Raw genomic sequence first — 57671 nt, 5'->3', positions numbered from 1 at the left:
CAGGTATGCTTAGTGTCGCACCACGCGCATCCTACCGGGCATCCCTGCAGACGAATAAAAATGGCAGGCACGCCGGTGAAGTAACCCTCGCCTTGCAGGGTCTGGAACATCTCGTTAATCGGGTACTGCATAGTCATCTCTGTTTAGGGTCATAAACGTCCATTATCGCAGATTTCAGCGCACAGGTCTTGTCCTGCGCTGCGATCCCTTTTTTACCCCTTCGTCAATATCCGTGTCGGGAATAATATTATTGATTAAAGAAACAATCTTTTCTTTTGGCTTAATTTATTAGCATGATAAGAATTAAAATAATTAATATTCTGACACGTGGACTGAAAATGTGTAACAGAAAATGTTATTCCTGTCATTCAGGATAAAATAAAAGGTCCAGACAGCAAAATAAAAAACCTTAAAATACAGTGATGTACAAACTGATACATGAAAGAGTGAATTATCTGGCCGATCTGCGAGTCCAATTCAATCCGCCGGTGATAATAACCTTAAACTGGTCTTAATAAATCCCTGATCGGGCCCCTTCTTTATTTAATCGTCGTTTACTTTTGCCCGCCTAGAATCCCGCAGACCAACCATAATGAGATAGCGTTTATGACCACATTATTAATTACCGGCGTTACGGGGTTTCTGGGCGGTGCCGCGTTAGAGAAAATACTCCATCAGGAAACCCGGTTAGATCTGCTACTGCTCGTGCGTGCTGATAGCCCCGAGGCAGGCCTCGAACGGGTCAAAGAGAACATGCGTAAGTTCAACATCGCCGAGGAGAAGCTGGCGATGCTTCACCCGCAGCATATCCTGCTGGGCGATCTCGCTACTCCGGAGCATTTTCTTAACGATCCGCGCCTCGATCAGGTGACGCATGTCCTCAACTGCGCCGCTGTCGCCTCGTTTGGCAGCAACCCGCTCATCTGGAAGGTTAACGTTGAGGGTACGCTGCGCCTGGCGCAACGGATGGCGCAGGTTGAGGGTCTGCAGCGTTTTCTGCACGTCGGCACAGCGATGTCATGTTCGCCTGAGCCGGATTCACTGGTCGCCGAAAGCGCGGAGTTTCGGGAACGCGCTGAGCACCTGGTGGAATACACCCACTCGAAATCAACCATCGAGCAGTTGATGCAGCAGCATTGCCCTACACTGCCGCTGGTCATTGCCCGCCCTTCTATCGTGGTGGGTCATACCCATCACGGCTGCCGGCCTTCCAGCAGTATTTTCTGGGTGTTCAGCATGGGGCTGATGCTGCAGAAATTTTTATGTTCCATGGAGGACCGAATCGATGTCATCCCGGTGGACTACTGCGCTGATGCCCTGCTGATGCTGCTTAACCAGCCGCTGGCTCACGGCGAAGTGGTGCACATCTCTGCCGGGGAGGAGAATAGCGTGAAGTTTGCCGAAATCGACCGGGCGATGGCTCAGGCCCTCGAACAGGCCCCGGTGGGGGATAAGTACGCCCAGGTCAGCTATGACACGCTGGTCAAAATGCGTCGTGAACTGAAAGGGATATTTGGGCCATGCAATGAACGTCTGATGCTGAAAGCCATGCGCTTATATGGCGCGTTCGCTACGTTGAATGTGCGCTTTAGTAACGACAAGCTGTTGAGCATGGGAATGCCAAAACCACCGCGTTTTACGGATTACATCGACCGCTGCGTGGAGACCACTCGCGGGCTGTCGATCCCCCAGCAAATGGCCGTCGATTTTAAATAATCGCCGACGAGGTAAAAAAAATGCCAGCCCTGAGGCTGGCATTATTATTTCACAAAGACAGGATTATGCCTGGCCTTTGATCTCTTTACGACCGTTGAACGGCGCTTGCTCACCCAGCGCTTCTTCGATACGAATCAGCTGGTTGTATTTAGCAACGCGGTCAGAACGGCTCATAGAACCGGTTTTGATCTGGCCTGCAGCGGTACCGACAGCCAGGTCAGCGATGGTCGCGTCTTCAGTTTCGCCAGAACGGTGAGAGATGACAGCGGTGTAGCCAGCGTCTTTCGCCATCTTGATGGCAGCCAGAGTTTCGGTCAGAGAACCGATCTGGTTGAATTTGATCAGGATGGAGTTAGCGATACCTTTTTCGATGCCTTCTTTCAGGATCTTGGTGTTGGTTACGAACAGGTCGTCACCAACCAGCTGGATTTTGTCGCCCAGTACTTTGGTCTGGTATGCGAAACCGTCCCAGTCAGATTCGTCCAGGCCATCTTCGATGGAGACGATCGGGTACTGTTTGGTCAGGTCTTCCAGGAAGTGAGTGAACTCTTCAGAGGTGAACGCTTTGTTGCCTTCGCCAGCCAGAACGTATTTACCGTCTTTGTAGAATTCAGATGCTGCGCAGTCCATCGCCAGGGTGATGTCTTTGCCCAGCTCGTAGCCAGCAGCTTTAACCGCTTCAGCGATAACAGCCAGTGCTTCGGCGTTAGAACCCAGGTTCGGCGCGTAGCCGCCTTCGTCACCAACGGCAGTGTTCATGCCTTTGGACTTCAGCACTTTCGCCAGGTGATGGAACACTTCAGAACCCATGCGTACGGCTTCTTTCAGGGTCGGCGCGCCAACCGGCTGAATCATGAATTCCTGGATGTCGACGTTGTTGTCAGCGTGCTCACCACCGTTGATGATGTTCATCATCGGAACCGGCATGGAGTATTTGCCCGGAGTGCCGTTCAGTTCCGCGATGTGCGCGTACAGCGGCAGGCCTTTGGACGCTGCAGCTGCTTTGGCGTTTGCCAGAGAAACAGCCAGGATAGCGTTCGCACCGAAGTTAGATTTGTTTTCAGTACCGTCCAGGTCGATCATGATCTTGTCGATGCCAGCCTGATCTTTAGCATCTTTGCCCAGGATTGCCTGAGCGATCGGGCCGTTTACCGCAGCAACAGCTTTGGTTACGCCTTTACCCAGGAAACGGGATTTGTCGCCATCGCGCAGTTCCAGCGCTTCGCGGGAACCAGTAGAAGCACCTGACGGAGCAGCTGCCATACCGACGAAACCACCTTCCAGGTGTACTTCGGCTTCAACAGTCGGGTTACCACGGGAGTCGATGATTTCACGACCGATGACTTTAACGATTTTGGACATTAGGTTTTCCTCAGTACAAGTTAAACTAAAACTCCAGACAAACAATGCACCCAGTTGGGTGCATTGCCGTTCTAACTCTTTTACTTCGCCTGACGCTTCTGGTACTCGCTCGCGGCTTTCACAAAGCCAGCAAACAGCGGGTGCCCATCACGCGGCGTCGAAGTAAACTCCGGGTGGAACTGGCAGGCAACAAACCACGGATGGTTCGGCACTTCGATGATCTCGACCAACTGATCATCCCCGGAACGGCCCGCAACGCGCAGACCAGCAGCTTCAATCGGTTTCAACAACATGTTGTTGACTTCGTAGCGGTGACGATGGCGCTCGGTGATGGTCGGCTCGCCGTACAGCTGGCGCACCAGAGATTCATCATCCAGCTGGCACTGCTGTGCGCCCAGGCGCATGGTGCCGCCCAGATCGCTCTTCTCGGAGCGGACTTCAACGTTGCCATCTTCGTCACGCCATTCGGTAATCAGGGCCACAACCGGGTATTTACAGTCTGGCACAAATTCCGTCGAGTTGGCGTTTTCCATACCCGCTACGTTGCGCGCGAACTCAATCAGCGCAACCTGCATACCCAGGCAGATGCCCAGATAAGGAATATTGTTCTCACGCGCATAGCGCGCGGTGGCGATCTTACCTTCCACACCGCGGTAGCCGAAGCCGCCCGGGATAAGGATAGCATCTAAATCCTTGAGGATTTCGACGCCGCGCGTTTCCACATCCTGCGAATCGATCAGCTTGATGTTGACGGTCACGCGGTTTTTCAGACCACCGTGTTTCAGCGCTTCAATCACCGACTTGTAGGCATCCGGCAGTTCAATGTACTTACCGACCATACCAATGGTGACTTCGCCTGCCGGATTGGCTTCTTCATAGATTACCTGTTCCCATTCGGCCAGGTTTGCTTCCGGACAAGTTAAGCTGAATCGTTTACAAATATAATCGTCCAGCCCCTGAGATTTCAACAGGCCCGGAATTTTATAAATGGAATCGACGTCTTTCAGAGAAATCACAGCCTTTTCCGGAACGTTACAGAACAAAGCAATTTTGGCTCGTTCGTTGGCCGGAACCGCGCGGTCTGAGCGGCAGATCAGGATATCTGGCTGGATACCGATGGAAAGCAGCTCTTTCACGGAGTGCTGGGTCGGCTTGGTTTTGACTTCGCCCGCAGCGGCCATGTACGGCACCAGGGTCAGGTGCATAAACAGGGTATGCTCGCGGCCGATCTCTACCGCCATCTGACGAATGGCTTCGAGGAACGGCAGGGATTCGATATCGCCTACGGTACCGCCGATTTCCACCAGTACGACGTCATGGCCTTCGCCGCCCGCCAGTACGCGCTCTTTGATAGCGTTGGTGATGTGTGGAATAACCTGAACGGTGGCACCCAGATAGTCGCCACGGCGCTCTTTGCGCAGTACGTCGGAGTAGATACGGCCGGTGGTGAAGTTGTTGCGACGCGTCATCTTGGTACGGATGAAACGCTCATAGTGGCCCAGGTCCAGATCGGTTTCTGCGCCGTCTTCAGTAACGAACACTTCCCCATGCTGGATTGGGCTCATGGTGCCCGGATCGACGTTGATATACGGATCCAGTTTCATGATGGTCACGTTGAGACCACGGGCTTCAAGAATGGCTGCCAGGGAGGCTGCGGCAATGCCTTTACCCAGAGAGGATACGACCCCGCCGGTCACAAAAATATAGTTCGTTGTCATGCTGAACCTGAGAAGTTAGGGTAAAACGATGGAATAACCAGGACGGGAAAGTAGTATACCCGAACATGCGTGACGCCACAAACTTTCATTCTTCCCCTCCCCTTCGTTCTTCAAGTTGCACCTGTGTTGCGACTCGAACAACTCGAAGAGGCAGGCTACATGGTGTTTCAACGACATAACGGAAAGAGAAAATAGACGCTTTTGGCGAAATGTTTTTGACGTAAATCAAGCGCTTGTTATTTATAAAATCACACAAATCGCGCTTGATCACGAAAACTCGTTAGAGATCAGTTTCCTGGCGTTTTACTTCCTGCCACACTTCTTCCATGGTATCGAGGTCGATGCCGGTCATTTCCAGGCCGCGGGCGGCGACAATGCGCTCGACCTCGCGGAAGCGACGCTCAAATTTGCGGTTTGCTTTCTGCAGCGCCACCTCGGCTTTGACCCCTAAATGACGGGATAAATTCACCGTGGCAAACAGCAGATCGCCCACTTCCTCTTCCAGTTTTGCTTCATCCACCACCGCCTGCTGCGCTTCATGCATCACTTCATCAATTTCTTCATGCACCTTGTCGAGCACCGGTCCCAGCGAGGTCCAGTCGAAACCGACCGCCGAGCAGCGGCGCTGGATTTTGTGCGCACGCATTAGCGCCGGCAGGCTATGGGGAATATCGTCCAGCGCCGAGTGCTGGGCTTTTTCCGCTCGCTCCGCGCTTTTGATCTGCTCCCAGCGCGCCAGGACTTCGCTGCTGTTTCCTGCGGTAGCATCAGCGAAAATATGGGGATGGCGACGCTCCAGCTTGTCGCTGATGGCAGCGCAGATATCGTCAAAGTTAAAGCGTCCCTCTTCCTGCGCCATTTGCGCATAGAACACCACCTGGAACAGCAGATCGCCCAGCTCACCGCGCAGGTCGTCAAAATCTTCCCGCTGGATAGCATCGAGGACCTCGTAGGTCTCCTCAAGGGTGTAAGGGGCGATAGTGGCAAAGGTCTGCTCTTTATCCCACGGGCAGCCGTTTTCCGGGTCGCGCAGGCGCTTCATAATGCCGAGCAGGCGGTCGATTTGGGTCATGTGAGGATCCTGGAAATGTAAAAAATGGTAGAAATTAATATCGGTTTGCAACTTTTGAGCCCGGGAAAAGCGTTTTTCACGTGTGACTCCAGCGTACTTTGCGCTCCCGGTAAATGTTCTGCCATATGTCTCCTGTGGTACAGGGAGCGCACAGGGGGCGGCCAGTCGCCGCCCCCTGTACCCCCGGGCTCCGGCCAGCAAAATCGCCGCTGCGCGGTGCCTTCGACTTATCCCTGCAGGCTTCGGGTCGGGCCGAGGCAGCGTCCCTGCAAAACACGGCCCTCAGCCCGCATCCATGCGGGCTGCCCCTGCCTTCCGGGAACGTCTCAGCGATTTTGAGGCCGCCAACGCCGGCAGTTTCAGCAGCCATTGCCCCAGCGGTCATTCATTGACCTGGCCTGGAGAGGACTTAACCGCCGTGCAGACGGCGCGCGTCAATGACATCGGGCACCAGGTTCAGCTTACCGAGCACCCGGCCCAGCACCTGCAGGTTGTAAATCTCAATGGTCATATCGATGGTTGCCAGCTGCTGACGGGTATCGCTGCGGCTGGCGACACCCAGCACATTCACCTTCTCATTGGCGAGAATGGTGGTGATATCGCGCAGTAAACCGCTGCGATCGTTCGCCTCCACCCTGACCACCAGCGAGTAGCCCGCCGAGTAGCTTTCACCCCATACCGCATCGACGATGCGCTCCGGAGCATGCGACTGCAGTTCAGCCAGCTGATCGCAGTCGGCGCGATGCACGGAAATCCCGCGCCCCTGGGTGATAAAGCCGACGATCTCATCACCCGGGATCGGCTGGCAGCAGCGGGCAATATGGTGCATCAGGTTGCCTACCCCTTCCACCACCACCCGGCCATTGTCCTTGGTGCGGTTCTGTGGGGCGTAGGTTTTCTGCTGCAGCTGCTTCAGCGCGGCCGCATCCTGCTCAGCGGCGCTCGGTTTATTGAACTGCGCCTGCAGGAAATTGACCATCTGGTTGAGACGGATATCGCCGCCGCCAATGGCAGCCAGCAGTTCATCGAGCTCGTTGAAGTTGTAGCGCGGCAGCAGGTGTTTTTCCGCATCCTTAAGACTGATGCCCAGATGCTCCAGCTCGTCGTCGAGGATCTGCCGACCAGCGAGAATATTCTTGTCGCGGTCCTGCTTACGGAACCAGGCGTGGATCTTCGAGCGTCCGCGACTGGTGGTCACGTAGCCGAGGTTAGGGTTCAGCCAGTCGCGGCTCGGGTTCGGCTGCTTCTGGGTAATAATTTCAATCTGATCGCCCATCTGCAGCTGATAGGTGAACGGCACGATACGGCCGCCAATTTTGGCGCCGATGCAGCGATGGCCGACGTCGCTGTGGATATGGTAGGCAAAGTCGAGCGGCGTCGACCCTGCTGGCAGGTCCACCACGTCGCCTTTCGGCGTAAAGACATACACCCGGTCGTCGAAAACCTGGCTGCGCACTTCGTCGAGCATTTCGCCAGAGTCGGCCATCTCTTCCTGCCAGGCAATCAGCTTACGCAGCCAGGCGATGCGGTCCTCATAGCCACGGCCACCGCCGGTGCCCGCTCCCGCCCCCTCTTTGTACTTCCAGTGCGCAGCCACGCCAAGCTCAGCATCTTCATGCATCTGCCGGGTGCGAATTTGAATCTCCACCGTCTTGCCGCTCGGGCCCAGCACCACGGTATGAATAGACTGATAGCCGTTGGGTTTCGGGTTGGCCACGTAGTCATCGAATTCATCCGGCAGGTGACGATAGTGGGTATGGACGATCCCCAGCGCGGCGTAACAATCCTGCAAACGCTCGGCCACGATGCGCACCGCGCGAACGTCAAACAGCTCGTCAAACGCGAGGTGTTTTTTCTGCATTTTGCGCCAGATGCTGTAGATGTGCTTCGGCCGGCCATAGACTTCCGCCTTGACGCCTTCGGCTTTCATCTCCGAGCGCAGGTGACCGACGAACTCGTCGATGTAATGCTCACGGTCGATACGGCGTTCGTGGAGCAGTTTAGCAATGCGCTTGTATTCTGCCGGATGCAGATAACGGAAGCAGTAATCTTCCAGCTCCCACTTCAGCTGGCCGATACCTAAGCGGTTCGCCAGCGGCGCATAGATATTGGTGCACTCTTTCGCCGCCAGCACGCGTTCATCTTCCGGCGCGTCTTTGACCTCGCGCAGATGCGCGATCCGCTCAGCAAGCTTGATGACCACGCAGCGGAAATCGTCAACCATCGCCAGCAGCATGCGGCGAATGTTATCCACCTGCTCGGAAGATACCGAGTCGTTATGGGTGGCTTTTAGCTGGCGGATAGCGGCCATGTCCCGCACCCCGTGAATCAGGGTCACGACCGATTTACCCACGCTCTCCTGCATGACCTCTTCACTAACGACTTCACCGTCCGCCAGTGGGAACAACAGCGCCGCGCGCAGCGTATCGAGATCCATACTCAGGGTGGACAGAATCTCCACCATTTCGACGCCACGCCACAGCAGCAGGTCTGCCTGCGGGTGTCCTTGCGTTTTTTCGCGACAATAATCCCAGGTTTCGGCTAAGCGCTCACACGACTGCTGGCTGGAAATCCCCAGACTCGCGATCCATTTCTTCGGGTCAAATTCACCAGCTTTATTAAGATGTGCACTTCTTACCGCAACCATTGTCCTCTCCTTAAGGGACCGGCCTGCCGAAGTCGGCAAGCCTCAACTTTCTACATGTCATCCTGCAGGTCGCGTCAGCATTGACGGCCAGGGTGGCTCTTCTGCGACGTTGTGAATGACCTTATGTAAGCCTGCGCTCAAACAACACCATTGATTCCAGATGACCGGTATGCGGGAACATATCCAGCATCGCCAGGCGTTGAATCTGATATCCAGCCTGCAACAGGGTTTCGCTGTCTCGCGCCAGCGTCGCCGGGTTGCAGGAAACATACACCACCCGCCGCGGTGCCAGTTTTATAATATGCGGCATCACGCCCGGCGCGCCGGCGCGGGCCGGGTCCAGCAGCACTTTATCAAAGCCGTGCTTCGCCCAGGCCTGACGGGTGACATCCTCTTCCAGATTTTCATGGAAGAAAGTGACATTTGATAAACCATTGAGGGCGGCGTTTTCCCGCCCCTTTTCTACCAGCGCGGGCACCCCTTCCACCCCCACCACGTGGGCGGCGCGAGTCGCCAGCGGCAGGGTAAAATTGCCCATTCCGCAGAACAGGTCCAGTACCCGGTCCTCTGGCTGCAGATCCAGCCATTCCAGCGCAGTACGCACCATCTGCTGATTCACGCCGTCGTTGACCTGGATAAAATCCCGCGGGCTGAACACTAAGCGTAGTCCGTCTGAGGTATACCATGGCGCTTCGCCATGAATATGTTCCAGTATCTCGCTTTGCGGCGCGAGGTACAGGGAAAGACCGTGAGTTTGCGAAAAGCGTTCCAGTTTTTCCCTGTCGCCCGCTGGCAGGGCAGCGGTATGGCGCAGCACCATCAGCGGGCCGTTGTCCGCCTGCACCAGCTCGACGTGGCCGAGGTGGCGTAATGCGCTCAGCGCGCTTAAGCACTCGCGCACGGCGGGCAGCAATGCCTCAAGCTGGGGCACCAAAACAGGGCATTGCACCACATCGACGATCGCTTTGGCGTTGGCCTGGCGAAAACCCATCTGCAATTGTTGGGTCTTTGGCTGATAATTCAAGCTTAAGCGCGCGCGACGGCGGTAGCCCCACGGCACGCCGGCGATGACCTCATCCACCTCACGCTTCATCAGCCGCGCCAGCGCGGCGCGTTTACTTTGCTGCTGAAGCGCGACGCTGGCATGCTGTTGTTGGCAGCCGCCGCAGACGCCAAAATGCGGGCAGCGCGGCGCCTGGCGCTGCGGGCTGTCGGTTAGACGGCGTTTCACCTGGGCGCGGGCGTACTGTTTTTTGTCTTCCACCAGCACCACCTCGGCCTGCTCCTGCGGCAGCACACCGCTCACGAACAGCGCCTTCCCCTGGTGGCGGGCAACGCCCTGACCAAAGGGATCGAGGTCATTGACTGTAACGGTTATGATCTGGCGCGTCGTCACACGCCGTTTTGCAGAGTAGAATTGCGCCATCGTAGAGAGTTGTCTCAATCAAATAAAACGAGCTCGTTCAGGGCGGCAGTGCCGCGAAGCGCACCGACGCGCACAGAACGATGATGTCTATATTCTCCCATAATGGAACCGCATGACCAACTACAGCCTGCGTGCTCGCATGATGATTCTGATACTGGCGCCAACCGTCCTGATTGGGCTGTTGCTCAGTATTTTCTTTGTCGCTCATCGTTATAACGACCTGCAACGCCAGCTGGAGGACGCCGGCGCCAGCATTATTGAGCCGCTGGCGGTCTCCAGCGAATATGGGATGAATTTGCAAAACCGCGAATCCATCGGCCAGCTGATCAGCGTCCTGCATCGGCGTCATTCGGAGATCGTGCGGGCCATCTCGGTATACGATTCGCATAACCGGCTTTTTGTCACCTCCAATTACCAGCTCAACCCCAGCGAACTGCAGATCCCGAAAGGCGAGGCATTTCCCCGCCATCTCAGCGTCATCCGCGACGGCGACATCATGATCCTGCGCACGCCGATCGTCTCGGAAAGCTATTCGCCCGATGAGTCCCCCGAATCTGACGCCAAAATGCCGGGCAATATGCTGGGCTACGTCGCGCTGGAGCTGGATCTGAAATCAGTCCGCCTCCAGCAGTACAAAGAGATTTTCATCTCCAGTGTGATGATGCTGTTCTGCATTGGCATCGCGCTGATCTTCGGCTGGCGCCTGATGCGCGACGTCACCGGGCCTATCCGCAATATGGTCAACACCGTCGACCGCATCCGCCGCGGACAGCTGGACAGCCGGGTCGAGGGTTTTATGCTCGGCGAACTGGATATGTTGAAAAACGGCATTAACTCGATGGCCATGTCGCTGGCGGCCTACCATGAGGAGATGCAGCACAACGTCGACCAGGCGACCTCCGATCTGCGGGAAACCCTTGAGCAGATGGAGATCCAGAACGTTGAGCTGGACCTGGCGAAAAAGCGCGCCCAGGAGGCGGCGCGCATTAAGTCTGAGTTCCTGGCCAATATGTCCCACGAACTGCGCACCCCGCTCAATGGGGTGATCGGCTTTACCCGCCTGACGCTGAAAACCGATCTCAACGCCACGCAGCGCGACCACCTGACCACCATCGAACGTTCGGCCAATAATCTGCTGGCGATCATCAATGACGTGCTCGACTTTTCCAAGCTGGAAGCCGGGAAGCTGATTCTGGAGAGTATTCCGTTCCTGCTGCGCACCTCGCTTGATGAAGTGGTCACCCTGCTGGCGCATTCCGCGCACGATAAAGGGCTGGAGCTGACGCTGAACATTAAGAACAATGTGCCGGATAACGTCATTGGCGACCCGCTCCGTCTGCAGCAGATTGTGACCAACCTCGTGGGCAATGCGATTAAATTCACCGAGCACGGCAATATCGACGTGCTGGTGGAGCAGCGGGCCATCAGCAACTCGCGGGTACAGATCGAAATTCAGATCCACGATACCGGCATCGGCATCCCCGAGCGCGACCAGTCCCGACTGTTCCAGGCCTTCCGTCAGGCCGATGCCAGCATTTCACGCCGGCACGGCGGCACCGGGCTTGGGCTGGTGATCACCCAGCGTCTGGTCAAAGAGATGGGCGGCGATATTTCGTTCCACAGTCAGCCGAACCGCGGCTCCACCTTCTGGTTCCATATCAGCCTTGATCTCAACCCGAACGCCATTCCGGATATGCTGAACACCGACGGGCTGACGGGCAAACGTCTGGCCTATGTGGAAGCCAACGCGACGGCGGCGCAATGTACGCTGGAGATGCTGGCCGCCACGCCGCTGGAGGTGATCTACAGCCCTACCTTCTCCTCGCTGGCGGAAGCGCAGTACGACATTCTGCTGGTCGGCATCCCGGTCTCAATGCGCGATTTGTCGCCGCATCGGGAAAAATTAGTCAAAGCCTGCGCGATGTCTGACAACGTGCTGCTTGCTCTGCCATGTCATGCCCAGGTCAGCGCCGAAGCCCTGAAGCGCGACGGCGTCGCTGCCTGCCTGTTGAAACCGCTCACTACCACCCGCCTGCTGCCGGCGCTGGTGGCCACCAATCATGCGCCGGCTTCCGCGCCGTTGACGCAAACCGACAGCCATAAGCTGCCGATGACCGTGATGGCCGTCGACGACAATCCGGCTAACCTGAAGCTGATTGGCGCCCTGCTGGACGACCTTGTGCAGCAGGTGATCCTCTGCGACAGCGGCCAGCAGGCCGTGGACCAGGCCAAGCGGCTGCAGATGGATCTGATCCTGATGGATATTCAGATGCCGGATATGGACGGCATCCGCGCCTGCGAGCTGATTCATCATCTGTCGCATCATCAGCAAACCCCGGTGATTGCGGTCACCGCGCACGCCCTGGAGGGCCAGCGGGAGAAGCTGTTGAGCGCCGGCATGAACGATTATCTGGCGAAGCCAATCGAAGAAGAGAAACTGCACGCTCTGCTGCTGCGCTATCAGCCCGGCCTGCTCAGCGTCGCTCCGGCGGCGCTACCGCCCGCAGAGCCGGTCATCGACCATAACCTGACGCTTGACTGGCAGCTGGCGCTGCGTCAGGCCGCCATGAAGCCGGATCTGGCGCGGGAGATGCTGCAGATGCTGATCGCCTTTATGCCGGAGGTGCGTAATAAAGTGGAAGAGCAGCTGGTGGGCGAGCAGCCGGAAGGGCTGGTGGATCTGATCCACAAGCTGCACGGCAGCTGCAGCTACAGCGGCGTGCCGCGGTTGAAAAAGCTGTGCCACACCCTGGAGAGCCAGCTGCGGTCGGGTACCGCCGCCGAGGACCTGGAGCCGGAGCTGCTCGAGCTGTTAGACGAGATGGATAATGTGGCCCGCGAAGCGTGCCGGATGGGCGTGTAAACCCCGGATAGCGGCGCTACGCGCCTCATCCAGGCTACGCCCTACGGTCCGGTATTCGGTTGGTAGCCCCGGTAAGCGTAAGCGCCACCGGGGATGGTTCCCGGATCGCGGTGCTACGCACCTTATCCGGGTTACAAATACCACTGCGCCAGCCGGGTTACCGCTTATCGCCCATCTGCAAAACCGCGGCGACGTTACGCGCCGTCATCCGCAGGTTGGCGGCGGCATTGGCCAGCGCTTCATCCAGGGTACAGATGGTATATAACACGCTGAATACCGCATCCAGTCCGTGCTGATGCACCACCCCGACATCGGCGGTAAGGCTGCCGGCAATCCCAATCACCGGAACGTTAAAACGCTTCGCCACCTTAGCTACCCCCACCGGCACCTTGCCGTGGATCGTCTGGCTATCGATACGCCCTTCGCCGGTGATCACTAAATCGGCATCCGCCACCCGCGTCGCCAGCTGCAGCGCATCGGTGACGATCTCAATGCCCGGGCGCAGCGTTGCGCCACAAAACGCATACAGCGCCGCCCCCATGCCGCCCGCCGCGCCACCGCCTTCCAGGCTCAGCACATCGATATCTAAATCACGGGCGATTATCCGGGCATAGTGCAGCAGGCCGCTGTCGAGGCGGTCGATCATCTGCGTCGTCGCCCCTTTTTGCGGGCCAAACACCGCGCTGGCCCCCTGCGGGCCGGTTAGCGGGTTGGTGACGTCGCAGGCAACCTCAATCCGGCAATCTGCCAGCCGCGGATCGAGTTCGCTAAGGTCGATACGCGCCAGCGTCTCCAGCGCGCCGCCCCCGGAGGCGATTTGCTGGCCGTCGGCGGTCAACAGTTTCGCCCCCAGCGCCTGCGCCATCCCGGCGCCGCCGTCATTGGTCGCACTGCCGCCAATGCCAATAATGATCTGTCGCACGCCGGCGTCCAGCGCGTGTCGGATCAGCTCCCCGGTTCCCCAGGAAGTGGTCAGCAGCGGATTACGCTGCGCCGGCGGGACGCTCTCCAGCCCGCTGGCTGCCGCCATTTCGATAAAGGCGCACTGGCGATCGCCGGACAGCCCATAAAATGCCTCAACCGGTTCACCCAGCGGCCCGGTGACCGTCAGCGGAACCTGATGCCCGCCGGTCGCCGCCACCATGGCTTCCACCGTCCCTTCACCACCGTCGGCAACCGGCAGCTTGACGTACTCCGCGTCAGGATAAATCTCGCGAAAGCCTTGCTCTATCGCCGTGGCCACTTCCAGCGCGCTCAGACTCTCCTTCCAGGAATCCGGTGCGATCACTATTTTCATGTGCTGTCCTTACTCTGAGCCAACCCCTGGCGCTGTCGCGCAATGCCGGCCCCCGCAGAGGCCGGCGGCCATTTAGCGCACCATGCATGGACGCTTGTTGTCAAAGGTCCAGCCCGGGATCAGATACTGCATCGCCATCGCATCGTCGCGGGCGCCAAGACCATGTTTCTTATATAGCTCATTTGCCTGCATCACGCGGTCCATATCCAGCTCAACCCCCAGGCCCGGGGTACTCGGTACCTGCACCATACCGCCTTTGATTTCAAAAGGTTGTTTGGTCAGACGCTGGTTGCCCTCCTGCCAAATCCAGTGGGTATCAATCGCGGTGATTTTGCCCGGCGCCGCTGCCGCGACATGGGTAAACATCGCCAGCGACACGTCGAAGTGGTTATTGGAGTGCGATCCCCAGGTCAGGCCGAACTCATGGCACATCTGCGCCACACGCACCGACCCCTGCATGGTCCAGAAGTGCGGGTCCGCCAGCGGGATATCCACCGACTGCAGGGACAAGGTATGGCCCATCTGTCGCCAGTCGGTAGCGATCATATTGGTCGCGGTCGGCAGGCCCGTCGCGCGGCGGAACTCGGCCATCACTTCGCGGCCAGAGAAACCTTGTTCGGCGCCGCATGGGTCTTCCGCATAGGCCAGCACGCCCTTCAGCTGTTTACCAATCTGGATGGCTTCCTCCAGCAGCCAGGCGCCGTTCGGGTCGAGAGTGACGCGGGCATTCGGGAAGCGTTTCGCCAGGGCGCTGATCGCCTCAGCTTCTTCAAAACCGGCCAGCACGCCGCCCTTCAGCTTAAAGTCGTTGAAGCCATATTTTTCATACGCCGCTTCCGCCAGGCGGACCACCGCATCCGGCGTCATCGCCTCTTCATGGCGCAGGCGATACCATTCGCACTGCTCATCCGGCTGGCTCTGATAGGCCAGCGGCGTGGCGTGGCGGTTGCCGACAAAAAACAGATAGCCCAGCATTTCGACTTCGCTGCGCTGCTGGCCATCGCCAAGCAGAGAAGCGACATTGACGCCAAGGTGCTGGCCCAGCAGGTCCAGCAGCGCCGCTTCAATCCCGGTTACCACGTGAATGGTGGTACGCAGGTCGAAGGTCTGCAGGCCGCGGCCCCCGGCGTCGCGGTCGGCAAACTGGTTGCGCACCGCGCCCAGCACATTCTTGTACTCGCCCAGCGTTTTGCCCACCACCAGCGGCGCTGCATCTTCCAGGGTCTGGCGGATTTTTTCGCCGCCGGGGATTTCGCCGACGCCGGTATGCCCGGCGTTATCTTTGATGATCACAATATTGCGGGTGAAGTACGGGGCGTGCGCGCCGCTCAGGTTCATCAGCATGCTGTCATGGCCGGCAACCGGGATCACCTGCATGGTCGTAACAACGGGCGTTGAAGTGAAAGTCGTCATAGCATCATCCTTTTTAATTAGTGGCGGCCGAAAACGGGACGTTTGCGGTCGAATGTCCAGCCGGGGATCAGGTACTGCATCGGGCCTGCGTCGTTGCGCGCGCCGCCCGGCAGCGCTTTATAGGCCTCATGGGCTTTGCGCACCTGCTCCCAGTCAAGTTCCACGCCGAGTCCCGGCGCGTCTGGCACGGCAATGTTGCCGTGAATAATCTGCAGCGGATTTTTGGTCAGGCGCGCGTCGCCCTCCTGCCAGATCCAGTGGGTGTCAATGGCGGTGGGGTTGCCCGGCGCGGCGGCGCCGACGTGGGTAAACATCGCCAGGGAAATATCAAAGTGGTTGTTGGAATGGCAGCCCCAGGTGAGCCCCCAGTCGTCACACAGTTGCGCCACCCGTACCGCGCCGGAGAGCGTCCAGAAATGCGGATCCGCCAGCGGGATGTCGACGGCATTGAGCATCACCGCATGGCCCATTTCACGCCAGTTGGTGGCGATCATATTGGTGGCGACCGGCAGCCCGGTGGCACGACGGAACTCGGCCATCACCTCCCGGCCGGAGAAACCTTGCTCGGCACCGCACGGATCTTCGGCATAAGTCAGGACATCCTGCAGCCCTTTGCACAGCGCGATGGCCTCATCCAGCAGCCAGGCGCCGTTCGGGTCGACGGTGATGCGCGCCTCCGGAAAACGCTTTTTCAGCGCCCGCGCGGTGTCGATCTCCTGCTCGCCGGGCAGTACGCCGCCCTTCAGCTTAAAGTCTTTGAAACCGTAGCGATCCTGGGCGGCTTCCGCCAGACGCACTACCGCCTCGCTGCTCAACGCCTGCTGATGGCGCAGGCGGTACCATTCATGATCGCCCGGCGTATGGTCCAGATAGCCAAGGTCGGTTTTCTGCCGATCGCCAATATAGAACAGGTAGCCCAGCACGGTGACGGCATCACGCTGCTTACCCGGCCCCAGCAGCTCGCAGACCGGCACCTTCAGCACCTGGCCGAGCAGGTCGAGCAGCGCCGCTTCCAGCGCCGCCACCGCGTTAACCCTCAGTTCGAAGGTCCATGCCCCTTTGCCGAAGGTATCGAAATCCGCCGCCTGATTGCCTTTGTGCACCTGCTGCACTACGCGATTGAGTCGGGCGACCTCCTGGCCCACCACCTGCGGGATCGCCGCCAGCAGCGTCTGGTAGATAACCTCCCCGCCGGGCGCTTCGCCAACGCCGGTGTGGCCGGCATTATCGGTCAATACCACGATATTGCGGGTAAACCAGGCGTTGTGCGCCCCGCCGATGTTCAGCAGCATGCTGTCGTGCCCGGCCACCGGAATGACCTTCATCTCTGTGATAATCGGGCTGGATTGGGTAGTCATGATGAGCGCCCCACCACAGGTTTCAGTTCGATGCGTTTGATATCGCCCACCAGCACCAGGTAGCTCAGCACCGCCACCAGGGCATGGATGCCGACGTAGATCAGCGCGCCGTTGAACGAGCCGGTGGTGCCAACGATATAGCCGATGGCGATGGGAGTGACGATACCGGAGATATTGCCGAACATGTTGAACAGGCCGCCGGAGAGACCGCTAATTTCTTTCGGCGCGGTATCCGCCATCACCGCCCAGCCGAGCGCCCCGATCCCTTTGCCGAAGAAGGCCATTGCCATAAAGCCGATCACCATCCACTCCACGTTGACATAGTTACACATCAGCATGGTCATGGAGAGCAGCATCCCCAGCACGATCGGCGTTTTGCGCGCGATGTTCAGCGAGCCGGTGCGGCGCATTAACCAGTCGGAAATCACCCCGCCCAGCACCCCGCCGACAAAGCCGCACACCGCCGGAACGGAGGCGACAAAGCCGGCTTTGAGGATCGACATGCCGCGCGCCTGCACCAGATAAACCGGGAACCAGGTGATAAAGAAGTAGGTTAAGGCGTTGATGCAATACTGACCGATATAGATGCCGATCATCATCCGCGATCCGATCAGCTGTCTGATCTGTCCCATTTTGACGCTAAACGGCACTTTCTGCGCGCTACTCTTCTGATCCATGTTGATCAGCGCCCCGCCTTCGGCGATATAGTCCAGCTCTTTCTGGTTCACGCCCGGATGGTTGTTCGGATCGTGGATCACTTTCAACCACACAAAGCTGATCACAATCCCCAGGCCGCCCATAAAGAAGAATACGTGCGACCAACCCACCTCATGCGTCAGCCAGCCCATGATCGGCGCGAAGATAACGGTGGCAAAGTACTGGGCGGAGTTAAAAATCGATACCGCCGTCCCCCTCTCCTGCGCCGGGAACCAGGCGGCGACGATACGGCTGTTGCCCGGGAATGACGGCGACTCGGCAAGGCCGACGAGGAAACGCAGAGTGAACAGCGCGATGATAATGCCAAAGCCGCTGAAGATATCGACGAAGCCCTGCAGCAGGGTAAACATCGACCAGATGAAGATCGACCAGAAATAGACGCGCTTCGAACCGAAGCGGTCAAGCAGCCAGCCGCCCGGGATCTGGCCGATGACATACGCCCATGAGAACGCGGAGAACACATACCCCATGCCAACAGGATCGAGGCCGATATCTTTGGCCATTTCCGAACCGGCGATCGACAGCGTCGCCCGGTCACCATAGTTAAAAGAAGTGACGATAAACAGCATCACCACTATCCAGTAGCGGGCGTTGGTGCGCTTTTCAGCCGCCGTCGCCGCCTGACTTAATGAACTCATTGTTGTACTCCTGAATCATAGCGTTTAGCTACGTTCATTCTGAACAGCACAACCTGTAGGGTAATCAGAATGACGTGGTCGTGTTTTGATAGTTGTCGTTATATCTGGCACTGCATTTATCACTGGCTGGAGCAGTATATGAAGAGGCACACCGCGGCTCACCGTGCATCTACACAGCTTTTACGCCGCTATTGCAGGTGGTTTGTGGCGAATGCCTGAAAGAATGGGGGGAAGTTCACGGAAATGAAAAACCAGCGCCGCTGGAGCCGCAAAGCACAGCAAAAAGGGCCGGAGTGTGAAATACCTCACTTGACCCGGTGAAACTGGCTGGCTTAAGCCATGATATTGCTAAGGATATTGTGGCGTTTGCCTAAAGGCGTGGCGCCAGGAACGCGCTACCATTTTGACGTCCGCGTATCTGGCCGCGACGTATTGAAAGAGCGCCCTCTGCGTAGGGAGAGGGCAGCGCTTTTATTCGAGCAGGGTGGCCCACTGCTCAACCCACGGATTGGAGACGCTCTCCGGCTCCGGGTCTTCGCTGGCGTCAATCTTCAGCATCTCGCCGATGCGCTTCGCGCCCTGCTCCTGCAGTAGCTGGTCGAACTTCAGCCCGCCGCCGCAAAAGTTAGCATAGGTGCTGTCGCCGAGCGCGATAATGCCGTAGCGCAGATGGGGCTGATACATATCTTTCATCCCCTCATACAGCGGAACAATGCTGTCCGGCAGATCGCCCTGCCCGGTGGTGGAGGTGACCACCAGCACATATTTACCCGTATAGGATTCCCAGTCGTTGACCTGCGGATCCTCGTACACGGTTGCCTTGTGTCCCAGTCCGCTGAGGATCGCTTCCGCTTCTTCCGCGACCAGCAGCGAGTTGCCGTACATGGTGCCGACAAAAATTCCGACTTCCGCCATGCTATTATCTCCCTGGATTGACCTTATTCCCTTCATCCTGACCGCAGTCGTCGGCAAACTCAACCCTTTCATTTAGCGGGAGAAGCCCGCGCCAGCCAAACTGCGACAGGGCGCGCATCCAGACCTCGTCAAAACCAGCGCGCAGGGTCAGAGGCTCGCCGGTAAACGGATGGGTTAACGACAGCTCGCTGGCGTGCAGCATCAGGCGGTGACAGCCGAAATGTTCTGCGGCGCTGCGGTTTTGCCGCAGATCGCCGTGCTTGCTGTCGCCAAGGATCGGATGACGCAGATGAGCAAGATGACGGCGCAGCTGGTGCTTGCGGCCGGTTTTCGGCTCCAGTTCCACCAGCCCGTAGCGCGTGGTGGGATAACGCCCGGTTGCCACCGGCATCTCTACCGTCGCCAGGCCTCGGTAGTGGGTCACCGCCGGCTGCGGATCTTTGTCCTCACGAGCAAATTTATCGGCGATTTTATCCAGCTCTTCCACCAGCGGGTAATCCAGCAGCGCTTCGTCCATCAGCCAGCCGCGGACGATCGCATGGTAGCGCTTCTGGATCTGATGCTGTTCAAATTGCTGCGCCAGCAGGCGGCCCGCCTCGCTCGACAGCCCCATCAGCAGGACGCCGGAGGTGGGCCGGTCGAGACGATGAGCGGTAAAAACGTGCTGGCCAATCTGGTCGCGCACGGTCTGCATCACCACCACTTTCTCGTCGCGATCGAGCCAGCTGCGATGCACTAGCCAGCCCGAGGGTTTATTGACCGCCACCAGCCAGTCGTCCTGGTAGATAATCTCCAGCATCAGGCCTGCTCACCGGCAAACAGCGCGTCTAACAGCAGAAGTTCCGCCAGCATGGATTCGCGGACCGGGTGGGCCTGATCCAGAGCCATCTCGTAATAAGGCGCAACGGCAAAATTTTGCGGCAGCGGCTGACCGCTCTCCAGCAGCTGGTGCATACGCGGGATCAGGACCCACTGCAGCCACTCCAGCGGCTCCAGGGTATCCAGGCAAAACGGCTTATCGCTGGCGAAGGCGCTGCTGTCCGGCGCCGTCGCCTGCCAGTGCTCTGTTTCGCGCAGCAGGGCTTCAATGGCGCGCAGGCGATCGCGCACGCTATCGTGAAGAGTCATGGGGAAACCTCGATGAGTTAAAAACCGGGCGCAGGATAGCAAATCCGCAGAAGAAATAAAAAAAGGGAGCACTGTATAAACAGTGCTCCCGGTTCGTTTTGCAGCATTCCCGCTACATTGGTGCTCCCTGCTCGTCCTTGAAAACTTTTCCTGAGGTCTCCTGACCAATGTTCATCCATAAACTCGCGCATCCTGCTTTCACACCACCCCGATGCGAAATGACTTATCCTTAAGTTTGTCCCGATCTTCCTGATCCACCGTTCATCCTGAGCGGCTCTCGTTCTCCATCCTGGAGGTGTCCATTACGCGTTCCTGCGTTATCCTTGCTTCATCCTGAAGCCTGTCCTTGCAACGCCATCCTGGCGGGTCCTGCAGAAGCGCCATCATCCTGATGTTCGCTTCATTTCGCGACTTCCTGTCGACAGACATAGGATCACTGATTCTGCCTCGTCTTACAACCCTTCTTGAGACAATCTCTTAAGATTAGTCCCCACTCAAAAGGACGAAAAAATTAAGATCTGATTTGATACCAATGACTTATAAAAAAAAGAAGGGATTAAATTTGCCTTAAATGATGACGATCTCTTACAGGTTTTGTAAGAGATCTCTCACAAACGACCAGGTAGACTGGATTACAGAACCGGCTCAAGGTGGCTGAGGAAACTCGCAAGCGAGGGGGAAAGCATGATGCGTTTGGCGGTGCCGAGGGTCTCTTTGATCACCTCGCCGCTGAGATTACAGACGGAAATCACATCCCGTTCACTCTCGAGGGTGGCGATAAACAGCGTCGGCGCCAGCTTCAAGCGCTTCTGTACCACCAGGTGCCCGATTAAGTTTTCCTGCACCCGCTGGAAATCCTCTTCACTCCAGGTCTGCAGCAGCGTCAGCGTTTCGTCGGCAAACCGGCCGGTCATGTCGCCGGCAAACTGAGTGGTATAATAAGAATGAAGCGGCTGTTGTACCACAATATCCAGGGCGCGTTCAACCGCGCTGATATTTTGCGCCAGCGAAAACGGCTGCGGCTGCCAGAATACGGCCTCGCCTTGGGTATCAACGACGCAAGGCGACGGAACGCCGTAAAGCTCTTCACTGCGCGGCAGGCTGTTGCGCTGTTGCTGCCAGGCGGCGCAGTAACGTTGGGTAAAAGCGCGCAGCGCTTCTGCGGTCTGATGGTCCACCGGTTTCTCTCTTCACGTTAGACAGGATACACTGGAGAGATAGTGTACCCGCTTTACTATGGTGAAACATGTCTTCTTACGATAATCATCAGGCGCTGGCCGGCCTGACGCTCGGTAAATCAACCGATTACCGCGATACTTATGACGCCTCGCTGCTGCAGGGCGTCCCGCGCAGCCTTAACCGCGATCCGCTGGGCCTGCATGCCGATAACCTGCCGTTCCACGGCGCCGATATCTGGACGCTGTACGAACTCTCCTGGCTGAACGGCAAAGGCCTGCCGCAGGTGGCCGTCGGCCACGTCGAACTCCCCGACACCAGCGTCAATCTGGTGGAGTCAAAAAGCTTTAAGCTCTATCTCAACAGCTTTAACCAGACGCGTTTCGCCAGCTGGCAGGACGTTGCAGAGACGCTGACCCGCGATCTGAGCGCCTGCGCGCAGGGCGAGGTCAAGGTGGCGCTGTATCGGCTGGATGAACTGGAAGGCCAGCCGATTGCCCACCTGCACGGCGCCTGCATCGACGATCAGGATATCGAGATCGATAACTATCAGTTCAGCACCGACTATCTGCAGGGCGCCGCCAGCGGCAAAATCGTGGAAGAGACGCTGGTCAGCCATCTGCTGAAATCCAACTGCCTGATCACCCACCAGCCGGACTGGGGCTCGGTACAGATCCAGTATCGGGGGGCGAAAATCGACCGCGAGCAGCTCCTGCGCTATCTGGTCTCATTCCGCCATCATAACGAATTCCATGAGCAGTGCGTCGAGCGCATCTTTAACGATATTCTCCGTTTCTGCCAGCCGGAATCGCTTTCCGTTTACGCCCGCTATACGCGACGCGGCGGTCTGGATATCAACCCCTGGCGCAGCAACGGCGACTTTTCCCCCGCCACTGGCCGCCTCGCCCGACAATAATAAATAATTTCACAATATGCGTGCGTTTAGGCGCGCGCAAGGTTGTGGAAACGCCGCTCGCAGGGCTATTGTAATCACAGGAAGACCATAAGCGTCCTGTAAGGAGTTCACTTGATTACACATGTTAGCCCGCTTGGTTCAATGGATATGCTGTCGCAGCTGGAAGTGGATATGCTTAAGCGCACCGCCAGCAGTGACCTGTATCAACTCTTTCGCAACTGCTCGCTTGCTGTGCTCAACTCGGGGAGCCTGACCGATAACAGCAAGGAGCTGCTCTCCCGTTTTGAAAACTTCGATATTAACGTGCTGCGTCGCGAACGTGGCGTGAAGCTGGAACTGATCAACCCGCCGGAAGAGGCTTTCGTTGACGGGCGTATTATCCGTTCCCTGCAGGCCAACCTGTTCGCCGTGCTGCGCGATATCCTGTTCGTTTACGGCCAGATCCACAATACCGTTCGCTTCCCGAACCTCGATCTGGAAAGTTCGGTCCATATCACCAACCTGGTGTTTTCGATCCTGCGCAACGCCCGCGCGCTGCACGTCGGCGAAGCACCGAACATGATCGTCTGCTGGGGCGGTCACTCCATTAATGAAAACGAATATCTCTACGCCCGCCGCGTCGGTACGCAGTTGGGACTGCGCGAACTGAACATCTGCACCGGCTGCGGGCCTGGCGCAATGGAGGCCCCGATGAAAGGCGCCGCCGTCGGCCACGCGCAGCAGCGCTACAAAGACAGCCGCTTTATCGGCATGACCGAACCGTCCATCATTGCCGCAGAACCGCCGAACCCGCTGGTCAACGAACTGATCATCATGCCGGATATCGAAAAGCGTCTGGAAGCCTTCGTGCGCATCGCCCACGGGATCATTATCTTCCCGGGCGGCGTCGGCACTGCCGAAGAGCTGCTCTATCTGCTGGGTATTCTGATGCATCCGGAGAACAAAGCGCAGGTGCTGCCGCTGATCCTCACCGGACCGAAAGAGAGCGCCGACTACTTCCGCGTGCTGGACGAGTTTATCACCCATACTCTGGGCGAGTCCGCCCGTCGTCACTATCGGATCATCATCGACGATCCGGCGGAAGTGGCGCGGCAGATGAAAAAAGCGATGCCGCTGGTGAAAGAGAGCCGTCGCGAGACCGATGACGCCTACAGCTTCAACTGGTCGATTCGCATCTCGCCGGACCTGCAGATGCCGTTTGATCCGACCCATGAAAACATGGCCAATCTCAAGCTCTCCCCGGACCAACCGGTGGAAGTGCTGGCCGCCGACCTGCGTCGCGCCTTCTCCGGGATTGTCGCGGGTAACGTCAAAGAGGTGGGCATCCAGGCCATTGAGCAGTACGGTCCTTACAAGCTGCATGGCGATCCGGAGATGATGCGCCGGATGGACGATCTGCTGCAGGGCTTCGTCGCCCAGCATCGTATGAAACTGCCGGGCGGCACCGCCTATATTCCTTGCTACGAAATCATCGCCTGATTTCTCACTCTCCCGCCGGGGTATCTTCTGCAGCCTGCCCCCGGCGGGCTCTCTTCCTCTGACTTCCAGAACGCGCTAAAAACCTTTCTGTTATTATTCAGTCACCTGAATCATTTCTACATAGCCAATCGTTTGCGTTGGTAAAAACTGCGACAATTATCACTGCAAAAAATGGTTTTAAGCGCAAAAACGTCGACTACATCTCTTTTTTACAGTAAATCCCTCGTTATTACGCCGCTCCGCTTTTATCTCATATGCTGCAAATGGTAGCCTGCGCGCCACAAATCGCTGGCTGATCACCAGAAACAGGCTGTTGGACTAAAAATACGCACATTGAAAGTGGATTATTGCATTTGAGATCGCGATCACTGATGCATAAACCATATAAATGTATCTTTCCGGCCCAATTATTACGGAGAAAATTTCTAAAAAAACCGTAATTAAACGAATTTCATGTTACGCAATTGTATTTGTTCATTAGATTTTGTTGATTCCTCCAGGAGATACAGATGGAAACCACTCAAACCAGCACCATCGTTTCGGGCGAAACCCGCAGCGGATGGCGTAAAACCGACACCATGTGGATGCTGGGCCTGTACGGTACAGCGATCGGCGCGGGCGTCTTGTTCCTGCCGATCAACGCCGGCGTCGGCGGCATGATCCCCCTGATTATCATGGCGATTCTGGCCTTCCCGATGACCTTCTTCGCTCACCGCGGTATGACTCGCTTCGTCCTCTCCGGGAAAAACCCGGGCGAAGACATCACCGAAGTGGTGGAAGAACACTTCGGCGTAGGCGCAGGGAAGCTGATTACCCTGCTCTACTTCTTCGCTATCTACCCGATCCTGCTGGTGTACAGCGTGGCGATCACTAACACCGTCGAAACCTTCATGTCGCACCAGCTGCACATGACGCCGCCGCCGCGCGCCATTCTGTCGCTGATCCTGATCGTCGGCATGATGACCATCGTGCGTTTCGGTGAGCAGATGATTGTGAAAGCGATGAGCATCCTGGTGTTCCCGTTCGTTATCGCCCTGATGATTCTGGCGCTGTACCTGATCCCGCAGTGGAACGGCGCGGCGCTGGAGACGCTCTCCCTGAGCAGCGCCTCCGCAACCGGCAATGGCCTGCTGATGACCCTGTGGCTGGCGATCCCGGTGATGGTCTTCTCCTTCAACCACTCGCCGATCATCTCCTCCTTCGCGGTGGCCAAGCGTGAAGAGTACGGCGCAGGCGCCGAGAAGAAATGCTCCAGCATCCTGGCACGCGCTCACATTATGATGGTGCTGACCGTGATGTTCTTCGTATTCAGCTGCGTCCTGAGCCTCTCTCCGGCGGACCTGGCGGCGGCGAAAGAGCAGAACATCTCGATTCTGTCTTACCTGGCAAACCACTTTAACGCGCCGGTTATCGCCTGGATGGCACCGATCATCGCGATGATCGCCATCACCAAATCCTTCCTCGGCCACTATCTGGGCGCCCGCGAAGGCTTTAACGGCATGGTGATTAAATCCCTGCGCAGTAAAGGCAAATCTATCGAAGTCAACAAACTGAACAAGCTGACCGCGCTGTTCATGCTGGTGACCACCTGGATTGTGGCGACGCTGAACCCGAGCATCCTCGGGATGATCGAGACCCTTGGCGGCCCGATTATCGCGATGATCCTGTTCCTGATGCCGATGTACGCGATTCAGAAAGTGCCGGCGATGCGTAAATACAGCGGCCATATCAGCAACGTCTTCGTGGTGATTATGGGTCTGATTGCCATCTCCGCGATCTTCTACTCGCTGTTCAGCTAATTCAGTCAATACCTCCCCCCGCGCCGCTTAACGGCGGCGCGCTTTCCGACAGCACGGGAATACATATGATCAGCGTATTCGATATCTTTAAAATCGGCATTGGCCCTTCCAGCTCCCATACCGTTGGACCGATGAAAGCGGGCAAACAATTCACTGACGATCTGATCGCACGCGGCCTGCTGGCCGACGTCAGCAAAGTCGTCGTCGACGTCTATGGCTCCCTCTCCCTGACCGGTAAAGGCCACCATACCGACATCGCGATTATCATGGGACTCGCCGGCAACCTGCCGGACACCGTCGACATCGACGCCATTCCGGGCTTTATTCAGGACGTTAACACCCATGGCCGCCTGATGCTGGCCAACGGTCAGCACGAAGTGGACTTCCCGGTCGATCAGTGCATGAATTTCCATGCCGACAACCTGTCGCTGCATGAGAACGGCATGCGCATTACCGCCCTGGCCGGTGACAAGGTGATCTACAGCCAGACGTATTACTCTATCGGCGGCGGCTTTATCGTCGACGAAGCGCACTTCGGCCAGATCGCCGATGCGCCGGTTGCGGTTCCTTACCCTTATAAAAACGCCGCCGACCTGCAGCGTCACTGCCGTGAAACCGGGCTGTCGCTCTCTGGGCTGATGATGCAGAACGAACTGGCGCTGCACAGCAAAGAAGCGCTGGAGCAACACTTTGCCGCGGTATGGGAAGTGATGAGCGCCGGTATCGAACGCGGCATCACCACCGAAGGCGTTCTGCCGGGCAAACTGCGCGTGCCGCGCCGGGCCGCCGCGCTGCGCCGCATGCTGGTGAGTCAGGACACCACCAACAGCGATCCGATGGCGGTGGTCGACTGGATCAATATGTTCGCCCTGGCGGTGAACGAAGAGAACGCCGCCGGTGGCCGGGTCGTTACCGCGCCAACCAACGGCGCCTGCGGTATCGTGCCGGCGGTGCTGGCCTACTATGACAAGTTTATCCGCAAGGTGAACAGCAACTCTCTGGCCCGCTATATGCTGGTCGCCAGCGCGATTGGTTCGCTGTATAAGATGAACGCATCAATCTCCGGCGCCGAAGTCGGCTGTCAGGGTGAAGTGGGCGTCGCCTGCTCGATGGCGGCGGCCGGTCTGGCGGAACTGCTGGGCGGTAGCCCGGGTCAGGTGTGCATCGCGGCAGAGATCGCCATGGAGCATAACCTCGGCCTGACCTGCGACCCGGTTGCCGGCCAGGTGCAGGTACCGTGCATCGAACGCAACGCTATCGCCGCCGTGAAAGCGGTCAACGCCGCGCGAATGGCGCTGCGCCGGACCAGCGAGCCGCGCGTCTGCCTCGATAAAGTGATCGAGACCATGTACGAAACCGGTAAAGACATGAACGCCAAGTACCGGGAAACCTCTCGCGGTGGCCTGGCGATGAAGATCGTCGCCTGCGATTAATCCTCAGACCCGGCACGCGTCGGCGTGTCGGGTCATCGTCCTGAACAACTCTTTTTGTTATATCAATAAAATTTTAGTTATTTAATGGTTATAAGCGCTGTTTGTTACCTTACGCAAAACCGCTAAGGAGAACAGACAATGTCCAACCGATTCCGCCCCGCTTGGCTGCTGGTCCTCGCCGCCCTCTCTACCTCCGCGCTGGCCAAAGCGCCGGAAACCGTCAACATCGGCTATCAAAAGGCGAATATCTTCGCGCTGCTGAAGTATCGCGGCACGCTGGATGAGAGCCTGAAAAAACAGGGTATTGCCGTACGCTGGGTCGAATTCCCCGCCGGACCGCAAATGCTGGAGGGGCTGAACGTCGGTAGTATCGATCTGGCCGCGACCGGCGATGCGCCTCCGGCCTTTGCCCAGGCGGCGCAAGCCGATCTGGTCTACCTTGCCCATTCCCCCGCTAACCCGAAAACGGAAGCGATTGTGGTGCCTGAACAGTCGGCAATCCACAGCGTGGCCGACCTGAAGGGCAAGCGCGTGGGGTTGAACAAGGGGTCTGACGTCAACTACCTGCTGGTTGCCGCACTGGAAAAAGCGGGCCTCAGCTATAAAGACATCACCCCGGTCTATCTGCCGCCGGCGGATGCCCGCGCCGCTTTCCAGCGCGGGGCGATTGATGCGTGGGTGATCTGGGATCCGTTCCTCGCAGAAGTGGAAACCAACGCGAAAGCCCGACAGATCCGCAATGCCGAGGGGCTGGTGCCGCACTACACCTTCTATCTCGCCAGCCGCAAGTTTGCAGATACCTACCCGGAGACAGCAAAGCAGGTGGTGGATGAACTGGGTAAACTCAGCGCGTGGGCGAACAGCCATCAGGACGAGGCCGCCGGGCTGCTGTCGACCTCAACCGGACTGGATAAAGCCATCTGGCTGAAGACCCTGGCCCGCCTGCCCTACGGTGCCGAACGCATGACCCCGGCGGTGTATAACGAACAGCAGGCGCTGGCGGATACCTTTACGCGCATCGGCCTGCTGCCGGTGAAAGTCGACGTGCGCAGCGCCACCTGGTCGCTGGATAAACCTTGATTTTCCTGACGACGGGAAGCACTGCGCCTCCCGTCGCCGACAGGCTTACCCCGCCGTTTTCTCACCATTGCCTATCTGCCAGATAAAGGTGGGCGCTTCACCGTTCACCAGCCAGTTACCGATATTACGTGCCTTATAAATCACCGGATTATGCGAGGCGACCGTCCGCGCATTGCGCCAGTGGCGATCCAGCGCAAGGCGAGTTCGCGTATCCGACGCCCCGAGGGCATTAAACAGCTCCGTCGCCGCCCGCGGGATCCAGTCGCTGGCGATCACCTGCGCCTGCGCCGCTTCCACTTCCGCCAGCTGGTTACGCCGGGCAATCAATGCTTCGTCGTCGCTGACGTGCGCCACATAGGCCTGCTGCAGCGATTCCGCGGCCTGCAGGACCGCGGCCCGGGTCGCCCATGCCCAGCTGCTGATCTGCCCAACGACCTGCAGAACCTGAGCGTCATCGCGCGGCACGGCGGCGTTGCCGTGGCTGTACATCCGGGAGCGATGTTTGACGCCCTGCGCGGCATCCCGCTCAACCGCCAGGCCAATGCCCGCGAGGGTCGCCAGCAGCACATGCTGGTAGAAGGCGGTCTGATAGCGAAAGCGCTGGGCAAAATCATAGACATGTTCGGTTTCCACCCGAGCGCCGGTAAAGCGGGTGGTCCCGCTGCCGGTCAGCCGCTGGCCAAAGCCATCCCAGTCATCTTCCCGCGCCACGCCGGTCTGCTGGGTGCTGACCAGGGCTATCACATCGCCGGCGGTATCACTGCGCCGGGCAAACACATCGATCCAGTCGGCGTACAGCGCGCCGGTGCTGTAAAATTTCTCGCCGTCGAGTCGCCAGCCGCCCTCTGTCGGCGTCACTCTGGTGTTCACCTCTCCCAGCTTAACCGCGCCGATCTCCGTCCAGCCGCTGCCCACCAGCTCACCGTCGAGGAAGCGACGAAACCAGCGGTCGCGCCCGGCGGAATCCGGCTGATTCAGCTGATCTTCCACAAAGGCAAAGTGCGCGCGCAGGGCCTGCGGCAGGTTAGAGTCCGCTTGCGCCAGCTCGATCAGCAGCGCGCTGAGCTGCGGCAGCGAAGCGCCCCAGCCGCCCTTCTCGCGCGGGATACGCAGCGTGCCGAAGCCCGCTTCTTTCAGCCAGCGGATCGGCTCATCGGGCAGAATGCGCTGCTGTTCGCGCTCCGCAGCGCCCTGGGCGATACGGGTGAATATCGGGCGGAAGGCGGCCGCCAGCGCGTCATAATCGGTGCCAGTGGAGAGCAGGGTCATTGTCAGTTCCTTATTCATGGAGTGCGTCGATATCTTCTCGCGTCGGTTCATGACGGACCGCCAGCAGGAAGAAAATGGGAATAATGGCGGCAAGCGAGACCACCCAGAACATCTGCGTGCCGAGGGAGGCCTGCAGCAGCGGCAGAATAAACAACGCCAGCGCGCTGCCGATCCCGGAGAGCGCCCGGCTGAAACCGACCCCGGTGGCGCGAATGGCAGTAGGATAGGAGAGCGCCGGGTAGATCATCAGCTGCGCCCCCGGGCCAAACCCTTCGGCGAACAGCCACAGCCCCAGCATCGCGATAGCCAGCACGATACCTGCCGTCGCGTGCGGTTGCCCCACCAGCGCCAGCACAATCAGCGCCACAAACTGCAGGGCGAAGCCGGCTATCGCCACATGACGCGAAGGATATTTCCACGCCAGATGCATACCGAGCAGCCCGCCGGTAAAAGCAAACAGGGCGTTCAGCCCCAGCGATGCCGAAATAGTTTCGAAGACGCCAGCCCCGAGGAACTGGGCAAGAATTGACGGCAGGAAAAAGGCAATCGCCGTGTACTCGAAGGAGATACAGATATTCATCACCCCGGCGACGATAGTCCGCTCACGGTAGGGTTTTTCGAACAGCACGCGGAAGCTCACTTTCGGCGCGGGCGCGGGCTTCGCCGCCGGGACCTCATGGGCATGGATCCCCCAGGAGTCGCGTAAAATACGCACTGCAGAGGTCAGATCGCCCTGGTTCGCCGCCCACAGCGGGGATTCATTCATAAATCGACTGCGGACGGCAATAATCAGCAGTGCCGGCACGGCGCCGAACAGCAGGGAGGCGCGCCACAGCCAGTCAAGATGCTCCTGCGGCAGCAGGAAATAGAGGCCGAAGATAATGAGAAAGCAGACGGTTGAGGCGGCGTACCACATCGGGCACCACGCCGCGAGGCGAGCCGCTTTGTTGCCTTTGCCGGCAAAGCGGGAAAACTCGGCCAGATAGGACATCGCTACCGGCAGGTCGATGCCAACGCCGATGCCCATCAGGAAGCGGGCGCCAATCAACACCCAGACGTTCGGCGCCAGCCCGGCGGCGATAGCCGAAATCACGAAAAAGAACATATCGGCCATAAAAACCGAATAGCGACCATATTTATCGGTCAGCCAGCCGCCGATAATATTGCCGACGATAGTCCCGACCATAATGGACGAAGTCACCAGGCCGGTCAGCAGCGGTGAGAGCTGAAATTCACGTACAACGTCATCAATACCGTAGGAGAGCGTGGTTAAGTCATATGCGTCGAGAAAAACGCCCCCCAGCGCGAGGAAGACAATCATCCGCGCATATTTCGCTTGTTCCTTGCCGGAATTAATTAGCCGCGCCACATCCCCGACGCTACTGACCGGTACCGAAGCGATACCGGGATTATCCACTGGTAATGTACTCATTTTTTCACCTTATTATTTTGTGCAGGTCATCAGCGGTTATAGACCGCGCGCGACGAGAATCAAAACAACAAATCATTCTATAAAAATCAATATAATCAATAAGTTAATAAATATTACCAGCACAAAAAGGACGCGCTTTCGCGCATCCTCAAGGGAAATAAATAACAACGAAAATAGACGTCGTGCAGGACGCTTATTCCGCGGACACTGGAACTAATACGTCTTTTACCAGCGGGTCATCGGTGGTTTGTAACCACGTCTGGATCCGCGGGTCAGAAAAAGCCTGTTTTAATTTGACGATATTTTCCTGCGATAAATACGGTGTACCAATCACTAATTGCGAAGCAAAGGTGCGCGGCGCCGGCGGGAATAATATGCCTTTCTCACGCGGCACTTTCCCGGCGTCAAATTGCGAGACATAGCCGATGGCGGCATCCACCGAATTTAACGCCCGCGGCATGGTCAGCAGATCCAGCTCTTTAAAGACAAACTGATGCGGGTTACCGACAATATTTTTCAGCTTCGCCGTACGCGGCTCCACCGCCGGGTCGAGCGAGATCAACCCAATGCGCTGGAGCAGCCACAGGGCCTGCCCCTGATTGGCGCCATCGTCAGGCACGACAATGGTCGCGCCGTTGGGCAACGCCTGTACCGACGAGTAGCGGTCGGAATAGATGCCAAACGCCCACTGGAACACCGGCACCGTGGTCGACAGCGCAAAGCCGTTAGCGTCCACCACCTGTTTAAGCCACCACTGATGCTGATAGATCGTCCCGGCATACTGTCCTTCCGCTACCGCGCGGTCAGCCTGGACCGGATCCTGCACCCCCACCGCCTCCAGTTTCAGACCGTAATCGGGCGCAATATGCTGATTAATATACTCAATGATCCGCTGCTCGCCGGCCATCGCCGGCTCGTAGTGAATTTTTAACGTGCTGCCGAAGACCACCTGCTGGCTTTGGGTATGTCCCCGCCACCACCAGAAGGCGATGGCGAGCAGGATAATTACCGCCAGCGCCGCCAGCCAGGGCCAGCGCCGCGCTTTACGTAACTCAAATTGCTCTGTTGTCATACAAGGTTCCCCTGCGTGTGGCGTAAACGGTTGACCAGACGGTCACCCAAAAATTGAATCAACTGGATCGTGGCGATCAGGGCAACGATCGTCGCGATCATGATGTGGTTGTCGAAGCGCTGATAGCCGTACACCACGGCCAGGTAGCCGATGCCGCCGGCGCCGATGGTCCCGGCGATAGCCGAATACTCAATCATCGAGACCAGGTTTAGCGTCACCGCCGCCACCAGCGCGGGCAAGGCTTCACTGAGCTGCGCGCTGGCAATGATTTGCCAGCGCGACCCGCCGCAGACGACCCCCACTGCGGTGACCTCCGCCGGCAACTCGCGCAGCGCGTTCTCCACCAGACGGCCAAAGAACGGGACGCCGGCGGCGATCATCGGCACCACCGCGGCGGGGATGCCAATCGTGGTGCCGGTCAGCCAGTATGTGAACGGGATAATGGCGGCCATCAGCACCAGAAACGGCAGCGAACGTCCCATATTGACCACCCAGTTCAGCAGTCGGTACAGCAGTGCGTGCGGAAATAAGCCCCGCGGCGAGGCGTTAAACAACACCACCCCCACCAGCCCTCCCAGCGTGACGACAAACAGCATCACAATGGCCACCATCAGCCAGGTTTCGCCATAGGCGGGGAGCAGCAGCGAAGGGATTTCGCCCCAGGGGGTATCCTGACTGATGACTGTCGGTTTCATACCGCCTCCCTGAGCAACGGCGCGCTGTCGAGGATCTCCGCCGTTATGCCGAGCTGCGCCAGAAGGCCCTGCAGTCGCGCGGGCGACAGGCGTTCGCCCTGAAAGCGCACTCCGGCCTGCAGGCGACCGGCCAGCCGACCATTGATCACCTCGACGTGACCGCCAAGGAGATCGATCTGCAGCGCCCACTGCTGGCTCAGGCGGCTGATCCAGTCGGTGGCCACCGGCACATCCCAGCGGTAGCTCAGACGCAGCAGAAGATCGCTGTGGGTCGCTGCCGCCGGCGTCAGCGGCAACAACTGCTGGCCGAGCAGAGAATCGGGGCGCGCCAGCAGATCTTCGATCCGCCCGTACTGGACGATCGTCCCGTCGCGGATCTCCGCCACCGCATCCGCCGCCGTGCGCACCGCGTCCATTTCATGGGTGATCAGGACGATCGCCAGCTGGTACTCGTCACGCAGCCGCTTGAGCAGAGCCAGCACCGAGGCCGTGGCCTGAGGATCGAGGCCGGAGGTGGCTTCATCCGCCAGCAGAACGGACGGGCGCAGCGCCAGCGCGCGGGCAATGCCGATCCGCTGGCGCTGGCCGCCTGAGAGCTGGGCCGGCCAGGCATCGGCTTTGTGGCTCAGGCCGACGCTCTCCAGCAGCTCGCCAACCCGCGCCTTGATATCGCGCTCCACCACACCCAGCCACGCCAGCGGCAGGGCGACATTCTCCCAGGCGGTCCTGCGGCTCAACAGCGCCGAAGACTGGAAAACGGTGCCAATCGCCCGCCGTTCCCGGCGCAGCGCCTCGCCGGACAGCGCCGACAGATCCTGGCCATTGATACGAATGCTGCCGCTGTCCGGTTGCTCCAGCAGGCTGATGCAGCGCGCCAGGGTTGATTTACCGGCGCCGCTCGGCCCCACCACCGCGGTGATGGAGCGCTCAGGCACCTGCAGCGACAGCCCTTTCAGCACCGCGCTGAGCCGGCCATCCGCCGTGCGGTAACTTTTATGCAGGTCATCGATAGCGATCATGTCACCTTCTCCTCTACCGATGCCGCCGTGCGCGCATCGCGGCGGTAGCTGGCGCCCGGGTGAGGCGCGGCCAGACGCGGGCCGGCGCCGAACAGTTTTTCGCGCAGGGTCCCCTCGCGGTACTCCTGCTTAAAGACGCCGCGCTTTTGCAGCTCAGGCACCAGCAGCTCGATGACGTCGCGGAAGGTTTCGTGAGTGACGGCATAGGCGAGGTTAAAGCCATCGACGTCCGTCTCTTCGACCCAGGACTGCAGTTCGTCCGCCACGGTTTGCGCGCTGCCAACCACCAGCGGACCGAAGCCGCCGATCCCCGCCCAATCGGCCAGGGCCTGCACCGTCCACTGGCGGTTCGGATCAGCGGTCGAAAAGGCCTCCACCGCCGACTGAATGGCGTTGGTGTGCAGATACTTCAGCACCTGATCCGGCTGATACTGGCCGAAATCGATCCCCGTCCAGCCGGAGAGCAGCGCCAGCGCGCCTTCATAGCTGACGTACTGCTTATATTCCTGCCACTTCGCCTGCGCCTCGCGGTCGGTGTCGCCGACAATCACCGTCTGCAGGTTGAAGATCAGGATGCTGTGCGGATCTCGCCCCGCCTCAGCTGCCCGGCGGCGAATATCCGCCACCGTCTTCTTCAGCAGCACCTTCGACGGCGCTGCGACGAAGACGCATTCGGCATGGCCGGCGGCGAACTGTTTGCCGCGGCTGGACGCCCCCGCCTGATACAGCACCGGCGTGCGCTGCGGGGATGGCTCGCAGAGGTGGATCCCCGGCACGGAAAAGAACTGTCCCTGATGGTTAATGGGATGGATTTTCCGCGGATCGCTGAAGATCTTCCGCTCTCTGTCGCGCAGCACCGCCCCGTCCTCCCAGCTTCCCTCCAGCAGTTTGTAGATCACCTGCAAATACTCATCGGCATAGTCATAGCGGGTGTCATGGTCGGTCTGAGTCTGCTGGCCGATATTGCGCGCCCCGCTCTCCAGATAGGAGGTGACGATATTCCAGCCCACCCGCCCTTTGGTCAGATGATCGAGCGTCGACAGACGACGAGCGAAGGGGTAAGGATGCTCAAACGACAGCGAGGCGGTCAGGCCGAAGCCCAGATGCTCCGTCACCAGCGCCATCGGGGTGATCAGTGCCAGCGGATCGTTGACCGGAACCTGCGTCGCCTGGCGGATCGCCGCGTCGCCGCTGCCGTTCAGTACGTCATAGATCCCCAGCACGTCGGCGATAAACAGCCCGTCGAACTTGCCGCGCTCCAGCAGCCGCGCCAGATCCACCCAGTACTCCAGATCTTTATACTGCCAGGAGCGATCCCGGGGATGCGCCCACAGGCCCGGCGACTGATGGCCGACGCAGTTCATATCGAAAGCGTTAAGACGAATTTCACGTTGTGATGACATAGCTATCTCCATAGCGCGGCCCGTCGCCGGGGCGCACGCGGCAAAATGAATCAGGGAAAAGAAAGAGAGGAATTCAGTACGCAGGACATCGGGAGTCCTGCGGGATCCCGAGCGTGAGTAACGCTTGCGCCGCCACGTCAGCGGCATGGTCGGCTACCTGCGGCAGGCCCATCAGTTCGCCAAAACGCCCGCGGGCGGCCGGACCGGCCACCAGCACCGGCAGCGCCTCAACGTGCGGCTCAGCCACTGCCCGGGAACGGCTGTCCACCTCCAGGCCCATGCCGAGGGCATCGGCGCGAATCAGGCCGCGGCGGGCGAGGTCCTGTAAAAATGGCTGGCTGTCGGTCAGGGCGCGGTGTGCGGGTCCGGTCGTCAGGATCAGATGATTGACGCTCAGGGTTTGCACACCGCCGCCGCGCCGCGCCAGCGTCAGACGCAGCGTTTCGCCTTCACCGCTTATCGACAGTAGCCTGGCCGCCTGCACCTGCAGACTGCCCGTGCGCTGGCGCGCCTCCAGCACCTCGGCGACCTGCGGCGCCACGCGGTAGCGGTGGACATCCCAGTAATGGCGCAGATGGCGCAGAAAACGCTGGCGATCGGCGACGCTGAGCGCCTGCCAGATCCGCTGCCCCTGCTGACGAACCGCATCCAGCACCACCTGCCAGCTCAGGCCCTGCTGCGCCGCATACGCGACATCGAGGCGGATCTGACGCAGGCGCTGACGCAGGTTGCCCTGCTGATAGTCGCCGGGCCAGGTTGTCCCTGCGCCGCTAAGGTTGCCGCGCGACAGCAGGCCGTGGCGCGAAAAGGCGACGATACTGCCGCGGTGGCCCAGCCGGTCCAGCGTCGCGACCGTATCGGCCATGGTTAATCCGGTGCCCATCACCGCCACCCGGGCGTGCGGGGCGATGGCATCGAGCGCGCCGGGCTGCCACGGGTTGGCAATCAGCGCCGGATGATGACGCCAGGCTTCGGCCTGCGGCGGCAGCGAAGGCGGTGGATGACTGATCGCCAGCACCAGCAGATCGGCCTTAAGCTGCAGGCCGCCGTCGGTGGTCACCGTCCCCTGATGAAAAGCGAGCGCCCGATCGCGAAGGTGGCGAAGCCGTCCGCCGCTGGACGCCACGGCGTCGGCAAAACGCTGCGCCACATAGCGACCAAACTGGCCGCGCTGAGGGTAGACGGAACCGTCCGGGCGCAGCGCCTGCACATCGACGGCAAAGGCAGGCTGATGGCGGTACCAGCGATCAAAGGCGCCCTCTTCGTCGCCGGCCAGCTGCATGCGAGCGGCCGGAACGTTAATCCGGTGCGTCGGCTCCGCAGTGGAGTAGGCCACCCCGGCCCCGGGGGACTGGCGCGGCTCCAGCAGCGTCACGCGCACCCCGTTCGGCGCCAGGCGCAGCAGCTCAATCGCCACCGCCGCGCCGCTAAAGCCGCCGCCGATAATCACGATATGCGGTTCTGCACTCATCGCTGCCCTCCTCCGGTATGCTGTCTCATGGTCGCGCTCCGGGCCATCAGCTGGCGCTAACCTGGCGCACCGGGCGCTTATCGCCGCCGATGGTTTCGCCAAACGGACCGGTGTTCACGCTGCGCGCCTTCGACGAGGCCGCGTTTTCCAGCGGCAACAGAGGCATCACCAGCTCAGCAAAGCGGTGCGCTTCTTCCAGATGTGGGTAGCCGGAGAAGATAAAGTTGCTGATGCCGAGCGCCTGATATTCGCGGATGCGTTCCGCTACCTGCTGCGGATTACCTACCAGCGCGGTACCCGCGCCGCCGCGCACCAGTCCGACGCCGGCCCACAGATTGGGCGCAATGCGCAGATTATCGCGCGACCCCTGATGCAGGGCGCTCATCCGCGCCTGGCCGGCCGAGTCCATGCGGGCGAAGATCTTTTGCGCCTGGGCAATGGTATCGTCGTCAAGATGGGCGATCAGCCGGTCGGCGGCGGCCCATGCCTCTTCTTCCGTTTCGCGCACAATGACGTGCAGACGAATGCCGTACTGCAGGGTGCGTCCGCGGGCCGCGGCGCGCTCGCGCACCACCGCCAGCTTCTCCGCCACCAGTTCCGGGGGTTCGCCCCAGGTCAGATAGCTGTCGATCTGCTCGGCCGCCACATCAATGGCCGCCTCAGAAGAGCCGCCGAAATAGAGCGGCGGGCCATTCTCCTGTACCGGCGGGAACAGCACTTCAGCACCTTCCACGTGAATATGCTCGCCGTGATAGTCCACTTTTTCCCCGCGCAGCAGGCGGGTGTAAACATCAAGAAATTCGCGGGTCACCTGATAGCGCTCGCTGTGGCTGAGGAAGATACCGTCGCCTTTGTTTTCCACCGGGTCGCCGCCGGTAACGACGTTGATCAGCAGCCGACCTTCCGATAAACGGTCGAGGGTGGCCGCCATCCGTGCCGCCAGGGTTGGCGGCTGCAGGCCCGGCCTGACCGCCACCAGATAGCGCAGACGGCGGGTCAACGGCGCCAGCGCCGAGGCCACCAGCCACGAATCTTCACAGCTTTTACCGGTGGGGATCAGCACGCCGTAGTAGCCCAGACTGTCGGCCGCCAACGCCACCTGCTGCAGATAAGGTAAATCGACCGGGCGTCCACCCTCGGTGGTACCCAGATAACGGCCATCGCCATGGGTAGGTAAGAACCAGAAGACATTGATCTTGTCGGGAGCTTGCTGCGTCATTATCTATTTCCTATATAACCATATCCGATATTTATCGAAGAGATGTTTTAATTTGGTTATATGAGTGTTAGCGATAATCATGCCAATGGTGAATAAAAAATTAATCTTTTAAAATCAATGCACTGAAAACGGCTTCGCCGCGCCACGCTGTTGCAAATCGCGCAGCCGCCGCGCATCCGCTGGCGCATTTGCAACAGCCGCGGACCTTCCCCCTCTGGTTTCTGCGGCCGCCGCAGGATAAGTTCAGAGCGTCAACGATCGGAGGCCCGCTATGCTGAACCCAGAATCCCCTTCCACCGCTCCCGCGCTGATCGACCCGGCGTCGAAGGCCTTCCAGAGCCTGCTGGACAAGCTCGCGCCAACGGAGGCGACCGTGCTGATCGTGGGCGAAACCGGCACCGGCAAGGAGGTGGTGGCCCGCTATCTCCATCATCACAGCGCCCGTCGCCAGCAGCCGTTTCTGGCGGTCAACTGCGGCGCGCTGACAGAGAGCCTCGCCGAAGCCGAACTGTTCGGCCATGAGAAAGGCGCCTTCACCGGCGCGCAGCAGGGACAGCCCGGCTGGTTTGAAGCCGCGGAAGGGGGGACGCTGCTGTTGGACGAGATCGGCGAATTAAGCCTGCCGCTGCAGGTCAAGCTGCTGCGAGTGCTGCAGGAGCGTGAAATTACCCGCGTCGGCTCACGCAAAGCGATTAAAGTGAATGTCCGGGTGATTGCCGCCACCCACGTCGACCTGGCCCAGGCGATCCGCGAGCGCCGCTTTCGCGAGGATCTCTACTATCGACTGAATATCGCGGTGGTGCCGCTGCCGCCGCTGCGCCAGCGTCGGCAGGATATCCCGCTGCTGGCGCACCACTTTTTATCACTCTACGCCCGGCGCCTCGGGCGGCCAACCCTGCGTCTGGCGCCGGAATCACTGGCCCGGCTGATGGACTATTCGTGGCCGGGCAATATTCGCGAGCTGGAAAACACCCTGCACAACGCGGTGCTCCTCAGTAAAGAAGAGGAGATCAGTCCTGCCCAGCTGCGCCTGGCGACGCTCAACGACGCCCCGGCGCCGGCGAGCGATCATGAACTGGACGACTTTATTCGCCACCAGCTGGCGCTTCCCGGCGAGCCGCTGTGGCAGCGAGTGACCAGCGCCCTGATTCGCCACGCCATGGCGCATTGCGACGATAACCAGAGCCAGGCGGCCGCGCTGTTGGGGATCAGCCGGCATACCTTGCGCACCCAGCTCGCTAACCTCGGGTTGATCAAAAGCCGCCGCCGTCCGCCTGCGCCGCCGCGGGCGTTCGCCAGCGCGGCCGGGGCCGATCGCGAACTGCGCATTGGCTACCAGCGCTTCGGCAGTCTCGGGATCCTGAAAGCCCGCCAGAGTCTGGAAACCGCCTTCGCCAGCCTCGGCGTCAACGTGCTGTGGAGTGAGTTTCCTGCCGGACCGCAGCTCCTCCACGCCCTCGCCTGCAACGAGATCGACTTCGGCACCACCGGGGAAGCGCCGCCGGTGTTTGCCCAGGCCAGCAATAGCGAACTGATGTACGTCGCATGGGAGCCGCCGGCGCCGCGCAGCGTGGCGATGGTCGTCCCGCAGGAGAGCGACATTCGCCAGCTCAGCGATCTGCGCGGTAAACGCATCGCCCTCAATAAGGGGTCGAATGTCCACTGGCTGCTGCTGCAGATCCTCGAGGACGCCGGCCTGGGTCTGAACGACGTGCGGGTGGTCTATACCCCGCCGAAATATCCGCTGACCGCCAGCGACTACCTGGCGGTTGACGCCTGGATGATGTGGGACCCGCTGCTCAGCGACGCCGAACACACCGGCGAGCTGCGGGTGGTCGCCAGCGGCGAAGGACGAGTCAACAACCATCAGTTTTATCTTTCGCGACGGGACTACCTCGCTCAGCATGGCGATATCATGCGCCGTCTGTTGACGGAGCTGACCCACACCGGGCAGTTTATCGACTCGCATCGTGGCGAAGCGGCCCGCTTACTCTCGGCAGAGCTGGGGATTGACGCCCGGTCGCTGAGCATGGCCCTCGCCCGCCGCAGCCATCGCCCGCGGCCGATGGATCTGTCGGTGATCCGCGCCCAGCAGACCATCGCCGATCGCTTTTACGCCCTCGGGCTTATCGCCAAACCGGTCCCGGTGCGCGAAGCGGTGTGGTACGGCGAACCCGCGCCGGGCGTCATCAGCCCGCTGATGGCGGTCAGTTAGCGAAATTTGCGCGTTATCTTCCTGATTGTTCAGGCGCAGATAGCCTCGATCCGATGGCGATGTTACCCTAAAGACGCTGAGAATAAGGGGGTATCTGTGGCTGTTCATCTGTTAATCGTCGACGCGTTAAATCTGATCCGCCGCATCCATGCGGTGCAGGGTTCGCCCTGCGTCGATACCTGCCTGCATGCGCTGGAGCAGCTGATCGTCCACAGTCAGCCCACCCACGCGGTGGCGGTGTTCGATGATGAGGATCGCGCCCACGGCTGGCGCCACCAGCGCCTGCCAGAGTACAAAGCCGGCCGCGCGCCGATGCCGGAGACGCTGGTGGCCGAGATGCCAGCGCTGCGGGCGGCCTTCGAACAGCGGGGGATCCGCTGCTGGGCCTCGCCGGGCAGCGAAGCGGACGACCTCGCCGCCACCCTGGCGGTAAAGGTGGCCCAGGCGGGCCATCAAGCCACCATTGTCTCCACCGACAAAGGCTACTGTCAGTTGCTGTCGCCCACCATCCGCATCCGCGACTACTTTCAGAAGCGCTGGCTGGATGCGCCCTTTATCGCCAGCGAGTTCGGCGTCACCCCAGAGCAGCTAGCGGATTACTGGGGGCTGGCGGGGATCAGCAGCTCGAAGGTGCCGGGCGTGGCGGGCATTGGACCCAAAAGCGCCGCCCAGCTGTTGAACGAGTTTCAGGACCTGGAGGGGCTGTACGCCCGTCTGGCCGAGGTCCCGGAGAAGTGGCGCAAAAAACTGGCCGCGCATCAGGAGATGGCCTTCACCTGCCGGGAAGTGGCCCGCCTGCAGACCGACCTCCAGCTGGATGGCAATCTGCAGCAGCTGCGGCTGACGCGCTAACCATCGTTAAGAGGTGCGCCGGTGCAGGGTAACTGCCTCCGGCACTGCCTGCTTTACCCGGGCCAGGCAATCACCAGGCCGCCTGATATAACCCGACGATATCGGCCAGGCTCGCCTCACGCGGGTTACCGCCGGTACACACATCCTCCAGCGCCGCCTGCGCCAGCGCCGGAATATCCTCTTTCCTGACGCCCACCTCGCGCAGATGGCCGGGAATACCGACATCGCGGTTTAGCTGGCAGACCGCCTCCACTGCCGCCTGGCGCGCGGCAGTCAGGCTTAACGCTTCCACCCTGACGCCCATCGACCGGGCGATATCGCGATATTTTTCCCCCGTCGCCTCAGCATTAAAGCGCATCACGTGCGGCAAAAGGATGGCATTCGCCACGCCGTGCGGCGTGTTGTAAAAAGCGCCGAGCGGATGCGCCATGCCGTGCACCAGCCCGAGCCCGACGTTGGAAAATCCCATCCCCGCGACGTACTGGCCCAGCGCCATGGCTTCGCCCGCGCCGGCATCCCCGGCAACCGAGCCGCGCAGCGCCCCGGCAATGATCTCGATGGCCTTGAGGTGCAGCGCATCAGTCAAAGCCCAGGCGCCGCGGGTGAGATATCCTTCGATAGCGTGCGTCAGGGCGTCCACGCCGGTGGCCGCCTTCAGCGCCGGCGGCATGGCGTCCATCATATCGGCATCGATAAAGGCCACCTGCGGGATATCATGCGGATCGACGCAGACGAACTTACGCCGCTGTTCTTCATCGGTGATGACATAGTTAATCGTCACCTCCGCCGCGGTACCCGCGGTGGTCGGCACCGCGAAGATCGGCACGCTGGGCTGACGGGTGGGCGACAGCCCCTCGAGGCTACGGACATCGGCGAATTCCGGGTTACGCTGAATAATACCGATCGCCTTACAGGTATCCTGCGGCGAACCGCCGCCGATGGCGATCAGGTAATCCGCCCCGCTGCGCTGAAAGGCCTGCAGCCCCTGCTGGACCACGGCAATGGTCGGGTTAGGGATCACGTCGCTGAACATATCCCATGCCAGCCCGGCGGCATCCAGTTTATCAGTGACTTTCGCCGCCACGCCGCACCGGGTGAGGGTGCTGTCGGTGACGATCAATGCTTTGCGATAGCCGCGCCGCGCCACTTCATCGGTTAATGCGTTTATCGCCCCCCGGCCAAACCACGCCGTTTCGTTGAGGATCATTCGGTTTGCCATCGCGTCTCTCCTGTTAGCGTTGCGGCATCACTCTTCAATACGTAATCCGTAGGTTTTGAACTTCTCCAGCACGATGGCGATCGCCTCGTCATCCAGCACCGGTACCGGGTCGATAATCGCCAGCGTGCTGAGATAGAGCTGGGCCAGGACTTCCACTTCATGCGCCAGCCAGAGCGCTTTCTCCAGGCTGGCCTCGCAGGCGATCAGGCCATGATGCTGCAGCAGCGTGGCTTTGCGGTGCTTCAGCGCTACCGCGACATGCTCAGACAGCTCGCGGGTGCCGAAGGTGGCATAGGGCGCGCAGGGGATCGAATTCCCGCCGGCCGCGGCGATCATATAGTGGATGGCCGGGATGGGCCGGTTGAGGATCGACACCGCCGTACAATGGACAGCGTGATTGTGGACCACCGCCTGGGCATCGGGCCGCGTCTGGTAGGCCGCCTGATGAAAACGCCATTCGCTGGAGGGCAGTTTTCCCTGCTCATGCTGGCCATCGGCATCAATAAAGACGATCTTGTCTTCCGTCAGCTTTTCATACGGGATACCGGTGGGGGTGATCAGCATTCCTCCCTGATAGCGCACGCTGACATTGCCGGCGGTCCCCTGATTTAACCCCAGGCGGGTCATTTCCAGGCAGGTATCGATAATCTGCCGGGCCAGTCTGTTTCTTTCCATTGCGTTCCTCTTTTGGTGACTCATCATCCGTCAACGGCAGGGCAACAGAAATATCGTCGGCTACCGTGGGATAAGGTGAATAATGGTCTTCATCATCAACCTGAATAATCGAAGGGGAATTTTCATGACTATATTTTGTGAGCCGCGTCAATTATTCCAGCATAAATAAAGGAATTATGCCGGTTAAGAGAGTGTTTAAAATGCCCGTTCTTAATAATATTTCATCAAGCGGGCATTTTATTTCTTTGTAACATTTGCCCGTTTTCCACGATATACATTCATTCGGTCATTAGCGTTGTGGTTTTGTGAATTTATTTTCTCAAACGGTCAGCGTTTTTGAAAAATTAAAGTGACAATTATCACATAAAATGGCCCGCAGATCGTTAAGTGTGACCATCATCATATTAACAGGCGGTTTTTATTTGAAAATGAAGTCATGAGTTCCGCCGTGACTTTCATTTCACTCACCGGCGCGTCACCTGAGCTCACTTAATTTTGCGGTCTGCTGCAGCACCAGACTGCGCCCTGAATGCTGTTGTAAATGCTTCTGAACTGATGAGGACGCTATGGGAAACACAACGATACCAACGCAAAGTTACCGCGCCATGGAGAGCGGGCAGAGTAAGAGCTACATTATTCCTTTTGCTCTGCTGTGCTTCCTCTTTTTTCTGTGGGCGGTGGCTAATAATCTGAATGATATTTTATTACCGCAATTTCAACAGGCCTTTACCCTGACTAATTTCCAGGCCGGATTAATTCAGTCAGCCTTTTACTTTGGCTATTTTATTATTCCCATCCCCGCCGGGATGCTGATGAAAAAATTCAGCTATAAAGCAGGTATTCTTACGGGTCTGTTTTTATATGCCTGCGGCGCCGCGCTGTTCTGGCCTGCCGCCGAAGTGATGAACTACACTTTATTCCTGATTGGATTATTTATTATCGCCGCCGGGCTTGGCTGCCTGGAAACGGCGGCCAACCCGTTTGTGACCGTTCTCGGTCCGGAAAGCGGCGGTCACTTCCGCCTTAATCTGGCCCAGACCTTTAACTCATTTGGCGCCATTATTGCCGTGGTATTTGGCCAGAGTCTTATTTTGTCTAACGTCCCGCATCAGCCGCAGGATGTGCTGGATAAAATGACGCCAGAACAGCTCAGCGCCTGGAAGCACAGCCTGGTCCTGTCGGTACAAACCCCCTATATGATTATCGTGGCCATCGTCCTGCTGGTTGCCCTGCTGATCGTCTGTACCCGCTTCCCCTCCCTGCAGAGCGATGACCACAGCGACAGCGCGCAGAGCACCTTCCTCGCCTCGCTGACGCGCCTGATGCGCATCCGTCACTGGCGCTGGGCGGTGCTGGCCCAGTTCTGCTACGTCGGCGCGCAAACCGCCTGCTGGAGCTACCTGATTCGCTACGCTATCGAAGAGATCCCGGGCATGACGGCCGGTTTCGCCGCCAACTACCTGACCGCCACCATGGTCTGCTTCTTTATTGGCCGTTTCACCGGCACCTGGCTTATCCGCCGCTTTGCGCCGCATAACGTGCTCGCTATCTATGCGTTTATCGCCATGCTGCTCTGTTTGCTCTCCGCCTTCAGCGGCGGCCACGTCGGTCTGCTGGCCCTGACCCTGTGCAGCGCCTTTATGTCCATTCAGTACCCGACCATCTTCTCGCTGGGGATTAAGCATCTGGGCCAGGACACCAAATATGGCTCGTCCTTTATCGTCATGACCATTATCGGCGGCGGGATCGTCACCCCGGTGATGGGCTTTGTCAGCGACGCCGCCGGCAATATCCCGACCGCCGAACTGGTCCCGGCGCTGTGCTTCGCCATCATCTTTATTTTTGCCCGTTTCCGTTCACAAGCGGCGACGAACTAAACCTTTTATCCGCATAACCTGAGGGATCTGTAATGAAAAAAATCAGCTTACCGAAGATCGGTATCCGCCCGGTAATCGATGGTCGTCGCATGGGGGTCCGCGAGTCGCTGGAAGCGCAAACCATGAACATGGCGAAAGCCACCGCCGCGCTTATCAGCGAGAAACTGCGCCACGCCTGCGGCGCCCGGGTGGAGTGCGTGATTGCCGATACCTGCATCGCCGGCATGGCCGAGTCGGCCGCCTGTGAAGAGAAATTCAGCAGCCAGAACGTCGGCGTCACCATCACCGTCACCCCCTGCTGGTGCTACGGCAGCGAAACCATCGACATGGATCCGCTGCGCCCGAAGGCCATCTGGGGCTTTAACGGCACCGAACGTCCGGGGGCGGTCTATCTGGCCGCCGCGCTGGCGGCCCATAGCCAGAAAGGGATCCCGGCGTTCTCCATCTACGGGCATGACGTACAGGATGCCGATGACACCTCGATCCCGGCGGACGTCGAAGAAAAGCTGTTGCGCTTCGCGCGCGCCGGCGTGGCCGTCGCCAGTATGAAAGGGAAAAGCTATCTGTCGCTGGGCGGCGTCTCAATGGGCATCGCCGGCTCCATCGTCGACCACAATTTCTTTGAATCCTGGCTCGGCATGAAGGTCCAGGCTGTCGACATGACGGAGCTGCGCCGGCGAATCGATCAGAAAATCTATGATGAAACCGAGCTGGAGATGGCGCTGGCGTGGGCGGATAAACACTTCCGCTACGGCGAAGATCAGAACGCTGAGCAGTATAAGCGCAATGAAACACAGAGCCGCGCGGTGCTGAAAGAGAGCCTGCTGATGGCGATGTGCATCCGCGACATGATGCAGGGCAACCCGAAACTGGCGGAAAAAGGGCTGGTGGAGGAGTCGCTGGGCTACAACGCCATCGCCGCCGGTTTCCAGGGTCAGCGCCACTGGACCGATCAATACCCCAATGGCGATACCGCTGAAGCGCTGCTCAACAGCTCTTTTGACTGGAACGGGGTGCGCGAGCCATTTGTCGTCGCTACCGAAAACGACAGCCTCAACGGCGTGGCCATGCTGATGGGTCATCAGCTCACCGGCACCGCCCAGGTGTTTGCCGACGTGCGCACCTACTGGTCGCCGGACGCCGTTGAGCGGGTCACCGGGCAGCCGCTCACCGGGCGGGCGGAGCACGGCATCATTCACCTGATTAACTCCGGCTCTGCGGCGCTGGACGGCTCCTGCCAGCAGCGCGACGCGCAGGGCAACCCGACGATGAAACCTCACTGGGAGATTGAGCAGAACGAGGCGGATGCCTGCCTCGCGGCGACCGAATGGTGCCCGGCGATCCACGAATACTTCCGCGGCGGCGGCTTCTCTTCCCGCTTCCTGACCGAAGGCGGCGTACCGTTCACCATGACCCGGGTAAACATCATCAAAGGCCTGGGGCCGGTGCTGCAAATTGCCGAAGGCTGGAGCGTGGCGCTGCCCAAAGCGATGCACGACCAGCTCGACGCCCGTACCAACTCCACCTGGCCCACCACCTGGTTTGCCCCACGCCTGACCGGCAAGGGTCCGTTCAGCGATGTGTACTCGGTGATGGCTAACTGGGGCGCCAACCACGGCGTGCTGACCATCGGCCACGTTGGCGCGGATTTCATTACCCTCGCCGCCATGCTGCGCATTCCGGTCTGCATGCACAACGTGGAAGCGGCGAAAATCTACCGCCCCTCCGCCTGGGCTGCGCATGGCATGGATATCGAGGGCCAGGACTACCGCGCCTGCCAGAACTACGGGCCGCTGTATAAGCGTTAACAGGTTGGTTTCGCCCGGTGGCGCAGGCTTACCGGGCCTACAGATGCGCGCGGTCTGTAGGCCGGATAAGCGCCGCGCCATCCGGCGATGTTGTTTCGGGAGTCACTATGAAGCAAGACGTTATCCTGGTCCTCGACTGCGGCGCCACCAACGTGCGGGCGATGGCCGTTGACCGACAGGGAAACATTATCGCCCGCGCCGCAACGGCGAACGCCAGCGACATCGCGGCGGAGAACAGCGACTGGCACCAGTGGTCGCTGGAGGCCATTATGCAGCGCTTTGCCGACTGCTGTCGGCAGATCCATGACCAGCTGGCCTCCTGCACGGTGCGCGGCATCACCGTCACGACCTTTGGCGTCGATGGCGCGCTGGTGGATGAGCAGGGTGCCCTGCTGTATCCGATCATCAGCTGGAAATGCCCGCGCACCGCGGCGGTGATGGAGAATATCAGCCAGTATATGCCAGCACACCAGCTGCAGCAGATTGCCGGCGTCGGCGCCTTTGCGTTCAACACCCTGTATAAGCTGGTGTGGCTGAAAGAGAACCACCCGCAGCTGCTGACGCAGGCCCATGCCTGGCTGTTTATTTCGTCGCTGATCAACCACCGGCTGACCGGGGAGTTCACCACCGACCTCACCATGGCGGGTACCAGCCAGATGCTCGATCTCCGGCAGCGCGATTTCAGCGCGCCGATCCTGCAGGCGACCGGCCTGCCGCGCCGCCTGTTCCCGCGGCTGGTTGAAGCAGGCCAGCCAATCGGCGCCCTGCTGCCGGAGGCCGCTGCGCTGCTGGGCCTTCCCATCGGGATCCCGGTTATCTCGGCCGGGCACGACACTCAGTTCGCTCTGTTTGGCGCTGGCGCCGGGCAGGATGAGCCGGTGCTCTCCTCCGGGACCTGGGAGATCCTGATGGTACGCAGCGCCCAGGTTGACACCTCGCTGCTCTGCGACTACAGCGGCTCCACCTGCGAACTGGACAGCCAGCCGGGCCGCTATAACCCGGGAATGCAGTGGCTGGCCTCCGGCGTGCTCGAATGGGTGCGCAAGCTGTTGTGGAGCGCTGACACGCCGTGGCAGACGCTGATTGCCGAAGCGCAGGCGATCCCGCCCGGCGCCCAGGGCGTCAGGATGCAGTGCGACCTGCTCGCCAGCCAGCACGCCGGCTGGCAGGGCGTCACGCTCAACACCACCCGCGGCCATTTTTACCGCGCCGCGCTGGAGGGGTTAAGCGACCAGCTGGCGCAGCATCTGCAAACCCTGGAAAACATCGGCGGCTTCAGGGCGAAAGAGCTGCTGCTGGTGGGCGGCGGCAGCCGCAACGCGCTATGGAACCAGATCAAGGCCAACCGACTCGGGATACCGGTCAAAGTCCTCGATGATGCCGAAACCACGGTGGCCGGCGCGGCGATGTTTGGCTGGTATGGCGTAGGCGAGTTCTCTTCGCCGGAACAGGCCAGAGCGCAGGTCGCGTACCGCTACCGCTATTTCTGGCCACAAACTGAACCTGAATTAACAGAGGAAACCTGAGATGCTCAAAACCATTTCCCCGCTGATATCGCCGGAACTGCTGAAAGTGCTGGCCGAAATGGGCCATGGGGATGAAATCATTTTTTCCGATGCCCATTTCCCGGCGCACAGCATGGGGCCACAGGTGATCCGCGCTGATGGCCTGCGGGTCAGCGATCTGCTGCAGGCGATTATCCCGCTGTTCGAGTTAGACAGCTACGCGCCGCCGCTGGTGATGATGGCCGCCGTCGAAGGCGATGCGCTGGACCCGACGGTGGAACAGCGCTATCGGCAGGCGCTCTCGGCGCAGGCCCCCTGCCCGGATATCGTGCGGATTGACCGCTTTGCCTTCTACGACCGGGCGCAAAAAGCCTTTGCGATCGTTATCACAGGAGAGCGAGCTAAGTACGGAAATATCCTTTTAAAAAAAGGAGTCACGCCGTAATCTCATGCCGGAGCGTCTGCCTGATGCAGACGCTCAATCAATGATGGGATGAGAATAAATGAAAGCAGCCCGCCAGCAGGCGATCGTCGATCTCCTGATCACCCACAGCAGCCTGACCACCGAAACCTTGTCAAAACAGCTCAACGTCAGCAGGGAAACCATTCGCCGCGATCTGAGCGAGCTGCAGGCGCAGGGCAAAGTGCTGCGCAACCACGGCCGGGCCAAAGTGATCCATCAGCGCAGCCAGGACAGCGGCGACCCTTTTCACATTCGGCTGAAAAGCCATTACGCGCATAAAGCCGATATCGCCCGCGAAGCGCTGGCCTGGATTGACGAAGGGATGGTGATCGCCCTCGATGCCAGCTCCACTTGCTGGTATCTCGCCCGCCAGCTGCCGGACCGCCCGCTGCACGTCTTTACCAACAGCCAGCCCATCTGCCAGGAGCTAGCCAAACGCGACCAAATCACGCTCACCTGCTCCGGCGGCACTCTGCAGCGGAAATATGGCTGCTACGTGAACCCGACGCTGATTTCCCAGCTGAAATCGCTGGAGATCGATCTGTTTATTTTTTCCTGCGAAGGCATCGACCCGCAGGGCGCGCTATGGGACTCCAATGCGTTCAATGCCGACTTTAAATCGATCCTGCTTAAGCGCGCGGCGCAGTCGCTACTGCTGATCGACAAAAGCAAGTTCAACCGTTCCGGCGAGGCGAGAATTGGTCATCTGGATGACGTGACGCATATTGTGTCGGATGCGCCGCAGCCTTAAGGGGAAGGCCGGAGGACGCGCACGCGTCTCCGGCCTGAGGGGGAAGGATTAACGCTCGTCGCGACGTCCGCCGACGGCGGCCCACAGGCGACGCACGTGAACGGTCACCTCTTCACGATCGTGATACAGCTGACGCGCCTGGATCTGGGCGTTGATGCCGTGCTCGTCCAGCTGGGCCTGAATATAGGCCAGATTCTGCGACACCTCTTCATAGCGCTTTTTCATCGGCAGCTTGAGGTTGAAGATGGTCTCCCGGCACCAGCCGTTGACCAGCCACTGCGCCATCAGCGCCGCCACCTTCGCCGGTTTCTCCACCATATCGCAGACCATCCACGAGATGTTGTTGCGGTTCGGACGATAGCGGAAGCCATCTTCGCGCAGCCAGGTCACCTGGCCGGTATCCATCAGGCTCTGGGCCATCGGACCGTTATCGACCGAAGAGACCCACATGTTGCGCTTCACCAGCTGATAGGTCCAGCCGCCCGGGCAGGCGCCGAGATCGACGGCATACATGCCGTTCGCCAGGCGCTCGTCCCACTCGTCCGCCGGAATAAAGACGTGGAACGCCTCTTCCAGCTTGAGGGTGGAACGGCTCGGGGCATCGGACGGAAACTTCAGCCGCGGAATGCCCATATAGAACGGTGAGTTGTTGTTGCTGTACGAGTAGCCGGTATAGCAGCAGCCGGGGGCGATAAAGAACACATGCACCACCGGTCGCTTTGGCGTTTCATAGTTGGTCAGCACGCCCGCCTCGCGCAGCGCCGCGCGTAACGGCACCGTGAACTTGCGGCAGAACTTCATCAGCTCTTTGCTTTCGTTGGTATCCGCCACTTCCACACGCAGCTCGCCACCCTTCTCCACCACGCCCTGCAGCATGCCGACGATCGGGGTAATGCGATCCTCCGGCGGCAGGTCGCGCAGCAGTTCGCCGACCACGAACATCTGACGGGCGAAAATCAGCGAGCTGAACGGCAGATCGCGTACCAGCTTCTCACCGTCGTCTTGCTGATAACCTTCAAAAATCACATAACCAGAGTCTTCTTTGACCCGGGCAAAACCAAACACCTCAAGGCGGGCGGCCTTATCGGTAATTTCTGCTGCGCACTCTTTCTCAAACCCAGGGCGACAATAGAGGACAACCTTATTCATGAACAACGCCCTTACGTTTCAGACGAATTGCACCAATTAACATTAAAACCCAACCGGCGAGGAAGCTTACGCCGCCCACCGGGGTCACGAACGCCCACAGACGTAAATGAGACAGCGCCAGACAATAGAGGCTGCCGCTGAACAGCACGGTCCCTAACGCCAGAAACACGCTGCTCCAGTAGAACCAGATGCTGATCCGGCGCTGCATCGCCACCGCCAGACCAAAAATCGCCAGGGTATGGAAGGCCTGGTACTCCAGGCCGGTATGGATCCAGGCCATCTCCGCCGCGCCGAGCGATTGACTTAATACATGCGCGCCAAAGGCACCCAGAGCCACAAAGATAAAGCCGCTAATCGCGGCGAATATCAGCATAAAACGGCTGGTCATGTTTTTACCCTACAAGTATTTATTGTTCATAACGAAAGCGGAATTTTTCTTGCTCACTTGCCGCTTTCGCCAGGATCCATTGCCGGAAAGCGGCTATTTTACCCAGTTCTGCCTGACTGTCATGGCAAACAAGGTAAAACGCATTCTTACTGACCAGAACATCATTAAACGGACACACCAGACGACCGGCTTCAATTTCGGACTGCGCCATCACGTTGTTGGCCAGCGCCACGCCCTGCCCGTGAATGGCCGCCTGCAGCACCATCGCGCTATGGCTGAAAATCGGCCCCTGTTGCACATTAATATGGCTTAGACCAAGCTGGCGGGTATAAGTTTGCCAGTCGCGGCGGGACGCATCGTGAAGCAGCGTATGTTGCGCCAGATCGGCAGGCGTTTTCAATGCTTTGTCGCCGGTGAGCAAGAGCGGGGAACAGACCGGCAGCAGATACTCGGCGTACAATTTTTCCACACGCAGGCCCGGCCAGTTGCCGCGGCCGTAAAAAATCGCCACATCGACATCGTCCGCCAGCTTATCCTCCTGGCGGTCTACCGCCTGGATCCTGACGTCGATTCCCGGATAAGCTGAGTTAAAGCTTGTCAGTCTCGGCACCAGCCACTGGATGGCAAAACTTGGCAATAAACTGACCGTTAATGCCCCTTTGGCGCTGCGCGCCTGAAGTTTACGCGTCGCTTCCGTCAGTTGCGAAAAAATCTCTTTAATATCCTGAAAATAGCTCTGCCCTTCTTCCGTTAACAGCAGCGAACGATTGCGCCGCCGGAACAGCTTAAGGCCCAGAAAATCCTCGAGAGACTTGATTTGATGGCTGACTGCGGCCTGCGTCACAAAAAGCTCATCGGCTGCCCGAGTGAAGCTGAGATGACGTGCGGCTGCATCAAAAACACGTAATGCATTCAGAGGTGGTAATCGCTTCGACATGGTTATTCTGGCTTAGATGTTAACTCAATTTAACAAATAGGAAACAATGATTAACCTATTAGTTTTTTTTATCTGAGCCATTATAAATTGTCCGTTGAGGTTCTACCAGCAAATACCTATAGTGGCGGCACTTCCTGAGCCGGAACGAGAAGCTTTTTTTGGAATGCGTGTTCCATCAAGCTTTTGGCTTACGGTTGTGATGTTGTGTTGTTGTGTTTGCAATTGGTCTGTCTTTGCAGACCCTGGTAGCAAAGCTACCCCTTTTCACTTCCTGTACATTTACCCTGTCTGTCCATAGTGATTTAATGTAGCACCGCAACGCGCGGTGCTTTTTTTTGCCTTTTTACTGCCTTACTCGTCCAGCTCACCCAGCTGTTTCACGTCAGAGCGATTGATCTGCTGTTTGTTGCCCCACGCGTCCTTATACGAGATCATGCCAGTATCATTATCGGTTTGCGGTTTCCCGTCGGTAACGATGGTTCGCCCATCATTGGTATGCATCACATAGTTAGAGGAACAGGCGCTCAGGCCTAAAGTCAGCATACAGGCAGAGATAATCGCAGCGGCCTTAGTCATTTTCATTTTTCTCTCCTTACGGCTATTTATACTATTCGTGACTCGTTAAGTAATAGGTTAAAACACAAACCCAACACTTTTCAGCATAACCCTCTTTGACCCACCTGAAGTCACATTCGGACAATTCCACAGGGCGCAGAGGCCTTGTCACGCCCGGCAAATTGCGCGACGATCGCGGGATTGATACGAGGAATTCCATGAACGCATTCAACCCGGCGCACTTTCGCGCGCAGTTTCCGGCTCTGGCCGATGCCGGCGTCTATCTCGACAGCGCGGCGACCGCGCTCAAACCGCAGGCGGTGATCGACGCCAGCGACCAGTTTTATCGCCTGAGCGCCGGCAACGTCCATCGCAGCCAGTTCGCCGCCGCCCAGCGGCTGACCGAGCGCTACGAGGCGGCCCGCGAGCGCGTGGCGGCGTGGCTTAACGCCCCGTCCGGCAAAGATATCGTCTGGACGCGGGGAACCACCGAGGCCATCAATATGGTGGCGCAGAGCTACGTCCGGCCGCGCCTGCAGCCTGGCGATGAAATTATCGTTAGCGAAGCCGAGCATCATGCCAACCTCGTGCCCTGGCTGATGGTAGCCGGGCAGACCGGCGCCCGAGTCGTCAAACTGCCGCTTGGCGCCGACCGCCTGCCGGATATCGCCAGCCTCAGCGCGCTCATCACCCCGCGCAGCCGGGTGCTGGCCATCGGCCAGATGTCCAACGTCACCGGCGGCTGCCCGGACCTGGCGCAGGCTATCCGCCTTGCTCACGCCGCCGGGATGGTAGTGATGGTCGATGGCGCCCAGGGCGCGGTGCATTTCCCCGCTGACGTGCAGGCGCTGGATATCGATTTTTACGCCTTTTCCGGCCATAAGCTATATGGCCCGACCGGGATCGGCGCCCTGTACGGCAAAAGCGAGCTGCTGGCGGCGATGTCGCCCTGGCTCGGCGGCGGGAAAATGATCGCCGAGGTCAGCTTTGACGGCTTTACGCCGCAGCCGGCCCCTTATGGTCTCGAGGCCGGCACGCCGAATGTCGCCGGGGTAATCGGCCTTAGCGCCGCCCTGGAGTGGCTGGCGCAGAGCGATATCGGCCAGGCGGAAAACTGGAGCCGCAGTCTGGCGAGTCTGGCGGAAGAGGCGCTGGCGAAACGGCCGGGCTTCCGCTCTTTCCGCTGCCAGCAGTCAAGCCTGCTGGCCTTTGAGTTCGACGGTGTTCATCACAGCGATCTGGTGACGCTGCTGGCGGAGTCCGGCATTGCTCTGCGCGCCGGGCAACACTGCGCCCAACCGCTGCTGGCGGCCTTAGGGGTCAGCGGCACGCTGCGGGCCTCTTTCGCCCCCTACAATACCCAAGACGATGTTGCGGCGCTGGTCCACGCGGTGGATCGCGCCCTGGAAATTCTGGTGGATTAATGACAACTCTGCACCCCTTCGGCACAACCATTACCGACGCCACGCTGCGCCAGACCTTCGCCCCGCTGAACCAGTGGGAGGATAAATATCGTCAGCTGATTTTATTGGGCAAAAAGCTGCCGACGCTGACCGATGAGCGCAAAGCGCAGGCCCGGGAGATTGCCGGGTGTGAAAACCGCGTCTGGCTGGGCTATGAGGAGGATGCCGAGGGCAGGCTGCACTTCTTTGGCGACAGCGAAGGCCGGATTGTGCGCGGTCTGCTGGCGGTGCTGTTGACCGCCGTGGAAGGAAAAACCCGCGCCGGGATCCTGGCGCAGGATCCGCTGGCGCTGTTCGACGAGCTGGGGCTACGCGGCCAGCTCAGCGCCTCGCGCAGCCAGGGCCTCAGCGCCCTCAGCGAGGCGGTGCTCGCCGCCGCCCGCGAGGTTGAGGTTTAAGCTCATCCCGGGGGCGGCGCTTGACGCGCCTTGCCCGGGCTACGGGCTCATGCAGTTTTGTCGCCCGGACAGGTGCGCAGCGCCGCCTCCGGGGAATTGTCCTGTAGACCGGGTAAGGCGCCTGCGCCGCGGCCCGGGATTTACGTCGTCTGCCGCTCCGCCTTCGCCAGCATCTTCTTCAGAGCATGCGATACCGCGACGAAGCCAAAGGTCGCGGTCACCATGGTGGCCGCGCCAAAGCCGGAAGCGCAGTCCATCCGTTTCGGCCCTTCCGCCGTGCTCTTCATCGCGCAGACGCTGCCGTCCGCTTGCGGGTAGACCAGCGCTTCCGTAGAGAAGACGCAGTCCACGCCGAGCTTGCCTTTGCTGTTTTTCACCACCCCAAACTGGCTTTTCAGCCGCTCGCGCAGTTTAGCCGCCAGCGGATCCTGGATGGTCTTCGCCAGGTCAGCGACCTGGATCTGCGTTGGGTCAATCTGACCGCCCGCCCCGCCGGTGGTGACCAGCGGCACTTTGTAGCGGCGACACCAGGCGATAAGCGCCGCTTTCGGCCGGACGCTATCGATCGCGTCGATAACATAGCTAAAGCCGACGCCAAGATATTCCGCCACGTTTTCCGGGGTCACGAAATCATCCACCACCGTCACCCGACACTCCGGGTTGATGAGACGAATACGCTCTGCCATCACTTCCGCTTTCGCCAGCCCGACGTTGCCGCTCAGGGCGTGGATCTGACGATTGGTGTTGGTGACGCAGACATCGTCCATATCGATAAGGGTGATCGCCCCGATGCCGGTTCGCGCCAGCGCTTCCGCCGCCCAGGAGCCGACCCCGCCGATCCCGACCACGCAGACGTGGGCATCGGCAAAACATTGCAGCGCTTTTTCACCATATAAACGTGCCGTACCGCCAAAACGCTGGCGCCAGGCATCGCTGATTACAACAGACATAGAACCTCAGAACAAAATGACAGCGCCCGGAGGCCGCCGTAAACGGCGTCATCCGGGCGCCCTGGTCAACAGGCAGGGCCAGGGGAGTTAGCCGCTAAAAACATTCCCCGCGCCCGGGGCGTTTTTCAGCACCCATACGCGGCCATAGTGGTTATACCAGCCGGCACGGTGGCCTGCGTCAGGCCCAATGCCCTGATAGATGTCGAAATGCTGGCCTTTGATGGCCCCGCCGACGTCGAGAGCGACCATCAGGCGCAGTTCGTACTGGCCGTTAAACTTGCCGTTATTATCCAGCAGAGGCACCTCGGCCAGCAAGGTGGTTCCCGGCGGAATAATCGACCGGTCAGAGGCCACCGAGGCGCGGCCGATCAGCGGCACAGCGCTGGCCCCTTTCACCGGCGCGAAAGACTGCGGTTTAAAGAACACGAACGACGGGTTCTGCTCCAGCAGCTCGCGCACTTCCGCTTCGCTGTGCTTTTCACCCCACTCGCGGATCGCCTGCATCGACATATCTTCTTTCTTCACTTCCCCGCGGTCGATCAGCACTTTGCCGATGCTGCGATAGGGCCAGCCGTTTTTCCCGGCATAGCTAAAGAAGTTGAGCGGCGAACCATCGCCAAAGTCGATATAGCCGCTGCCCTGCACGTCCATGATGAAGTTATCCATCAGCGAATTGCTGTACGCCAGCACATAGTTATCGCTCAGCGCGCCGGCATAGATGCTGGCGCGGGACGGCAGCTTACCGCGTTTCGGCGGCATCCGGTAAATGGGGTACTGGAATTCGCCCTGACGGGTGTGGCGCGCCTGCACCACCGGCGTGTAGTAGCCGGTAAACTGAACGTTGCCATAGTTGTCGGTGCCCTGCATCTGCCAGGCGTCGATGCCAAACTGGCGCAGCGTGCGGGTGTCGCCGCCGGCGCGCAGCCACTCCTGCAGCGCATTATAGACGTTGCTCTGGCTATTATAGAGGCGCGGCGAGGCGTTACGAATTTGATTAACCTGCTCGGAGAAGTCGCCGGCGTTGATCGGCGCCCCGACGGCATCCGGCTGGTTTACCAGTGAAAACGGCTGGGTGAACTTGCCATCGCTATATTGCTGACCGCGGTCGGTCGGTTTTGAGGAACAGGCGGCAAGCATAGCCAGCATTGCCCCCGTCGCTACATATTTTGCCCAACGTCCTTTCATGGTGTCTCATCTTTTGCTGCGAAGCCTTAGTGCGTGTTGAAGATAACAAAGCGCCGGGGCTATTGAAATGCGCGATCTCATCGATGGCACAGATTTGTGTAAAAAAACACCACAACGTGGCGTTTTATAAGCCAATTCTTACAAAAATGTCGATTTGGTCGAAAAAAGGTTGCATCATCTCGCTAGCGGAGTATAGTGCGCTTCCACGGACGCGGGGTGGAGCAGCCTGGTAGCTCGTCGGGCTCATAACCCGAAGGTCGTCGGTTCAAATCCGGCCCCCGCAACCAATTAAAATTTGATGAAGTACAAAGCAGTACGGTGACGCGGGGTGGAGCAGCCTGGTAGCTCGTCGGGCTCATAACCCGAAGGTCGTCGGTTCAAATCCGGCCCCCGCAACCAATCAAATTTGACAAAGTAAAGCAGTACGGTGACGCGGGGTGGAGCAGCCTGGTAGCTCGTCGGGCTCATAACCCGAAGGTCGTCGGTTCAAATCCGGCCCCCGCAACCAACATCATAAACACCCTCAAGGGTGTTTTTTTGTTTCTGCCCCGGCAAACCTCTGCCGAAAACGGGAACGGCCATTGCCGCCCCCTCGCCGGTTTGCTTTATGTCATCCGTAACAGCCCCTGAAATACAAGAAACCGCAATTTATCAACGTCTTTTTATACTTCCCTGTATCTCTCAGGAGATCCACAGATAATGCGTGGACAAATGAGTGTACGGCTAAAAGCCACTAACTTAATCCACTCATTTAGAGTTTTGCGCAATAAAAGGACTAAATTCCCGGAACTACCGTTATCTTTACGTTTGTAATCGGCCCCTGGCCAACAAGAATGAAGATAGCAGACTTGATATAATGATTATATTTCGGTGCTTATCTTGCCAGACAGGGCACTGCAACAAACAGGATTTAATTGAGATAGTGTATCTATGATAGTTTTCATTATAAGTCAGCACCATACTTTCATTACTGAATAAATCATGATAATTGATGCAAATGTTATATTTTTGATACCAGAGCTTCTTCTGATTGTTTTAAATTATGGTATTAATTCCATCTTTTCCCCTTCTGTACTTCACTAATCTCGCAGTAGATGGTCGAACTTTTTGCCACCAAATCATTCACAGCAAAAATATCATTTATTAAAGAAGCTTTTATTTATTCCGAAAAAGTGGCGTTGCGATATTATTACGCGATCGTTTATCGGTATTTTATGCTTATACTTATCCATAACCAAGCAGATTGCCCTTGATGGTCAATAAATTGAGAAACTTCATATAAATAAAACCATCTTAGGATACGAGCCAAATTATTTATAGTAGTAATAATAACGATCTTTCAGACACTGACCACATTGCACCACGCTTTATTTAACTGTTAAATTGGATCAAGGTCAGATACTTAAACAGGGGTTAGTTAGACAGGGAGAAGCAACATGGCTAAAAAATTTCTAAACAATGTTCCCGAAACTCGCTTTAACATAAAGCCGGGCCTGAAAACAGGAAGTGCCATGAATGTGAAGTTACCTCTACATCTTCTCTCCGCCA

47 protein-coding genes and 3 tRNA genes (1 of these 50 running past the window's edge) are annotated in these 57671 nt (G+C 59.0%); 19 read left to right on the top strand and 31 right to left on the bottom strand.

The annotated features are described in order from the left end of the window. Positions 1-131 carry the 5' portion of a 7-carboxy-7-deazaguanine synthase QueE gene (gene queE / locus CW267_RS06545; RefSeq protein ID WP_008806241.1) on the bottom strand. The gene continues 541 nt to the left of window position 1, outside the view, so 131 of the gene's 672 nt are visible here — the first part of the coding sequence; the start codon lies at positions 129-131; its stop codon lies beyond the left edge, outside the window. Between the two features lie 475 nt (positions 132-606). On the opposite strand from queE, the gene CW267_RS06540 reads away from it, so the two are divergent. Then, on the top strand, positions 607-1716 hold the full coding sequence (locus tag CW267_RS06540) for an SDR family oxidoreductase (RefSeq protein WP_100781400.1): 1110 nt from the start codon (positions 607-609) through the stop codon (positions 1714-1716). Between the two features lie 63 nt (positions 1717-1779). Here CW267_RS06540 and eno read toward each other — a convergent pair whose 3' ends face one another. The 5 genes from eno to rlmD form a co-directional block, all read right to left on the bottom strand. Next, positions 1780-3078: a phosphopyruvate hydratase gene (eno, locus tag CW267_RS06535; protein ID WP_008806243.1), complete on the bottom strand. Its 1299-nt coding sequence runs from the start codon at positions 3076-3078 to the stop codon at positions 1780-1782. Between the two features lie 80 nt (positions 3079-3158). Then, complete coding sequence (pyrG, locus tag CW267_RS06530) at positions 3159-4796, bottom strand: glutamine hydrolyzing CTP synthase (protein ID WP_008806244.1); 1638 nt, start codon at positions 4794-4796, stop codon at positions 3159-3161. Positions 4797-5076: 280 nt separating this feature from the next. Next, the gene (mazG, locus tag CW267_RS06525; protein WP_016161725.1) at positions 5077-5868 is read right to left on the bottom strand and encodes a nucleoside triphosphate pyrophosphohydrolase; all 792 of its coding nucleotides are present in this window, start codon (positions 5866-5868) and stop codon (positions 5077-5079) included. Positions 5869-6277: 409 nt separating this feature from the next. Beyond that, positions 6278-8515 carry a GTP diphosphokinase gene (relA, locus tag CW267_RS06515; protein WP_100781402.1) on the bottom strand — a complete coding sequence of 746 codons (2238 nt, stop codon included), beginning with the start codon at positions 8513-8515 and terminating at the stop codon, positions 6278-6280. Between the two features lie 121 nt (positions 8516-8636). After that, a complete protein-coding gene (gene rlmD, locus CW267_RS06510; protein WP_008806247.1) occupies positions 8637-9941 on the bottom strand; it encodes a 23S rRNA (uracil(1939)-C(5))-methyltransferase RlmD in 1305 nt (434 codons plus the stop codon). Between the two features lie 112 nt (positions 9942-10053). Here rlmD and barA point away from each other — a divergent pair, with 112 nt between their 5' ends. Next, positions 10054-12804 carry a two-component sensor histidine kinase BarA gene (gene barA / locus CW267_RS06505; protein ID WP_012540726.1) on the top strand — a complete coding sequence of 917 codons (2751 nt, stop codon included), beginning with the start codon at positions 10054-10056 and terminating at the stop codon, positions 12802-12804. A gap of 157 nt (positions 12805-12961) precedes the next feature. On the opposite strand, the gene CW267_RS06500 is transcribed toward barA, so the two are convergent. The 8 genes from CW267_RS06500 to syd form a co-directional block, all read right to left on the bottom strand. Next, a complete protein-coding gene (locus CW267_RS06500; RefSeq protein ID WP_008806249.1) occupies positions 12962-14101 on the bottom strand; it encodes a glycerate kinase in 1140 nt (379 codons plus the stop codon). 72 nt (positions 14102-14173) lie between these two features. Further along, positions 14174-15514 (bottom strand): glucarate dehydratase, encoded by a 1341-nt coding sequence (gene gudD, locus CW267_RS06495; protein WP_008806250.1) that lies wholly within the window; start codon positions 15512-15514, stop codon positions 14174-14176. Between the two features lie 17 nt (positions 15515-15531). Continuing rightward, on the bottom strand, positions 15532-16872 hold the full coding sequence (locus tag CW267_RS06490; RefSeq protein ID WP_100781403.1) for an enolase C-terminal domain-like protein: 1341 nt from the start codon (positions 16870-16872) through the stop codon (positions 15532-15534). Then, positions 16869-18227, bottom strand: a complete 1359-nt coding sequence (locus tag CW267_RS06485; protein WP_008806252.1) for an MFS transporter — start codon at positions 18225-18227, stop codon at positions 16869-16871. Before CW267_RS06485 ends, CW267_RS06490 begins: the two co-directional genes overlap by 4 nt. 471 nt (positions 18228-18698) lie before the next feature. Further along, a complete protein-coding gene (locus CW267_RS06480) occupies positions 18699-19142 on the bottom strand; it encodes a flavodoxin (protein ID WP_008806253.1) in 444 nt (147 codons plus the stop codon). Between the two features lie 4 nt (positions 19143-19146). Then, positions 19147-19941 carry a tRNA pseudouridine(65) synthase TruC gene (gene truC / locus CW267_RS06475; RefSeq protein WP_008806254.1) on the bottom strand — a complete coding sequence of 265 codons (795 nt, stop codon included), beginning with the start codon at positions 19939-19941 and terminating at the stop codon, positions 19147-19149. Next, positions 19941-20270: a YqcC family protein gene (locus CW267_RS06470; RefSeq protein WP_008806255.1), complete on the bottom strand. Its 330-nt coding sequence runs from the start codon at positions 20268-20270 to the stop codon at positions 19941-19943. Before CW267_RS06470 ends, truC begins: the two co-directional genes overlap by 1 nt. A 632-nt stretch (positions 20271-20902) precedes the next feature. Continuing rightward, the gene (syd, locus tag CW267_RS06465) at positions 20903-21448 is read right to left on the bottom strand and encodes a SecY-interacting protein (protein ID WP_060619900.1); all 546 of its coding nucleotides are present in this window, start codon (positions 21446-21448) and stop codon (positions 20903-20905) included. A 68-nt stretch (positions 21449-21516) separates the two neighbouring features. Here syd and queF point away from each other — a divergent pair, with 68 nt between their 5' ends. The 5 genes from queF to CW267_RS06440 all read left to right on the top strand — a co-directional run bounded on the left by queF (position 21517) and on the right by CW267_RS06440 (position 28153). Further along, positions 21517-22362, top strand: coding sequence for an NADPH-dependent 7-cyano-7-deazaguanine reductase QueF (queF, locus tag CW267_RS06460; protein WP_008806257.1), 846 nt, complete (start codon positions 21517-21519; stop codon positions 22360-22362). A gap of 111 nt (positions 22363-22473) precedes the next feature. Beyond that, the gene (gene ppnN / locus CW267_RS06455; RefSeq protein ID WP_008806258.1) at positions 22474-23841 is read left to right on the top strand and encodes a nucleotide 5'-monophosphate nucleosidase PpnN; all 1368 of its coding nucleotides are present in this window, start codon (positions 22474-22476) and stop codon (positions 23839-23841) included. Positions 23842-24350: 509 nt separating this feature from the next. Beyond that, on the top strand, positions 24351-25640 hold the full coding sequence (locus CW267_RS06450) for an HAAAP family serine/threonine permease (RefSeq protein WP_032731171.1): 1290 nt from the start codon (positions 24351-24353) through the stop codon (positions 25638-25640). A gap of 65 nt (positions 25641-25705) precedes the next feature. Then, positions 25706-27073, top strand: coding sequence for an L-serine ammonia-lyase (locus CW267_RS06445; RefSeq protein ID WP_012540721.1), 1368 nt, complete (start codon positions 25706-25708; stop codon positions 27071-27073). 138 nt (positions 27074-27211) lie between these two features. Then, positions 27212-28153 carry an aliphatic sulfonate ABC transporter substrate-binding protein gene (locus CW267_RS06440; protein ID WP_002915261.1) on the top strand — a complete coding sequence of 314 codons (942 nt, stop codon included), beginning with the start codon at positions 27212-27214 and terminating at the stop codon, positions 28151-28153. Between the two features lie 45 nt (positions 28154-28198). On the opposite strand, the gene CW267_RS06435 is transcribed toward CW267_RS06440, so the two are convergent. The 9 genes from CW267_RS06435 to CW267_RS30400 form a co-directional block, all read right to left on the bottom strand. Then, the gene (locus tag CW267_RS06435) at positions 28199-29422 is read right to left on the bottom strand and encodes an acyl-CoA dehydrogenase family protein (RefSeq protein WP_016161727.1); all 1224 of its coding nucleotides are present in this window, start codon (positions 29420-29422) and stop codon (positions 28199-28201) included. 10 nt (positions 29423-29432) lie between these two features. Further along, positions 29433-30854, bottom strand: a complete 1422-nt coding sequence (locus tag CW267_RS06430; RefSeq protein ID WP_004151071.1) for an MFS transporter — start codon at positions 30852-30854, stop codon at positions 29433-29435. A gap of 193 nt (positions 30855-31047) precedes the next feature. Beyond that, entirely contained in the window at positions 31048-31926 is an 879-nt protein-coding gene (locus CW267_RS06420) for a MetQ/NlpA family ABC transporter substrate-binding protein (RefSeq protein WP_008806262.1), read from the bottom strand. Further along, the gene (locus CW267_RS06415; protein ID WP_008806263.1) at positions 31923-32621 is read right to left on the bottom strand and encodes a methionine ABC transporter permease; all 699 of its coding nucleotides are present in this window, start codon (positions 32619-32621) and stop codon (positions 31923-31925) included. Before CW267_RS06415 ends, CW267_RS06420 begins: the two co-directional genes overlap by 4 nt. After that, on the bottom strand, positions 32618-33640 hold the full coding sequence (locus CW267_RS06410) for a methionine ABC transporter ATP-binding protein (protein WP_004174621.1): 1023 nt from the start codon (positions 33638-33640) through the stop codon (positions 32618-32620). The genes CW267_RS06415 and CW267_RS06410 overlap by 4 nt, the downstream gene beginning before the upstream one ends. Beyond that, complete coding sequence (locus CW267_RS06405; RefSeq protein ID WP_080930421.1) at positions 33637-35043, bottom strand: LLM class flavin-dependent oxidoreductase; 1407 nt, start codon at positions 35041-35043, stop codon at positions 33637-33639. Before CW267_RS06405 ends, CW267_RS06410 begins: the two co-directional genes overlap by 4 nt. 73 nt (positions 35044-35116) lie before the next feature. Next, positions 35117-36514, bottom strand: coding sequence for an FAD/NAD(P)-binding protein (locus tag CW267_RS06400; RefSeq protein ID WP_032733730.1), 1398 nt, complete (start codon positions 36512-36514; stop codon positions 35117-35119). Between the two features lie 46 nt (positions 36515-36560). Then, entirely contained in the window at positions 36561-37733 is a 1173-nt protein-coding gene (gene ssuD / locus CW267_RS06395) for an FMNH2-dependent alkanesulfonate monooxygenase (RefSeq protein ID WP_008806267.1), read from the bottom strand. Positions 37734-37810: 77 nt separating this feature from the next. Continuing rightward, positions 37811-37927 carry a hypothetical protein gene (locus CW267_RS30400; protein WP_046882366.1) on the bottom strand — a complete coding sequence of 39 codons (117 nt, stop codon included), beginning with the start codon at positions 37925-37927 and terminating at the stop codon, positions 37811-37813. 77 nt (positions 37928-38004) lie between these two features. Between CW267_RS30400 and CW267_RS06390 the strand changes: the two genes are divergently transcribed. Both CW267_RS06390 and xni read left to right on the top strand, forming a co-directional pair. Next, positions 38005-39948: a sigma-54-dependent Fis family transcriptional regulator gene (locus CW267_RS06390; RefSeq protein ID WP_100781404.1), complete on the top strand. Its 1944-nt coding sequence runs from the start codon at positions 38005-38007 to the stop codon at positions 39946-39948. Between the two features lie 96 nt (positions 39949-40044). After that, on the top strand, positions 40045-40800 hold the full coding sequence (xni, locus tag CW267_RS06385; protein WP_004142871.1) for a flap endonuclease Xni: 756 nt from the start codon (positions 40045-40047) through the stop codon (positions 40798-40800). Between the two features lie 70 nt (positions 40801-40870). Here xni and fucO read toward each other — a convergent pair whose 3' ends face one another. Then, complete coding sequence (gene fucO / locus CW267_RS06380) at positions 40871-42019, bottom strand: lactaldehyde reductase (RefSeq protein WP_100781405.1); 1149 nt, start codon at positions 42017-42019, stop codon at positions 40871-40873. A gap of 27 nt (positions 42020-42046) precedes the next feature. After that, positions 42047-42694, bottom strand: coding sequence for an L-fuculose-phosphate aldolase (gene fucA / locus CW267_RS06375; protein WP_008806270.1), 648 nt, complete (start codon positions 42692-42694; stop codon positions 42047-42049). Positions 42695-43260: 566 nt separating this feature from the next. Between fucA and fucP the strand changes: the two genes are divergently transcribed. The 5 genes from fucP to fucR all read left to right on the top strand — a co-directional run bounded on the left by fucP (position 43261) and on the right by fucR (position 49098). After that, on the top strand, positions 43261-44571 hold the full coding sequence (fucP, locus tag CW267_RS06370; RefSeq protein WP_084441579.1) for an L-fucose:H+ symporter permease: 1311 nt from the start codon (positions 43261-43263) through the stop codon (positions 44569-44571). A 32-nt stretch (positions 44572-44603) separates the two neighbouring features. Next, positions 44604-46379 carry an L-fucose isomerase gene (gene fucI, locus CW267_RS06365; protein ID WP_100781406.1) on the top strand — a complete coding sequence of 592 codons (1776 nt, stop codon included), beginning with the start codon at positions 44604-44606 and terminating at the stop codon, positions 46377-46379. A 107-nt stretch (positions 46380-46486) separates the two neighbouring features. Next, positions 46487-47905: an L-fuculokinase gene (gene fucK, locus CW267_RS06360; RefSeq protein WP_100781407.1), complete on the top strand. Its 1419-nt coding sequence runs from the start codon at positions 46487-46489 to the stop codon at positions 47903-47905. A 1-nt stretch (position 47906) separates the two neighbouring features. After that, positions 47907-48329 carry an L-fucose mutarotase gene (fucU, locus tag CW267_RS06355; RefSeq protein WP_008806274.1) on the top strand — a complete coding sequence of 141 codons (423 nt, stop codon included), beginning with the start codon at positions 47907-47909 and terminating at the stop codon, positions 48327-48329. Between the two features lie 58 nt (positions 48330-48387). After that, positions 48388-49098, top strand: coding sequence for an L-fucose operon activator (gene fucR / locus CW267_RS06350; RefSeq protein WP_100781408.1), 711 nt, complete (start codon positions 48388-48390; stop codon positions 49096-49098). 48 nt (positions 49099-49146) lie between these two features. On the opposite strand, the gene rlmM is transcribed toward fucR, so the two are convergent. The 4 genes from rlmM to CW267_RS06330 form a co-directional block, all read right to left on the bottom strand. Beyond that, positions 49147-50247, bottom strand: coding sequence for a 23S rRNA (cytidine(2498)-2'-O)-methyltransferase RlmM (rlmM, locus tag CW267_RS06345; RefSeq protein WP_008806275.1), 1101 nt, complete (start codon positions 50245-50247; stop codon positions 49147-49149). Further along, the gene (locus CW267_RS06340) at positions 50240-50635 is read right to left on the bottom strand and encodes a DUF423 domain-containing protein (RefSeq protein ID WP_002915543.1); all 396 of its coding nucleotides are present in this window, start codon (positions 50633-50635) and stop codon (positions 50240-50242) included. Before CW267_RS06340 ends, rlmM begins: the two co-directional genes overlap by 8 nt. 19 nt (positions 50636-50654) lie before the next feature. Next, on the bottom strand, positions 50655-51572 hold the full coding sequence (gene gcvA / locus CW267_RS06335; RefSeq protein WP_002915545.1) for a glycine cleavage system transcriptional regulator GcvA: 918 nt from the start codon (positions 51570-51572) through the stop codon (positions 50655-50657). A 351-nt stretch (positions 51573-51923) separates the two neighbouring features. After that, complete coding sequence (locus tag CW267_RS06330; RefSeq protein WP_002915549.1) at positions 51924-52148, bottom strand: YgdI/YgdR family lipoprotein; 225 nt, start codon at positions 52146-52148, stop codon at positions 51924-51926. A gap of 197 nt (positions 52149-52345) precedes the next feature. On the opposite strand from CW267_RS06330, the gene csdA reads away from it, so the two are divergent. Beyond that, entirely contained in the window at positions 52346-53551 is a 1206-nt protein-coding gene (csdA, locus tag CW267_RS06325) for a cysteine desulfurase CsdA (RefSeq protein ID WP_008806276.1), read from the top strand. Beyond that, complete coding sequence (csdE, locus tag CW267_RS06320) at positions 53551-53988, top strand: cysteine desulfurase sulfur acceptor subunit CsdE (protein ID WP_012967316.1); 438 nt, start codon at positions 53551-53553, stop codon at positions 53986-53988. Before csdA ends, csdE begins: the two co-directional genes overlap by 1 nt. A gap of 140 nt (positions 53989-54128) precedes the next feature. Here the strand turns inward: csdE and tcdA are convergent, their stop codons facing one another. Further along, entirely contained in the window at positions 54129-54938 is an 810-nt protein-coding gene (gene tcdA, locus CW267_RS06315) for a tRNA cyclic N6-threonylcarbamoyladenosine(37) synthase TcdA (protein WP_008806278.1), read from the bottom strand. An 87-nt stretch (positions 54939-55025) separates the two neighbouring features. Further along, positions 55026-56123: a murein transglycosylase A gene (gene mltA, locus CW267_RS06310; protein ID WP_008806279.1), complete on the bottom strand. Its 1098-nt coding sequence runs from the start codon at positions 56121-56123 to the stop codon at positions 55026-55028. Between the two features lie 210 nt (positions 56124-56333). Between mltA and CW267_RS06305 the strand changes: the two genes are divergently transcribed. The 3 genes from CW267_RS06305 (at position 56334) to CW267_RS06295 (ending at position 56631) form a co-directional block, all read left to right on the top strand. After that, positions 56334-56410 (top strand) — tRNA-Met (locus CW267_RS06305). Between the two features lie 35 nt (positions 56411-56445). After that, positions 56446-56522, top strand: a tRNA-Met gene (locus CW267_RS06300). A 32-nt stretch (positions 56523-56554) separates the two neighbouring features. Then, positions 56555-56631 (top strand) — tRNA-Met (locus CW267_RS06295). Positions 56632-57671 lie beyond the last annotated feature (1040 nt).

This window comes from Klebsiella sp. X1-16S-Nf21 (assembly GCF_002837615.1).
Lineage (GTDB): Bacteria > Pseudomonadota > Gammaproteobacteria > Enterobacterales > Enterobacteriaceae > Klebsiella > Klebsiella variicola.
This window is presented reverse-complemented; position numbering and strand designations above follow the sequence as displayed.

What these genes read in the sequence shown, in the direction of transcription:
- CW267_RS06540 (WP_100781400.1), top strand. Translation starts at nt 607, where the DNA reads ATGACCACATTATTAATTACCGGCGTTACGGGGTTTCTGGGCGGTGCC.
- eno (WP_008806243.1), bottom strand. Translation starts at nt 3,078, where the DNA reads ATGTCCAAAATCGTTAAAGTCATCGGTCGTGAAATCATCGACTCCCGT.
- pyrG (WP_008806244.1), bottom strand. Translation starts at nt 4,796, where the DNA reads ATGACAACGAACTATATTTTTGTGACCGGCGGGGTCGTATCCTCTCTG.
- mazG (WP_016161725.1), bottom strand. Translation starts at nt 5,868, where the DNA reads ATGACCCAAATCGACCGCCTGCTCGGCATTATGAAGCGCCTGCGCGAC.
- relA (WP_100781402.1), bottom strand. Translation starts at nt 8,515, where the DNA reads ATGGTTGCGGTAAGAAGTGCACATCTTAATAAAGCTGGTGAATTTGAC.
- rlmD (WP_008806247.1), bottom strand. Translation starts at nt 9,941, where the DNA reads ATGGCGCAATTCTACTCTGCAAAACGGCGTGTGACGACGCGCCAGATC.
- barA (WP_012540726.1), top strand. Translation starts at nt 10,054, where the DNA reads ATGACCAACTACAGCCTGCGTGCTCGCATGATGATTCTGATACTGGCG.
- CW267_RS06500 (WP_008806249.1), bottom strand. Translation starts at nt 14,101, where the DNA reads ATGAAAATAGTGATCGCACCGGATTCCTGGAAGGAGAGTCTGAGCGCG.
- gudD (WP_008806250.1), bottom strand. Translation starts at nt 15,514, where the DNA reads ATGACGACTTTCACTTCAACGCCCGTTGTTACGACCATGCAGGTGATC.
- CW267_RS06490 (WP_100781403.1), bottom strand. Translation starts at nt 16,872, where the DNA reads ATGACTACCCAATCCAGCCCGATTATCACAGAGATGAAGGTCATTCCG.
- CW267_RS06485 (WP_008806252.1), bottom strand. Translation starts at nt 18,227, where the DNA reads ATGAGTTCATTAAGTCAGGCGGCGACGGCGGCTGAAAAGCGCACCAAC.
- CW267_RS06480 (WP_008806253.1), bottom strand. Translation starts at nt 19,142, where the DNA reads ATGGCGGAAGTCGGAATTTTTGTCGGCACCATGTACGGCAACTCGCTG.
- truC (WP_008806254.1), bottom strand. Translation starts at nt 19,941, where the DNA reads ATGCTGGAGATTATCTACCAGGACGACTGGCTGGTGGCGGTCAATAAA.
- CW267_RS06470 (WP_008806255.1), bottom strand. Translation starts at nt 20,270, where the DNA reads ATGACTCTTCACGATAGCGTGCGCGATCGCCTGCGCGCCATTGAAGCC.
- queF (WP_008806257.1), top strand. Translation starts at nt 21,517, where the DNA reads ATGTCTTCTTACGATAATCATCAGGCGCTGGCCGGCCTGACGCTCGGT.
- CW267_RS06450 (WP_032731171.1), top strand. Translation starts at nt 24,351, where the DNA reads ATGGAAACCACTCAAACCAGCACCATCGTTTCGGGCGAAACCCGCAGC.
- CW267_RS06445 (WP_012540721.1), top strand. Translation starts at nt 25,706, where the DNA reads ATGATCAGCGTATTCGATATCTTTAAAATCGGCATTGGCCCTTCCAGC.
- CW267_RS06440 (WP_002915261.1), top strand. Translation starts at nt 27,212, where the DNA reads ATGTCCAACCGATTCCGCCCCGCTTGGCTGCTGGTCCTCGCCGCCCTC.
- CW267_RS06435 (WP_016161727.1), bottom strand. Translation starts at nt 29,422, where the DNA reads ATGACCCTGCTCTCCACTGGCACCGATTATGACGCGCTGGCGGCCGCC.
- CW267_RS06430 (WP_004151071.1), bottom strand. Translation starts at nt 30,854, where the DNA reads ATGAGTACATTACCAGTGGATAATCCCGGTATCGCTTCGGTACCGGTC.
- CW267_RS06420 (WP_008806262.1), bottom strand. Translation starts at nt 31,926, where the DNA reads ATGACAACAGAGCAATTTGAGTTACGTAAAGCGCGGCGCTGGCCCTGG.
- CW267_RS06415 (WP_008806263.1), bottom strand. Translation starts at nt 32,621, where the DNA reads ATGAAACCGACAGTCATCAGTCAGGATACCCCCTGGGGCGAAATCCCT.
- CW267_RS06410 (WP_004174621.1), bottom strand. Translation starts at nt 33,640, where the DNA reads ATGATCGCTATCGATGACCTGCATAAAAGTTACCGCACGGCGGATGGC.
- CW267_RS06405 (WP_080930421.1), bottom strand. Translation starts at nt 35,043, where the DNA reads ATGTCATCACAACGTGAAATTCGTCTTAACGCTTTCGATATGAACTGC.
- CW267_RS06400 (WP_032733730.1), bottom strand. Translation starts at nt 36,514, where the DNA reads ATGAGTGCAGAACCGCATATCGTGATTATCGGCGGCGGCTTTAGCGGC.
- ssuD (WP_008806267.1), bottom strand. Translation starts at nt 37,733, where the DNA reads ATGACGCAGCAAGCTCCCGACAAGATCAATGTCTTCTGGTTCTTACCT.
- CW267_RS06390 (WP_100781404.1), top strand. Translation starts at nt 38,005, where the DNA reads ATGCTGAACCCAGAATCCCCTTCCACCGCTCCCGCGCTGATCGACCCG.
- fucO (WP_100781405.1), bottom strand. Translation starts at nt 42,019, where the DNA reads ATGGCAAACCGAATGATCCTCAACGAAACGGCGTGGTTTGGCCGGGGG.
- fucA (WP_008806270.1), bottom strand. Translation starts at nt 42,694, where the DNA reads ATGGAAAGAAACAGACTGGCCCGGCAGATTATCGATACCTGCCTGGAA.
- fucP (WP_084441579.1), top strand. Translation starts at nt 43,261, where the DNA reads ATGGGAAACACAACGATACCAACGCAAAGTTACCGCGCCATGGAGAGC.
- fucI (WP_100781406.1), top strand. Translation starts at nt 44,604, where the DNA reads ATGAAAAAAATCAGCTTACCGAAGATCGGTATCCGCCCGGTAATCGAT.
- fucK (WP_100781407.1), top strand. Translation starts at nt 46,487, where the DNA reads ATGAAGCAAGACGTTATCCTGGTCCTCGACTGCGGCGCCACCAACGTG.
- fucU (WP_008806274.1), top strand. Translation starts at nt 47,907, where the DNA reads ATGCTCAAAACCATTTCCCCGCTGATATCGCCGGAACTGCTGAAAGTG.
- fucR (WP_100781408.1), top strand. Translation starts at nt 48,388, where the DNA reads ATGAAAGCAGCCCGCCAGCAGGCGATCGTCGATCTCCTGATCACCCAC.
- rlmM (WP_008806275.1), bottom strand. Translation starts at nt 50,247, where the DNA reads ATGAATAAGGTTGTCCTCTATTGTCGCCCTGGGTTTGAGAAAGAGTGC.
- CW267_RS06340 (WP_002915543.1), bottom strand. Translation starts at nt 50,635, where the DNA reads ATGACCAGCCGTTTTATGCTGATATTCGCCGCGATTAGCGGCTTTATC.
- gcvA (WP_002915545.1), bottom strand. Translation starts at nt 51,572, where the DNA reads ATGTCGAAGCGATTACCACCTCTGAATGCATTACGTGTTTTTGATGCA.
- CW267_RS06330 (WP_002915549.1), bottom strand. Translation starts at nt 52,148, where the DNA reads ATGACTAAGGCCGCTGCGATTATCTCTGCCTGTATGCTGACTTTAGGC.
- csdA (WP_008806276.1), top strand. Translation starts at nt 52,346, where the DNA reads ATGAACGCATTCAACCCGGCGCACTTTCGCGCGCAGTTTCCGGCTCTG.
- csdE (WP_012967316.1), top strand. Translation starts at nt 53,551, where the DNA reads ATGACAACTCTGCACCCCTTCGGCACAACCATTACCGACGCCACGCTG.
- tcdA (WP_008806278.1), bottom strand. Translation starts at nt 54,938, where the DNA reads ATGTCTGTTGTAATCAGCGATGCCTGGCGCCAGCGTTTTGGCGGTACG.
- mltA (WP_008806279.1), bottom strand. Translation starts at nt 56,123, where the DNA reads ATGAAAGGACGTTGGGCAAAATATGTAGCGACGGGGGCAATGCTGGCT.